The 57671-nt window shown below is 57.5% G+C and carries 53 protein-coding genes and 1 rRNA gene (1 of these 54 running past the window's edge); 26 read left to right on the forward strand and 28 right to left on the reverse strand.

What is annotated here, in order from left to right:
• From KO536_RS11030 to KO536_RS11040, 3 genes are all read right to left on the reverse strand, one after another.
• Nucleotides 1-244 (reverse strand): 16S ribosomal RNA (locus KO536_RS11030); the annotation flags it as partial.
• A gap of 440 nt (nt 245-684) precedes the next feature.
• Complete coding sequence (locus KO536_RS11035) at nt 685-1905, reverse strand: CaiB/BaiF CoA-transferase family protein (protein ID WP_133074887.1); 1221 nt, start codon at nt 1903-1905, stop codon at nt 685-687.
• Nucleotides 1906-1919: 14 nt separating this feature from the next.
• The gene (locus KO536_RS11040) at nt 1920-3101 is read right to left on the reverse strand and encodes an acyl-CoA dehydrogenase (protein ID WP_046809476.1); all 1182 of its coding nucleotides are present in this window, start codon (nt 3099-3101) and stop codon (nt 1920-1922) included.
• 158 nt (nt 3102-3259) lie between these two features.
• On the opposite strand from KO536_RS11040, the gene KO536_RS11045 reads away from it, so the two are divergent.
• From KO536_RS11045 to KO536_RS11090, 10 genes are all read left to right on the forward strand, one after another.
• Nucleotides 3260-4156 carry a LysR family transcriptional regulator gene (locus KO536_RS11045; RefSeq protein ID WP_219261954.1) on the forward strand — a complete coding sequence of 299 codons (897 nt, stop codon included), beginning with the start codon at nt 3260-3262 and terminating at the stop codon, nt 4154-4156.
• 435 nt (nt 4157-4591) lie between these two features.
• Nucleotides 4592-5713: a Re/Si-specific NAD(P)(+) transhydrogenase subunit alpha gene (locus KO536_RS11050; protein WP_133074889.1), complete on the forward strand. Its 1122-nt coding sequence runs from the start codon at nt 4592-4594 to the stop codon at nt 5711-5713.
• Between the two features lie 11 nt (nt 5714-5724).
• Nucleotides 5725-6048 carry an NAD(P) transhydrogenase subunit alpha gene (locus tag KO536_RS11055; protein ID WP_019826992.1) on the forward strand — a complete coding sequence of 108 codons (324 nt, stop codon included), beginning with the start codon at nt 5725-5727 and terminating at the stop codon, nt 6046-6048.
• Entirely contained in the window at nt 6045-7481 is a 1437-nt protein-coding gene (locus tag KO536_RS11060) for an NAD(P)(+) transhydrogenase (Re/Si-specific) subunit beta (RefSeq protein WP_133074890.1), read from the forward strand. Before KO536_RS11055 ends, KO536_RS11060 begins: the two co-directional genes overlap by 4 nt.
• Before the next feature lie 181 nt (nt 7482-7662).
• The gene (locus tag KO536_RS11065) at nt 7663-9153 is read left to right on the forward strand and encodes an acetyl-CoA hydrolase/transferase family protein (RefSeq protein ID WP_133074891.1); all 1491 of its coding nucleotides are present in this window, start codon (nt 7663-7665) and stop codon (nt 9151-9153) included.
• 316 nt (nt 9154-9469) lie between these two features.
• Nucleotides 9470-9685, forward strand: coding sequence for a DUF1127 domain-containing protein (locus KO536_RS11070; RefSeq protein ID WP_019826986.1), 216 nt, complete (start codon nt 9470-9472; stop codon nt 9683-9685).
• 301 nt (nt 9686-9986) lie between these two features.
• The gene (locus KO536_RS11075; protein WP_133074892.1) at nt 9987-10304 is read left to right on the forward strand and encodes a DUF2388 domain-containing protein; all 318 of its coding nucleotides are present in this window, start codon (nt 9987-9989) and stop codon (nt 10302-10304) included.
• Between the two features lie 192 nt (nt 10305-10496).
• Complete coding sequence (locus KO536_RS11080; RefSeq protein WP_133074893.1) at nt 10497-10790, forward strand: DUF2388 domain-containing protein; 294 nt, start codon at nt 10497-10499, stop codon at nt 10788-10790.
• A gap of 26 nt (nt 10791-10816) precedes the next feature.
• Entirely contained in the window at nt 10817-11137 is a 321-nt protein-coding gene (locus KO536_RS11085; RefSeq protein WP_133074894.1) for a DUF2388 domain-containing protein, read from the forward strand.
• A complete protein-coding gene (locus KO536_RS11090; protein ID WP_219261955.1) occupies nt 11134-13095 on the forward strand; it encodes a DUF4105 domain-containing protein in 1962 nt (653 codons plus the stop codon). Before KO536_RS11085 ends, KO536_RS11090 begins: the two co-directional genes overlap by 4 nt.
• Before the next feature lie 14 nt (nt 13096-13109).
• Here KO536_RS11090 and KO536_RS11095 read toward each other — a convergent pair whose 3' ends face one another.
• From KO536_RS11095 to KO536_RS11125, 7 genes are all read right to left on the reverse strand, one after another.
• Nucleotides 13110-13985: a response regulator gene (locus tag KO536_RS11095; protein ID WP_133074896.1), complete on the reverse strand. Its 876-nt coding sequence runs from the start codon at nt 13983-13985 to the stop codon at nt 13110-13112.
• 77 nt (nt 13986-14062) lie between these two features.
• On the reverse strand, nt 14063-14824 hold the full coding sequence (phoU, locus tag KO536_RS11100; protein WP_133074897.1) for a phosphate signaling complex protein PhoU: 762 nt from the start codon (nt 14822-14824) through the stop codon (nt 14063-14065).
• A gap of 85 nt (nt 14825-14909) precedes the next feature.
• A complete protein-coding gene (pstB, locus tag KO536_RS11105; RefSeq protein ID WP_133074898.1) occupies nt 14910-15743 on the reverse strand; it encodes a phosphate ABC transporter ATP-binding protein PstB in 834 nt (277 codons plus the stop codon).
• A 154-nt stretch (nt 15744-15897) separates the two neighbouring features.
• Complete coding sequence (gene pstA, locus KO536_RS11110) at nt 15898-17568, reverse strand: phosphate ABC transporter permease PstA (RefSeq protein ID WP_133074899.1); 1671 nt, start codon at nt 17566-17568, stop codon at nt 15898-15900.
• Between the two features lie 15 nt (nt 17569-17583).
• On the reverse strand, nt 17584-19869 hold the full coding sequence (locus KO536_RS11115; protein WP_219261956.1) for an ABC transporter permease subunit: 2286 nt from the start codon (nt 19867-19869) through the stop codon (nt 17584-17586).
• A gap of 219 nt (nt 19870-20088) precedes the next feature.
• A complete protein-coding gene (locus KO536_RS11120) occupies nt 20089-21093 on the reverse strand; it encodes a phosphate ABC transporter substrate-binding protein PstS (RefSeq protein WP_133074901.1) in 1005 nt (334 codons plus the stop codon).
• Nucleotides 21094-21259: 166 nt separating this feature from the next.
• On the reverse strand, nt 21260-22549 hold the full coding sequence (locus KO536_RS11125; protein WP_133074902.1) for an MFS transporter: 1290 nt from the start codon (nt 22547-22549) through the stop codon (nt 21260-21262).
• Nucleotides 22550-22922: 373 nt separating this feature from the next.
• Here KO536_RS11125 and KO536_RS11130 point away from each other — a divergent pair, with 373 nt between their 5' ends.
• Together KO536_RS11130 and KO536_RS11135 are read left to right on the forward strand one after the other, a co-directional pair.
• Nucleotides 22923-23324 (forward strand): acyl-CoA thioesterase, encoded by a 402-nt coding sequence (locus KO536_RS11130; protein WP_003438129.1) that lies wholly within the window; start codon nt 22923-22925, stop codon nt 23322-23324.
• A 57-nt stretch (nt 23325-23381) separates the two neighbouring features.
• A complete protein-coding gene (locus KO536_RS11135; protein WP_219261957.1) occupies nt 23382-24281 on the forward strand; it encodes a D-hexose-6-phosphate mutarotase in 900 nt (299 codons plus the stop codon).
• Nucleotides 24282-24335: 54 nt separating this feature from the next.
• Here the strand turns inward: KO536_RS11135 and KO536_RS11140 are convergent, their stop codons facing one another.
• From KO536_RS11140 to KO536_RS11160, 5 genes are all read right to left on the reverse strand, one after another.
• Complete coding sequence (locus KO536_RS11140) at nt 24336-24872, reverse strand: DUF3299 domain-containing protein (RefSeq protein WP_019826960.1); 537 nt, start codon at nt 24870-24872, stop codon at nt 24336-24338.
• Nucleotides 24873-24953: 81 nt separating this feature from the next.
• Nucleotides 24954-25202 carry a GlsB/YeaQ/YmgE family stress response membrane protein gene (locus tag KO536_RS11145; RefSeq protein ID WP_088378553.1) on the reverse strand — a complete coding sequence of 83 codons (249 nt, stop codon included), beginning with the start codon at nt 25200-25202 and terminating at the stop codon, nt 24954-24956.
• A 106-nt stretch (nt 25203-25308) separates the two neighbouring features.
• The gene (locus KO536_RS11150) at nt 25309-26394 is read right to left on the reverse strand and encodes a 5-(carboxyamino)imidazole ribonucleotide synthase (protein WP_219261958.1); all 1086 of its coding nucleotides are present in this window, start codon (nt 26392-26394) and stop codon (nt 25309-25311) included.
• Nucleotides 26395-26405: 11 nt separating this feature from the next.
• Entirely contained in the window at nt 26406-26897 is a 492-nt protein-coding gene (gene purE, locus KO536_RS11155; protein WP_016782937.1) for a 5-(carboxyamino)imidazole ribonucleotide mutase, read from the reverse strand.
• A gap of 231 nt (nt 26898-27128) precedes the next feature.
• The gene (locus tag KO536_RS11160) at nt 27129-28046 is read right to left on the reverse strand and encodes a LysR substrate-binding domain-containing protein (RefSeq protein ID WP_219261959.1); all 918 of its coding nucleotides are present in this window, start codon (nt 28044-28046) and stop codon (nt 27129-27131) included.
• Between the two features lie 180 nt (nt 28047-28226).
• Between KO536_RS11160 and aspA the strand changes: the two genes are divergently transcribed.
• From aspA to KO536_RS11185, 5 genes are all read left to right on the forward strand, one after another.
• On the forward strand, nt 28227-29651 hold the full coding sequence (gene aspA / locus KO536_RS11165) for an aspartate ammonia-lyase (protein WP_019826952.1): 1425 nt from the start codon (nt 28227-28229) through the stop codon (nt 29649-29651).
• Between the two features lie 380 nt (nt 29652-30031).
• On the forward strand, nt 30032-31453 hold the full coding sequence (locus KO536_RS11170; RefSeq protein WP_133074906.1) for a sodium:alanine symporter family protein: 1422 nt from the start codon (nt 30032-30034) through the stop codon (nt 31451-31453).
• Nucleotides 31454-31509: 56 nt separating this feature from the next.
• Complete coding sequence (locus tag KO536_RS11175; RefSeq protein WP_219261960.1) at nt 31510-32514, forward strand: asparaginase; 1005 nt, start codon at nt 31510-31512, stop codon at nt 32512-32514.
• A 69-nt stretch (nt 32515-32583) separates the two neighbouring features.
• Nucleotides 32584-33576, forward strand: coding sequence for an AraC family transcriptional regulator (locus tag KO536_RS11180; protein WP_133074908.1), 993 nt, complete (start codon nt 32584-32586; stop codon nt 33574-33576).
• Nucleotides 33577-33703: 127 nt separating this feature from the next.
• Nucleotides 33704-34735, forward strand: a complete 1032-nt coding sequence (locus KO536_RS11185) for a histone deacetylase family protein (protein ID WP_219261961.1) — start codon at nt 33704-33706, stop codon at nt 34733-34735.
• 102 nt (nt 34736-34837) lie between these two features.
• On the opposite strand, the gene KO536_RS11190 is transcribed toward KO536_RS11185, so the two are convergent.
• Nucleotides 34838-36394: a PLP-dependent aminotransferase family protein gene (locus tag KO536_RS11190; protein ID WP_219261962.1), complete on the reverse strand. Its 1557-nt coding sequence runs from the start codon at nt 36392-36394 to the stop codon at nt 34838-34840.
• 89 nt (nt 36395-36483) lie between these two features.
• Here KO536_RS11190 and KO536_RS11195 point away from each other — a divergent pair, with 89 nt between their 5' ends.
• From KO536_RS11195 to KO536_RS11205, 3 genes are read left to right on the forward strand one after another with little or no spacing between them, the layout of a single operon-like run.
• Entirely contained in the window at nt 36484-37113 is a 630-nt protein-coding gene (locus KO536_RS11195; RefSeq protein WP_219261963.1) for an FMN-binding negative transcriptional regulator, read from the forward strand.
• A gap of 5 nt (nt 37114-37118) precedes the next feature.
• Nucleotides 37119-37565, forward strand: a complete 447-nt coding sequence (locus KO536_RS11200) for a GNAT family N-acetyltransferase (RefSeq protein ID WP_219261964.1) — start codon at nt 37119-37121, stop codon at nt 37563-37565.
• A gap of 17 nt (nt 37566-37582) precedes the next feature.
• Nucleotides 37583-38263 (forward strand): GNAT family N-acetyltransferase, encoded by a 681-nt coding sequence (locus KO536_RS11205; protein WP_133074913.1) that lies wholly within the window; start codon nt 37583-37585, stop codon nt 38261-38263.
• Nucleotides 38264-38318: 55 nt separating this feature from the next.
• Here KO536_RS11205 and KO536_RS11210 read toward each other — a convergent pair whose 3' ends face one another.
• The 4 genes from KO536_RS11210 to KO536_RS11225 all read right to left on the reverse strand — a co-directional run bounded on the left by KO536_RS11210 (nt 38319) and on the right by KO536_RS11225 (nt 43376).
• Nucleotides 38319-38594, reverse strand: coding sequence for a helix-turn-helix domain-containing protein (locus tag KO536_RS11210; RefSeq protein ID WP_048362256.1), 276 nt, complete (start codon nt 38592-38594; stop codon nt 38319-38321).
• Nucleotides 38591-39916: a HipA domain-containing protein gene (locus tag KO536_RS11215; protein ID WP_219261965.1), complete on the reverse strand. Its 1326-nt coding sequence runs from the start codon at nt 39914-39916 to the stop codon at nt 38591-38593. Before KO536_RS11215 ends, KO536_RS11210 begins: the two co-directional genes overlap by 4 nt.
• A gap of 224 nt (nt 39917-40140) precedes the next feature.
• Nucleotides 40141-41949, reverse strand: a complete 1809-nt coding sequence (gene oadA, locus KO536_RS11220) for a sodium-extruding oxaloacetate decarboxylase subunit alpha (protein WP_133074915.1) — start codon at nt 41947-41949, stop codon at nt 40141-40143.
• Between the two features lie 11 nt (nt 41950-41960).
• Nucleotides 41961-43376 (reverse strand): acetyl-CoA carboxylase biotin carboxylase subunit, encoded by a 1416-nt coding sequence (locus tag KO536_RS11225; protein ID WP_019826929.1) that lies wholly within the window; start codon nt 43374-43376, stop codon nt 41961-41963.
• A gap of 190 nt (nt 43377-43566) precedes the next feature.
• On the opposite strand from KO536_RS11225, the gene KO536_RS11230 reads away from it, so the two are divergent.
• Nucleotides 43567-44529, forward strand: coding sequence for a LysR family transcriptional regulator (locus tag KO536_RS11230; protein WP_219261966.1), 963 nt, complete (start codon nt 43567-43569; stop codon nt 44527-44529).
• On the opposite strand, the gene KO536_RS11235 is transcribed toward KO536_RS11230, so the two are convergent.
• The 3 genes from KO536_RS11235 to KO536_RS11245 all read right to left on the reverse strand — a co-directional run bounded on the left by KO536_RS11235 (nt 44471) and on the right by KO536_RS11245 (nt 47435).
• The gene (locus tag KO536_RS11235; RefSeq protein WP_133074917.1) at nt 44471-44683 is read right to left on the reverse strand and encodes a PA3496 family putative envelope integrity protein; all 213 of its coding nucleotides are present in this window, start codon (nt 44681-44683) and stop codon (nt 44471-44473) included. The two genes, KO536_RS11230 and KO536_RS11235, sit on opposite strands and share 59 nt — an antisense overlap.
• A gap of 192 nt (nt 44684-44875) precedes the next feature.
• Entirely contained in the window at nt 44876-45742 is an 867-nt protein-coding gene (hexR, locus tag KO536_RS11240) for a transcriptional regulator HexR (RefSeq protein ID WP_133074918.1), read from the reverse strand.
• A 157-nt stretch (nt 45743-45899) separates the two neighbouring features.
• Nucleotides 45900-47435, reverse strand: a complete 1536-nt coding sequence (locus KO536_RS11245) for an EAL domain-containing protein (protein ID WP_133074919.1) — start codon at nt 47433-47435, stop codon at nt 45900-45902.
• Nucleotides 47436-47626: 191 nt separating this feature from the next.
• Between KO536_RS11245 and uvrD the strand changes: the two genes are divergently transcribed.
• From uvrD to KO536_RS11260, 3 genes are all read left to right on the forward strand, one after another.
• Entirely contained in the window at nt 47627-49810 is a 2184-nt protein-coding gene (gene uvrD, locus KO536_RS11250; protein WP_133074920.1) for a DNA helicase II, read from the forward strand.
• Nucleotides 49811-50076: 266 nt separating this feature from the next.
• Complete coding sequence (locus KO536_RS11255; protein WP_133074921.1) at nt 50077-50931, forward strand: Tim44 domain-containing protein; 855 nt, start codon at nt 50077-50079, stop codon at nt 50929-50931.
• 133 nt (nt 50932-51064) lie between these two features.
• On the forward strand, nt 51065-51472 hold the full coding sequence (locus KO536_RS11260) for an SMI1/KNR4 family protein (protein ID WP_016782918.1): 408 nt from the start codon (nt 51065-51067) through the stop codon (nt 51470-51472).
• A 43-nt stretch (nt 51473-51515) separates the two neighbouring features.
• Here KO536_RS11260 and KO536_RS11265 read toward each other — a convergent pair whose 3' ends face one another.
• The gene (locus tag KO536_RS11265) at nt 51516-53276 is read right to left on the reverse strand and encodes a cation:proton antiporter (RefSeq protein WP_219261967.1); all 1761 of its coding nucleotides are present in this window, start codon (nt 53274-53276) and stop codon (nt 51516-51518) included.
• 287 nt (nt 53277-53563) lie between these two features.
• On the opposite strand from KO536_RS11265, the gene KO536_RS11270 reads away from it, so the two are divergent.
• A complete protein-coding gene (locus KO536_RS11270; RefSeq protein WP_019826917.1) occupies nt 53564-54049 on the forward strand; it encodes an acyl-CoA thioesterase in 486 nt (161 codons plus the stop codon).
• Between the two features lie 46 nt (nt 54050-54095).
• Here the strand turns inward: KO536_RS11270 and pdxY are convergent, their stop codons facing one another.
• Entirely contained in the window at nt 54096-54968 is an 873-nt protein-coding gene (gene pdxY, locus KO536_RS11275) for a pyridoxal kinase PdxY (protein WP_133074923.1), read from the reverse strand.
• A gap of 113 nt (nt 54969-55081) precedes the next feature.
• Between pdxY and KO536_RS11280 the strand changes: the two genes are divergently transcribed.
• Nucleotides 55082-55483, forward strand: coding sequence for a DUF3301 domain-containing protein (locus KO536_RS11280; protein WP_019826913.1), 402 nt, complete (start codon nt 55082-55084; stop codon nt 55481-55483).
• A gap of 195 nt (nt 55484-55678) precedes the next feature.
• On the opposite strand, the gene KO536_RS11285 is transcribed toward KO536_RS11280, so the two are convergent.
• The 3 genes in view from KO536_RS11285 to zigA are tightly spaced (at most 39 nt apart) and all read right to left on the reverse strand, a layout consistent with a single transcriptional unit that may run on beyond the window.
• Entirely contained in the window at nt 55679-56653 is a 975-nt protein-coding gene (locus tag KO536_RS11285; protein WP_219261968.1) for a GTP-binding protein, read from the reverse strand.
• 39 nt (nt 56654-56692) lie between these two features.
• Entirely contained in the window at nt 56693-57346 is a 654-nt protein-coding gene (locus tag KO536_RS11290) for a DUF1826 domain-containing protein (protein ID WP_219261969.1), read from the reverse strand.
• Nucleotides 57343-57671, reverse strand: partial view of a zinc metallochaperone GTPase ZigA gene (gene zigA, locus KO536_RS11295; RefSeq protein WP_133074926.1) — the 3' portion only. It continues 880 nt past the right edge of the window; the window shows 329 of its 1209 coding nt (coding positions 881-1209); its start codon lies beyond the right edge, outside the window; the stop codon is at nt 57343-57345. Before zigA ends, KO536_RS11290 begins: the two co-directional genes overlap by 4 nt.

Below are 57671 nucleotides of genomic sequence, written 5' to 3' on the forward strand. Positions count from 1 at the left end.
TAGCTAATCCGACCTAGGCTCATCTGATAGCGCAAGGCCCGAAGGTCCCCTGCTTTCTCCCGTAGGACGTATGCGGTATTAGCGTCCGTTTCCGAACGTTATCCCCCACTATCAGGCAGATTCCTAGGTATTACTCACCCGTCCGCCGCTCTCAAGAGAAGCAAGCTTCTCTCTACCGCTCGACTTGCATGTGTTAGGCCTGCCGCCAGCGTTCAATCTGAGCCATGATCAAACTCTTCAGTTCAAACATCTTTGGGTTTTTAAGAAACCCTAAACTTGGCTCAGCAATCGTTGGTTACATCTTTGATTTCTCGCGGAGTAACTTGTGATGCTGATAATCTTGTTGACTACCAGTCTGACTCCACAAGCACCCACACGAATTGCTTGATTCAGTTGTTAAAGAGCGGTTGGTTTAGCCTTCGCTGAACCGAGGTGCGCATTCTACAGCGTTACAAGCTGCTGTCAACACCTAATTTCCTGCTTCGATGACTTGAAGCTGACACTGCAAAACAATCCAACTCATTGATATTCAAGGAGTTTTCCGTTTCAACTGCGCCGGAAGTGGGACGAATTATAGGCCGCTAAAAATCCTAGTCAAGGGCTAATTGAGTAAAACTATCAATTAACTCCAAATACCCCTAATTACACCTATATAGAGGGGTGCTGACGCACCCCTCTATATAGCTACAGCACGCCAGACCGACGCAAACCCTCTACCACTCCCGCGTCCAACCCCAGCACCCGCTCCAGAACTTGCTGAGTATGCTCACCCAACAAAGGAGGCGCATTGCGATACTCCACTGGCGTTTCAGACAGCCGAATAGGGCTCGCTACCTGCGGCACAAGCCCCGCCAACGCATGCGGTAGATGCATCGCCAATCCGCGGGCACGCACCTGAGGGTCAGCAAATACCTGAGCCAGGTCATTGATCGGCCCACAGGGAACACCAACCGCCTCCAACTGCGCCACCCACTCAGCCGTGGTCTTGAAAACAGTTAACTGCCTGATAAGCGGCACCAACTCCGCCCGATTAGCAACACGCAGCTTGTTGGTAGCAAAGCGCGGATCCCCACCCAGCTCAGGCCGACCAGCCACTTCAGTAAATTTACGGAACTGACTGTCATTCCCTACCGTAAGAATGAAGTCGCCATCTGCCGTCGGAAAATCCTGGTAAGGCACGATATTCGGATGCGCATTGCCCAGGCGCTGCGGCGCTACGCCCGTAGTCAAATAGTTCATCGCCTGATTCGCCAGGCAAGCCACCTGCACATCCAACAGCGCCATATCTATATGCTGCCCGCCACCATCATGCTGACGATGAGCAAGGGCAGCCAGAATCGCCACTGCCGAGTAAAGCCCGGTCAAAATATCTGTCAGCGCAACCCCAACCTTTACCGGCCCCGCCCCATCATCACCTTCAGGCCGCCCCGTCAGGCTCATCAGACCGCCAAGGCCCTGAACCATAAAGTCATAACCTGCCCGCTTGGCATAGGGACCGGTCTGACCGAATCCCGTAATTGAGCAATAGATCAAGTCAGGATTCAAAGCCTTTAGTGACGCATAGTCCAGACCATACGCCTCCAGCCCCCCAACTTTGAAATTCTCGATCAGAATGTCCGACTTGGCCGCCAGATCACGAACCAGCCGCTGCCCTTCAGGCTTGGTGAAATCAATAGTGACCGACTGCTTGTTGCGGTTTGCAGACAAGTAATAGGCAGCCTCCCCCGTACTTTCTCCATAAGCATCCTTGAGAAAGGGCGGCCCCCAGGCGCGAGTGTCGTCACCATTGCCCGGGCGCTCCACCTTAATAACTTCGGCCCCAAGGTCGGCCAGTATTTGCCCGGCCCACGGCCCCGCCAGCACCCGAGACAAATCCAACACCCGCAAATGCGATAAAGCACCCATGAGCCGAGCTCCTGTTAATAGAACGCCTGAAGGCCGGTCTGTGCACGCCCAAGAATCAAGGCATGCACGTCATGAGTGCCTTCATAGGTATTCACAACTTCCAGGTTGACCAGATGACGCGCAACCCCGAACTCATCCGAGATACCGTTACCACCCAGCATGTCGCGAGCCATACGCGCAATATCCAACGACTTGCCGCATGAGTTGCGCTTCATGATCGAAGTGATCTCAACGGCCGCAGTACCTTCATCCTTCATCCGCCCCAGACGCAGGCAACCCTGCAGGGCCAGCGTAATCTCGGTCTGCATATCGGCCAGCTTTTTCTGGATCAACTGGGTCGCCGCCAAAGGCCGGCCAAATTGATGACGATCCAGCGTGTACTGACGCGCCGTATGCCAGCAGAACTCAGCAGCCCCCAGCGCCCCCCAGGAAATCCCGTAACGAGCCGAATTCAGACAGGTAAAAGGACCTTTCAGGCCGCGCACATCCGGGAAGATGTTCTCTTGGGGTACAAACACGTTATCCATCACGATTTCGCCAGTAATGGACGCACGCAAGCCAACCTTGCCGTGAATCGCGGGCGTAGTCAGGCCCTTCCAGCCTTTTTCCAGAACAAAGCCACGAATGTCGCCTTCATCATCTTTCGCCCACACCACAAACACATCGGCGATAGGACTGTTGGTGATCCACATCTTGCTGCCCGTCAGGCTATAGCCACCATCAACCGAGCGAGCACGGGTAATCATCGCGCCCGGGTCAGAGCCGTGGTTAGGCTCCGTCAGACCGAAGCAGCCAATCCATTCGCCAGATGCCAGCTTGGGCAGGTATTTTTGCTTCTGCGCCTCGGTACCGAACTCATTGATTGGCACCATCACCAAAGATGACTGCACGCTCATCATCGAGCGGTAGCCCGAATCGACCCGCTCCACTTCACGAGCTATCAGGCCATAGCTGACGTAATTAAGACCGCTACCGCCGTACTGCTCCGGAATCATCGCACCCAGCAAACCGGTTTCGCCCATTTCACGGAAGATCGCAGGGTCAGTCTTCTCATTACGGAAAGCATCAAGAATACGTGGCGCCAACTTGTCCTGAGCAAACTGCTCAGCACTGTCACGCACCATGCGCTCTTCTTCAGTGAGCTGCTGATCCAGCAACAGTGGATCAATCCAGTTGAAGCTTGCTTTACCCGCCATGAGAGAACCCTCGCGTAATAGATAAAATGTCGTGAGCCGATCCTAGGCCCCTTCTATATAGAAGGACAAACGAGGATTCAGCACCATCCTGTGATAATTTCTCACTCCGTAACTCTATAAATAGCCTTTTCTGACTTCGTTTAGTGAGGAAGCCGTACATGCGCCGCAAGATCCCTAGCACAACAGCCCTGATCAGCTTCGAAGCGGCAGCACGCCATGAAAGCTTTACCAAAGCGGCACACGAGCTTTCCCTCACTCAAGGGGCTATTTGCCGCCAGATTGCCAGCCTGGAAGAGTTCCTGAGCGTAGAGCTCTTCCGACGCTCTAAACGTGGCGTAAAACTGACCGAAGCAGGCCTTTCTTACAGCAGACGCATAGCAACCCAGTTGGATGCCGTGGAACGGGACACGCTGTCCGTCATGGGCCAACAGGGTGCCAACGTCATCGAGCTGGCTGTGGTGCCCACTTTCGGGACGCAATGGCTACTCCCTCGGCTCAAGGACTTTCAGCACCAGCATCCGGACGTCACGGTAAACCTGACCAACCGCACTCGCCCCTTTCTGTTTGCCGATACCGACTTTGATGCTGCCATCTACTTCGGAGATGCCGACTGGTCCGGAACATCGTCCTACCGCCTGATGGGTGAAAACCCGGTCCCCGTGTGCAGCCCCACATTATTGGGGGAACAGCAAAGCCTCACCCCGCAAGCGCTCTGCGAACTCCCCCTGCTGCAACAAACCACACGCCCCTATGCCTGGCGCCAATGGTTCAACGCGCAGGACATGAACGTACCTCGCGACATGACCGGGCCACGCTATGAACTGTTCTCGATGCTGGCCCAAGCCGCCATGCATGAAATGGGCGTCGCCCTTATCCCCCCCTTTCTGATTCAGCGAGAACTGGCCGAAAAACGCCTGGTGATTGCCAACGAGAGCACCCTGCTCAGCACCAAGGCTTACTACCTGATGATCCCAGAACGCAAAATCGAATCAGCTTCATTGCAGGCCTTTCGAGACTGGCTAGTCAATCAGGCCGCCACTTACAGCCAGATTTGAAAAACCGCATGGTCCAAACAAACTATGTAGTGATACATAAAAACACACTACATATGTACGTAAATGTCGCGTTTAAACACTCTGTACTTTGGTCTAACTGGACAAACCTGCAAGCCAGTAACCACGCGGCCTGCAGGGTATTTCTCAAAGTTATGCAGCGATAACCAAAAGAAATGTGAAAAAAACTCAGAAAACACTCAAATCCTCTGAAAGCCTCGTATTTAAAGGCATGCAGCCGATCATTGCGACATTCGGTCACTGCATGACTTGTAGTTAAAATCCCGTCGCCCTCCATAAGTCCTTGAAGGGTAAAAAAATTGCCAGCAGAATGCCCCGCCCCACCCATACTTTGGTGGGATCGTGCTGATCGGCCGCCCCAGTCGCACCATCCGTAGTGCGCTGGCTTTCTTATAAAGATCACGCAGGAGATATGACGTGCACATTGGTGTTCCTCTCGAGACCCATACGGGTGAAACCCGGGTTGCTGCAACCCCGGAAACCATCAAGAAGCTGATCGGCCAAGGCCATAAAGTGACTGTTCAAAGCGGCGCAGGTATCAATGCCAGCGTTATCGACAGTGCTTATGAAGCCGCCGGCGCAACTATTGGCAACGCTACAGATGCTTTCGGCGCAGAGCTGATTCTCAAGGTTGTCGCCCCAAGTGACAGCGAACTGGCCTTGATCAAGACTGGCACCGTGCTCATTGGCATGCTCAACCCGTTCAGCAATGAAACCATTGCCAAACTGGCCGAGCGCGGGATCACCGCTTTCTCTCTCGAAGCCGCTCCCCGAACCTCTCGTGCGCAAAGTCTTGATGTGCTGTCATCCCAGGCCAACATCGCCGGCTATAAAGCCGTCTTGGTCGCCGCCCACCACTATCCGCGCTTTATGCCGATGCTCATGACCGCCGCCGGGACCGTTAAGGCCGCTCGCGTACTGATTCTGGGCGCAGGCGTGGCTGGCTTGCAGGCGATCGCCACGGCCAAACGCCTGGGCGCAGTGATCGAGGCATCCGATGTCCGACCAGCCGTTAAAGAGCAGATCGAATCGCTGGGCGCCAAGTTCGTCGACGTGCCTTACGAAACCGACGAAGAGCGTGAGTGCGCCATTGGCGTAGGCGGCTATGCACGCCCAATGCCTGCCAGCTGGATGCAACGCCAGGCACAGGCTGTTCACGAACGCGCCAAGCAGGCTGACATCGTGATCACCACCGCCTTGATCCCGGGCCGTAAAGCTCCGGTACTGCTCAGCGCTGAAACCGTAGCCCAGATGAAACCCGGCTCGGTGGTCATCGATCTGGCTGCAGCCCAAGGGGGCAATTGCCCGCTGACCGTCGCCGACCAAGTAGTGGTTGAGCACGGTGTCACCATCGTCGGCCACACCAACCTTGCCGCAATGGTTGCTGCAGACGCCTCGGCGCTCTACGCCCGCAATCTGCTGGACTTCCTCAAGCTGGTCTTCACCCCCGAAGGACAGTTCCAGATCAACCTTGAAGACGACATCGTCGCCGCGTGCCTGATGTGCCGTGACGGTCAAGTCGTGCGCAAAAACGGCTGAGGATAAAAATAATGGAAGAGTTCATCTCCCCCGGTATCTACAACCTGATCATCTTCGTGCTGGCCATCTATGTGGGCTATCACGTGGTATGGAACGTGACACCTGCACTGCACACACCCTTGATGGCCGTCACCAATGCCATTTCAGCCATTGTGATTGTGGGCGCCATGCTCGCTGCCGCACTGACTGTTACCCCGCTGGGCAAAACCATGGGCACCCTGGCGGTCGCGCTGGCTGCCGTAAACGTATTCGGTGGATTTTTGGTCACCCGGCGCATGCTGGAAATGTTCAAGAAGAAAGCACCTAAAGCCAAAGAAGAGGTGCGCAAGCCATGAGCATGAACCTGGTCACTGTTCTGTATCTGGTTGCATCAATCTGCTTTATTCAGGCGCTCAAGGGCCTGTCGCACCCCACCACCTCACGTCGCGGCAACCTGTTCGGCATGCTCGGCATGGGCCTGGCGATCATTACCACGGTTGGCCTGATCTACAAGCTGGGCGCAGAGATCGCGACGGCTGGCATCGGCTACGTGATTGTCGGCCTGCTGGTCGGTGGTACTGCTGGCTCAATCATGGCTAAACGCGTCGAAATGACCAAAATGCCTGAGCTGGTCGCTTTCATGCACAGCATGATCGGCCTCGCGGCGGTATTCATTGCAATCGCAGCCGTGGTCGAACCGCAGTCCCTGGGTATCGTCAAACACCTGGGCGACGCTATTCCTGCAGGCAACCGTCTGGAACTGTTCCTGGGTGCAGCCATTGGTGCAATCACCTTCTCCGGTTCGGTGATCGCCTTCGGCAAACTCTCTGGCAAGTACAAGTTCCGCCTGTTTCAGGGCGCACCGGTACAGTTCAGCGGCCAACACAAGCTGAACCTGGTACTGGGCCTGGCCACGCTGGCACTGGGCATCACCTTTATGCTGACCGGCAACCTCAACGCTTTCGCGCTGATGCTGGCCCTGGCGTTTGTGCTGGGCGTGCTGATCATCATCCCGATTGGCGGCGCCGATATGCCTGTCGTGGTATCGATGCTTAATAGCTACTCAGGTTGGGCAGCAGCCGGTATCGGCTTCTCACTGAACAACTCGATGCTGATCATTGCCGGCTCGCTGGTAGGTTCTTCGGGTGCGATCCTGTCGTACATCATGTGCAAGGCGATGAACCGTTCGTTCTTCAACGTGATCCTCGGTGGTTTTGGTGGCGCAACAGACGCTGGCGGCCCAGCTGGCACGCAAGAGGCCCGTCCGGTCAAATCCGGCTCGGCTGACGATGCCACCTTCCTGCTGATGAACGCCGACACCGTGATCATCGTTCCAGGCTACGGCCTGGCTGTTGCCCGGGCACAACACGCGCTCAAGGAACTGACCGAAAAACTGACCCATCGCGGCGTCACCGTAAAGTACGCCATTCACCCGGTTGCAGGCCGTATGCCAGGTCACATGAACGTGCTGCTGGCCGAGGCCGAAGTGCCTTACGACCAGGTGTTCGAGATGGAAGACATCAACTCCGAGTTTGGCCAGGCTGACGTAGTGCTCGTCCTGGGCGCCAACGACGTGGTCAACCCGGCGGCCAAGAACGATCCAAAATCGCCGATCGCTGGCATGCCGATCCTCGAAGCCTATAAAGCCAAAACCGTCATCGTTAACAAACGCTCAATGGCCAGTGGCTATGCGGGCCTGGATAACGAACTGTTTTATCTGGATAAAACCATGATGGTCTTCGGCGACGCCAAGAAGGTTATTGAAGATATGGTTAAAGCTGTCGAGTAACATCTGGTATCAACGCAATATCGAAAACCCCGGCGCTGTCATGGCCGGGGTTTTTCTTTTTCCAAGGAACCCGACCAAAGGCTCTAAATCGGCCGCTGGCATTCGACCATGGTAGCGGGACGAAAGGCTCTGAAAATGAATAGACTGCGCCTCTTGCTTCCGTTGCCCGAGATAACAATCCATGTACCGTGAACGTATTCGCCTGAACTCCCTGCACGATAAGGTCATGAGCGCCGAAGAAGCCGCCGCCCTTATCCAAGACGGCATGACCGTCGGCATGAGCGGTTTTACCCGTGCCGGTGAAGCCAAAGCCGTCCCTCAGGCCCTGGCTGAGCGTGCCAAAAAGTCGCCGCTGAAAATCACCCTGATGACCGGCGCAAGCCTGGGCAACGACCTTGACAAGCAATTGACCGAAGCCGGTGTACTGGCACGTCGCATGCCATTCCAGGTGGACAGCACTTTGCGCAAGGCGATCAACGCCGGCGAAGTGATGTTTATCGATCAGCATTTGTCCGAGACCGTAGAGCAACTGCGCAACAATCAGCTCAAGCTGCCGGACATCGCAGTGATCGAAGCTGTAGCCATTACCGAGCAAGGCCATATCGTTCCGACGACTTCCGTGGGCAACTCCGCCAGCTTCGCGATTTTCGCCAAACAGGTGATCGTCGAGATCAACATGGCGCACAACCCGAACCTGGAAGGCCTGCACGACATCTATATCCCGACTTACCGCCCGACGCGCACGCCGATCCCGCTGGTGAAGGTCGACGATCGCATCGGCAGCACCGCAATCCCGATCCCGGCAGAAAAAATCGTCGCCATCGTGATCACCAACAAACCTGATTCGCCGTCCACCGTGTCCGAGCCTGACAGCGAAACCGACGGTATCGCCTTCCACCTGATCAACTTCCTCAAGCAGGAAGTCGAAGCTGGCCGGATGACCAACAAGCTCGGTCCACTGCAAGCGGGTATTGGCAACATCGCAAACGCGGTGATGTGCGGCTTGATCGACTCGCCGTTCGAAGATCTGACCATGTACTCCGAAGTCCTGCAGGATTCGACCTTCGACCTGATCGACGCCGGCAAGATGAGCTTCGCTTCGGGCAGCTCGATCACATTGTCGGAGCGTCGCAACTCGGACGTGTTCGGCAATCTGGAGCGCTACAAGGACAAACTGGTGTTGCGCCCGCAAGAGATCTCCAACCACCCTGAAGTGGTTCGTCGTCTGGGCATCATCGGCATCAACACCGCGCTGGAGTTCGACATCTACGGCAACGTCAACTCCACTCACGTCTGCGGTACGCGGATGATGAACGGTATCGGCGGCTCGGGCGACTTCGCCCGTAACGCACACCTGGCGATTTTCGTGACCAAGTCGATTGCCAAGGCAGGCGCGATCTCCAGCGTTGTACCAATGGTCAGCCACGTCGACCACACCGAGCACGATGTCGATATCCTGGTGACCGAGCAGGGCCTGGCCGATCTGCGTGGCCTCGCGCCGCGTGAGCGCGCACGCGTCATCATCGACAACTGTGTTCACCCGGACTTCCGTGAAGCCCTTAATGACTACTTCACCAAGGCCTGCGCGATTGGCGGCCACACGCCACACATCCTGCGTGAAGCCCTGAGCTGGCATATCAACCTGGAAGAAACCGGAAAAATGCTGCCGTAACCCGCGAGCTAGAGAGCCGCTGACGTAAACACGTTTTGTCAGCGGCTTTTTATGCCCTTAATTTCAAAAACTGTACTGCTGTACTGGTCATTTCCCGCCTTCAACACACTCTTTCACGGCCACTTTTGCCAATTTCGCACCACTTAGGTGCGGACAGGTACAGTTACGCGTATTTGTGCCCGTACAGCGCGCATAAACAGTTAACTGGCCCATTGCAATACAGGTGAACTGTATCTAGAGACACTGGACAAAGAGGAGGATCATTGGCATCAGTTAAACCACTAGCCAATGCCGCCATAAGCGGAAGGATGACACCATGGAACGTACACTCAGTTCCGAACTGTTCAGCGAAAGCAACTCTGTAAACACCCAGGCTTCCATGCCTTTGCGCGTTCTTGCCAACCTGATGTTGTGGCAGCGCCGCATCTCCAGCCGCCATCAATTGGCTCGACTGGACTCGCGTCTTCTGGCTGATGCCGGTATTAGCGAAGCACAGCGTTACGAAGAGCTGAGCAAGCCGTTCTGGCGCTAACTTGCGCTCGCTGGCCCTGACCACCGGTCCACCGCCAGCAACCTGAATTGAAAAAACAGAACCCGTCGCGGATTACCGCTGACGGGTTTTGTCGTTTATGGACCACGGTTTCAAGCCTTGGCATAAAGACAGGTACAGTTTTAAATAATAAAAAAACAAACAGGTACAGTTATCAAAATGCCTGATCTAGAGCACTTCACCTACAGTACCCACCAAAACGTCCTATGCCTGACGCAACCCTGAGCCTACTATTCGGTCCATAAGCGTCTATTTTCATACGTTCATATTCAGGAGTCTCACCATGTCCACACTTCGCCTACTCAGCGCGGCGGCACTGCTGGCCGTTGCAGCCAGCGCCAACGCCACAAGCTTCATCGTCACGACCGATGGCATTGTGGGCACCCTAAAGGCAACGTCCGATCTGACATCGGATGCCACAGGTTCGTTTCGTGACAACAAAATCGTACGCGCAGCCCGTGATGACGCTGCCAGCTTTGTTGCCAGCGAAGGCACCATTCGCGGGGTAAAACTCGAAAGTGCGTTCGAAGCCATTCGCCAGCAAGCCCCGCAATTGCAGGCCACCGATGCACAGCTGGCCCAGGCCATTCTGACGATCTGAATGTAAGTGACACCATAACGGGTCAGCTCTTTTGGGAGCGGGCTTGCTCGTGATGCAGGCGGCGCGGTCATTCAGTTGAGCCGCGTCGACACCATCGCGAGCAAGCCCGCGCCCACAAAGACGCCCCCCCGCGCTGGCCCTGCCCAGACCATTACGCTAGCCTTGGCTCTCATTCAAACAGCCTCGAGACCCATGCGTTTTTCCTTATTAGCTCTTCTTGCACTCAGCTGGACTCAATCAGCCAACGCCTTCGACATGACCACCCAGAATGTGGTGCTCAGTGGTTACGTCACCAGTAAAGTGACGTCCGCGCCTTTTGATCACAAACTGATACGTGCCGCCCAGGATGATGCCGCCGTCTTTATTGCCAGTGATGGTCAGACAAGAGGAGCGCAGCTGGAGTCTGCCTTGCGCTATCTGCGCCAGAACACGCCAAAATTGAGTGCCAGCGACCTTGAACTGGCACAGACAATTCTCGTCCAATAAATACCCGCTTTTCCTGGAGATACTTCATGCGCAGCCCTTTAATTGTCGCCACCCTTGGCTTTTTGCTACTCGCCGATGTAGCGCAAGCACAAACCGTTGTGCAGACCAGCAACATCATCGTGCGCGCCTTTGGTCGCACCATCGATTTCACGTCCGACACCACGACCTCCATCCGCGACTCTAAAGTCGTGCGTGAAGCCCACGACGACGCGGCTACCTTTGTCGCCAGCCAGGGCGATATCCGCGGCGTGCAACTGGAAGCAGCCTTCAGCACCCTGCGTGACCGCGTGCCTGAAGCCCGCAACGCCAGTGACCAGGATCTCGCCGAAGCCATCCTCGCACTGTGAGGTCGCTAACGCGCTGGCTCGCAGCCTGTGGCCTGCTGCTGATCACCAGCAGCGCCCAGGCCGCGCTGCATCTGCAACTCAAGACCGAAGGCCTGAGCCCGGCCGAGCAACAGGCCAGTCAGGCCTTGCTGGATGAGGCCATGCAGAGCCTGCCACCGCGTTTTATCGAGCAATTGGATCGGCAGATTCTGGTGGGCTGGACGGATGACATGCCCAGCAACGCCTACGGCCAGGCATCGCTGACCTCCGAGCTGGACCTCAATCGCACGCTCCTGGCAGGGCTGACCGATGGTTCGGCTGCCACCCAGCAGACCAACCGCCCCCACGGCACCGTGCGCCGTGAAATGCTCGCCACCGTCTTGCATGAACTCACCCACCTCTACGATCGCGCCCGACTCTGGCCCGCAGCCGAGCGCACGCTGATCCGGCGCTGTACCCGACAAAACAGCAACGCGGGCCTGATTGGCCTGCCTGATCAATGTCGCGGGCAGACCGAGCGCCGCTTCACCCTCAGTGATGATCCGCGCCTGCTCGACCTGGCCGGCTGGCAGCAATACGTGGGCCGCCGTGGCGAGCGCGAACAAGAAAACCACCAGGTCGTGCGCAGCCCCGATCTCTACGAAATCAGCAGCCCCAAGGAGTTTGTCGCGGTCAACATGGAGTACTTCCTCCTCGACCCGGCCTATGCCTGTCGCCGACCGGCACTGTATCGCTACTACAAAGAACATTTCGGCTGGGCACCCGCCGCCAGGGACGAGTGCCCCAAAGGCTTTGCCTTCCTAAATGCCGGCAACGATTTCGCCAAGACCCCGCTGGGTACCGTAGACCCGGAGCGGGTGTACGCGGTCGACTACCTGCTGGCCGAAGCCAATCAGGAATGGGCCAGCCGCTGGGGTCACAGCATGCTCCGTCTGGTGATCTGCGCCCCAGGTCGACCACGCGGCCCGGACTGCCGACTCGACTTGCAAGAACACCTGGTGCTGTCCTACCGGGCGTTCGTCAATGACGTACAGCTCTCAAGTTGGGACGGCCTGACCGGTGCCTACCCTTCGCGCCTGTTCGTATTACCGCTGGCTCAAGTGATCGACGAATACACCAAGACTGAACTGCGCAGCCTGGCTTCCGTACCGCTCAAACTGAGCCGCCCGGAAATCGAGGAAGTGGTTGAGCACGCGGCCGAGATGCACTGGAGCTATGACGGCGACTACTACTTCATCTCCAACAACTGCGCGGTCGAGACCCTGAAACTGCTGCGCAGCGGCAGCAACAATGCCCAGCTCAAGGGCCTGGACAGCATTGTGCCCAACGGTTTGCTTGAAGTACTCAAAGCCCGGGGGCTGGCGGATACCAGCGTGCTGGACGATCCCAAGGAAGCGCTGCGCCTGGGTTATCGCTTTGACTCCTACCGTGATCGCTACCAGGCGATGTTCGATGTACTCAAGACCCGCTTGCCGATCAAGCAAACCACCGTCGAAGACTGGTTGGCCCTGAACGCGGACGAACGCCGCCCGTGGATCGCGCAAGCCGACTTGCGCGCCAGCGCAGCCTTGTTGCTACTGGAGCAAGCCGGCTTTCGCCGACAACTGCTGCTGGCTCAGGATGAGGTCAAACAAAAGTACCTGGGCGCACGCGGGCTCAAGGATGGCGGCATGGACAAGGCCAACAAGACCCTGCAGGAAATTCTCGCCAGCAGCGGCTTTCTCAGCCGCCCGGCCGAGTTGCTCGGCAGCAATGGCTACGGCCTGCCCCAAACCAGGGAGTGGGAAATGCTCGAGTCCGAAAGCAGTCAGCGCCAGCAGCAACTGCTGCGCCTGACCACTGACCTGGACAAGGAAGTGCGCAGCCTGCTGGAGCCTTCCCGAGCCGCTGAAATTGCAGCGACTGAAGCCAACGTCAAACAGATTGGCGAACACCTGCGGGCGATCCACAAGGCATCGGGCGGGTTGCAGCTGCCCTGATCCACAAGGGCACTTCACGCACCCGGCACAAAATGCTTCTGTGCCGTGCCGTGTGCAATCAGTCGTGACAGGTAGTTCATTTTGTCGGCATCCTGATCGACAAAGCGGAAGGTCAGTTGCAGCCAGGCACTGTCCGGTTTTGGCTCATACGCCACGATGGCATGCAGATAACCATTCAAGCGCGCCACCTCGGCGCTCTCGCCCTGCTCAAGGTCCAGTACGGCGCTGTCCAGCACCTGAGGCAGCACGTCGCCGCGACGCACCACCAGCAGCGCCTCCTTAAGGCTCAGTGCCTTGATCACACACGTCTGTATACCGCTGGGCAAACGCAGTTGTCCTTGGCCACGGCTTGTCAGTGTCGGCGCGGGCACTGGGACCGGTCGCGGTGCAGGGGCCGCCGGTGCAGGGGCTACGACCTGCGCCTTGCCGCCGGTCAACGCATTGAGCGAATCATTGCCAAACGCCGAGTTCATGCGTGCCGGTGCGCTGGACATCACCGAGTCGAGCAACCCGGCCTTGGTGAACGCTTTCTTCACTTTGGACAGCAACTGCTCGTTGGTAAAAGGCTTGCTGACGAAGTCCGAAACCCCTGCCTGAATGGCCTGGATCACGTTCTCTTTGTCACCTCGGCTGGTGACCATGATAAAGGGCAACGTTTTCAGCCGGTCCTGCTCGCGACACCAGCTCAACAGCTCAAGGCCGGACATCTCTGGCATTTCCCAGTCGCACAGCACCAGATCGAAGGCTTCGCGGGTCAGCAGGGTCTGGGCTTTGCGGCCGTTGACCGCGTCTTCGATCCTGATACCCGGAAAATAGTTACGCAGGCAATTTTTAATCAGGTCACGAATAAACGACGCGTCATCCACCACCAGCACACTCACCTTGCTCATCGACTGCTCCTTGGATATGAACGCCCAAAAACCAAAACGCCCGGCAATGAGCCGGGCGCTTTTTAGATCAGGCTGTCTTATTTATCGTCAGGCGGCGGCGCAACATTAGCGCTATCCGCGCCGGTGCCCTGAACTTCTTCGCGCATGCGCTTGAGGCCCATGTGCCGCACGTCAGTACCGCGCACCAGATAAATCACCAGTTCCGAGATATTGCGGGCGTGATCACCGATACGCTCCAGCGAACGCAGCACCCAGATGATGCTCAGCACGCGCGAGATCGAGCGCGGGTCTTCCATCATGTAAGTGGCCAGCTCACGCAGCGCGGTCTTGTATTCGCGGTCGATGATTTTGTCGTACTGGGCCACCGACAGGGCGAGGTCGGCATCGAAACGGGCAAAGGCGTCCAGTGCATCGCGCACCATGTTGCGCACCTGATCGCCGATGTGACGCACTTCAACATAACCCCGCGGCGCCTCACCCTCTTCGCACAACTGGATGGCCCGGCGCGCGATTTTGGTCGCTTCGTCACCGATGCGCTCAAGGTCGATCACCGACTTGGAGATGCTGATGATCAGACGCAAGTCAGAGGCCGCAGGCTGACGACGGGCCAGAATGCGCAGGCATTCCTCGTCGATGTTGCGCTCCATCTGGTTGATCTGTTCATCAATCTCGCGCACCTGTTGGGCCAGGCCCGAGTCGGCCTCGATCAACGCGGTCACCGCATCATTGACCTGCTTCTCGACCAGGCCGCCCATCGCCAGCAGGTGGCTGCGCACGTCTTCGAGTTCCGCGTTGAACTGCGCGGAAATGTGATGGGTGAGGCCATCCTTTGAAATCATGGTTCTGCTCCGCAAAAGCTGTGAGCTGCGCGCTGTAAGCGGCTAGCCGAATTGTCGATACGTCGAACGGTCACTGCCGCTCAAACTAGCCATAGCGCCCGGTGATGTAGTCTTCGGTCTGCTTCTTGGCCGGGTTGGTGAACAGCGTGTCGGTGTCGCCGTACTCAACCATTTTGCCCATGTACATGAACGCCGTGTAGTCCGAAACACGAGCCGCCTGTTGCATGTTGTGGGTCACGATCACGATGGTGAACTTGGACTTGAGCTCATAGATCAGCTCTTCGACCTTCAATGTCGAGATCGGATCGAGTGCCGAGCAAGGCTCATCGAGCAGCAACACTTCGGGTTCTACCGCGATGGTGCGGGCAATCACCAGACGCTGTTGCTGACCACCGGACAGGCCCAGTGCCGATTCGTGCAGGCGGTCCTTGACCTCATCCCACAACGCCGCGCCCTTGAGTGCCCATTCAACCGCTTCGTCCAGAACGCGCTTTTTGTTGATGCCCTGAATCCGCAGGCCGTAGACCACGTTCTCGTAAATGGTCTTGGGGAACGGGTTAGGCTTCTGGAACACCATACCGACGCGACGGCGCAGCTCAGCGACGTCCTCGCCCTTGCGGTAGATGTTGTTGCCGTACAGGTTGATCTCGCCTTCTACGCGGCAACCGTCTACCAGATCGTTCATGCGGTTGAAGGTACGCAGCAGCGTAGACTTGCCACAGCCCGATGGACCGATAAACGCCGTGACCCGTTGCTTCGGAATATTCAGGGACACGTCGTACAGCGCTTGTTTTTCGCCGTAGTAAAGATTCAGGCCCGGCACTTCAATGGCGACTTCTTCGTTGTCCAGGTTCAAGCTTTGTTTGGTGCGACCCAAGGCTGACATGTTGATGCCGTGGGCTGAGGATTCATGCTGCATGGGTTACTCCATACGCTAAAAATTCGTTCCGGTTTTCAGTCACCGGGTTTCTTCTGTGGGGGCGGGCTTGCTCGCGATTCAGGCACCTCGGTTTCACGTTGAAACCTTACCGATACCATCGCGGGCAAGCCCGCCCCCACAGGTCATGTGTCTATCAGCTATCCAGCGCCTTGTACTTCTCGCGCAGGTGGTTACGAATCCACACCGCCGACAGGTTCAGGGTCGCGATGACCAGCACCAGCAGCAGCGCCGTGGCATAGACCAGCGGGCGTGCAGCTTCGACGTTCGGGCTCTGGAAGCCGACGTCATAAATATGGAAGCCCAAGTGCATGATCTTCTGGTCAAGGTGCAAGTACGGGTAGTTGCCGTCCAGCGGCAGCGACGGCGCCAGCTTGACCACGCCCACCAGCATCAGCGGTGCCACTTCACCGGCCGCACGGGCCACGGCGAGGATCATGCCGGTCATCATGGCCGGACTGGCCATCGGCAGCACGATCTTCCAGAGCGTTTCGGATTTGGTCGCACCCAACGCCAGCGAGCCTTCGCGAACGGTACGCGGAATGCGCGCCAGCCCTTCCTCAGTGGCCACGATCACTACCGGCACCGCCAGCAGCGCCAGCGTCAGTGAAGCCCACATCAAGCCCGGCGTACCAAAGGTCGGCGCAGGCAATGCTTCAGCGAAGAACAAGCGGTCTACCGAACCACCCAGCACATACACAAAGAAGCCCAGACCAAACACGCCGTAAACAATGGCCGGTACACCCGCCAGGTTGTTCACCGCAATACGGATCACCCGGGTCAGGGTGTTTTGCTTGGCATATTCACGCAGGTAAACCGCTGCCAGCACACCAAACGGCGTCACGATCACAGCCATGATCAACGTCATCATCACCGTGCCGAAAATGGCCGGGAAGATCCCGCCCTCGGTGTTGGCTTCACGGGGATCCTGGCTCAGGAACTCCCAGATGTTGCTGAAATACATGGCCAGTTTCTGCCAGCTGTTCATGGCGTTCGGCTGGTAGGCCTTGACCACTTTGCCGATGCCAATTTCCAGCTCTTTGCCGTTGGCATCGCGAGCCGTGAGGCTGTCGCGGTTGAACTGTGCGTGCAACTCACCCAGGCGGTCTTCGATGGCCTTGTAACGCGCATTCAGCTCGGCGCGTTCGGCTTCCATGTCGGCTTGTGCCTGCGGGGTCAGCTTGCCTTCCAGTTCCAGCTTGCGACCATGCAGGCGGATACGCTCCAGCCCGTAGTTGATCGCGCCGATGTCTTTTTTCTCAAGCTGGCTGAGTTGCGATGCCAGGTCATTCACACGTTTGACCCGGGCTTGCAGCTCTGGCCAGGCGGCGGCACCTTCTGCCACCACCTTGCCGTTTTCTTTCACGTTAACCAGATAACCGTAAAAGTTGCCCCACTCGCGGCGCTCAATGGCCATCAGCTCTGGCGGCGTGCTCTGGTTCGTCAGCCACTCGCCGACCACCCAGGTAAAGTCGTTGCCGTTCAAGTCACGGTTGCCGACCTTGATCAGCTCGCGAGTCATGAACTCCGGGCCCTGCTCAGGGACTGGCAAGCCCGCGCTTTTCAGACGCTCGCGGGGTACTTCTTCCTTTTGCACCACTTCGCCGACCACCAGGTGATTGGCATCACCCGGCACGTTGTACTCGGCGTGGATCAGATCGGCAGGCCAGAAGTGACCCAGGCCACGCACGGCGATCACCGACAGCAAGCCGATGGTCATGATGACGGCGATGGACACCGCACCACCGCTGATCCAGACGCCAGGAGCGCCGCTCTTGAACCAGCCTTTGAGGGAGTTCTGTTTCACAGACTTCTACCTTCCTTAAAGCGACGAATATTTCTTGCGCAGACGCTGACGGATCAGCTCGGCAAGAGTGTTCATGACAAAGGTGAACAGCAGCAGCACCAGCGCCGAGAGGAACAGCACGCGGTAATGGCTACCGCCTACTTCCGACTCCGGCATTTCCACCGCCACGTTTGCCGCCAAGGTACGCAGGCCTTCGAACAGGTTCATTTCCATGACCGGGGTGTTACCGGTGGCCATCAACACAATCATCGTCTCGCCGACCGCACGGCCCATGCCGATCATCAGTGCCGAGAAGATCCCCGGGCTGGCCGTCAGGATCACCACGCGGGTCATGGTTTGCCACGGTGTGGCACCCAGCGCCAGCGAACCCAGAGTCAGGCCACGAGGCACGCTGAACACGGCATCTTCAGCAATCGAGTAGATGTTGGGGATAACCGCAAAACCCATTGCCAGGCCCACTACCAGTGCGTTGCGCTGGTCGTAGGTAATGCCCAGGTCGTGGGAGATCCACATGCGCATGTCACCGCCAAAGAACCAGGCTTCCATATACGGGCTCATGTACAGCGACAGCCAGCCCACAAACAGCAGCACCGGAATCAGGATCATGCTTTCCCAACCATCCGGTACTCGCAGGCGGATCGACTCGGGCAGACGGCTCCAGGTGAAACCGGCAACCAAAATACCAATCGGCATCAACATCAACAGACTGAAGATCCCCGGCAGATGCCCCTCGACATACGGTGCCAGGAACAGACCGGCAAAGAAGCCCAGAATCACCGTCGGCATCGCTTCCATCAGCTCGATCACCGGCTTGACCTTGCGGCGCAGGCTCGGCGCCATGAAGTAAGCGGTGTAAATCGCGGCAGCTACGGCCAGTGGCGCAGCCAGCAGCATGGCGTAGAACGCAGCCTTCAACGTACCGAAGGTCAATGGCGCAAGGCTCATCTTCGGTTCGAAGTCCGTGTTGGCGGCGGTCGACTGCCAGACGTATTTAGGCTCGTCGTAGTTCTCGTACCAGACCTTGCTCCACAGCGCGCTCCAGGACACTTCCGGGTGCGGGTTCTTCAAGGTCAGTGGCAGCAGCTTGCCGCCCTCTTCCACGATGATGCGGTTGGCACGCGGCGACAACGCCATGATGCCAGGGCCTTCGGCAACTTTTTCGACCAACAGGGTGCGGTGCGCAGTGCTGTGGAACACACCGATCTCACCGGCCGCATCCAGGGCCAGGAAGCCCTTGCGACGCTGCTCGGCAGTGATTTCAACAATCGGCGAAGTGCCCATCTGGAAGCTGCGAATATGCTTGAAACGTTGTTCGCCATCCGGGTCGCGGGCCATGAACCACTGGCTCAGACCGCCCTTCGAATCACCAAAGATCAGCGAGATGCCACCCACCAGCTGCGTACTGGCAGTGATCTCGGTCGTTGCGTCATCTACCAGCGTGTAACGACCGTTGAGGCTCTTGTCGCGCAGGCTGAACACATCCACCAGGGCCCGATCGTTCACCACATACAACCACTGCTGACGCGGGTCGATGTAGAGCGCTTTAACCTGCTTGGTCATTTGCGGCAGATCGATGCGGGTCTCGGTGTTCGTGACCTCTTCGGTCATCATGTTTTCTTCGCGGGCCAACGACACCACATGCAACTGCGCGCCGGTTGAACCCGCCAGCACCAGCGTCGAATCGTTCACGCTGAGGTTAACGTGATCCAGTGCCCTGCCTTGCGGGTCCAGGACGACGGGCGTTTCACCGTAGGGGTACTCAACTGCAGGGGTGATGGTCTTTTTGTTGTCCGGGTAGCTGACGCGATAGGTGTGACGGAACACCAGCGCCTGGCCGTTGGACAAGCCCAGTACAACCACCGGATTACCCGGCTGATCCTCGCCCAACGAAGTCACTTGCGTGCCCGCTGGCAACGGCAAGTTGACCCGCGACAGCTCTTCGCCATTCTTCACATTGAAGAACAGCACCATGCCCTTGTCGGATACCCGCATGCCGACCTGATTCTGCTCCTCGACGGAGATCATCAAAGGCTTGCCGGCGTCCTGCATCCAGACCGGCGTAATCGCCTGCTTGGCATTCAGGTCGGCGCCCTGGAACAGTGGGTAAACCACATAGCCCAGGAAGAAGAAAATCAGGGTAATGGCGCCGAGCACGGCAAGACCGCCGATAAATACATACCAGCGGGTCAAGTGGTCTTTAAGCGCGCGGATGCGGCGCTTGCGCTGCAGTTCAGGCGTATTGAAATCAATGCGCTTGGGAGCGGATGTCGTAGTCATTGGGGAATTGGCCAGATCATTCATGCGCACACCCTAGCGGTCCTGTATGACAGAAAGATGACAAAGCAGTGACGCAAAAAATCCGCCGCCCAACGGTGCCGGCAGCGGAGTGAAAAATGAGATGAAGCAGAAGTGAAATAACCCTGTAGTCGCTGCCGCAGGCTGCGAAGGGTTGCGCAGCAACCCGTTGATCTGAGGTCTGCGCGATCCTTTTCGCAGCCTTCGGCAGCGACTACATAGCCATTACTTCTTGGCGACGTCAGCGCCGCCTTCTTTCAGGCCCAGGTCAGCCAAGGCTTTGGCAGCGACTTTGGCTGGCAGAGGGATGTAGCCGTCTTTGACAACCACTTCCTGACCTTGCTTGGACAGAACCAGCTTGATGAACTCGGCTTCGAGCGGGTTCAGCGGCTTGTTCGGCGCCTTGTTCACATACACGTAGAGGAAACGCGACAGCGGGTATTTGCCGTTCAATGCGTTTTCTTCGGTGTCTTCGATGAACTCGGTGCTGCCTTTTTTAGCCAAAGGCACGGTCTTCACACTGGCGGTCTTGTAACCGATACCCGAGTAACCGATACCGTTCAGCGAGCTGCTGATCGACTGAACCACCGAGGCAGAGCCCGGCTGTTCGTTCACGTTAGGCTTGAAGTCGCCTTTACACAGGGCTTCTTCCTTGAAGTAACCGTAAGTGCCGGATACCGAGTTACGACCAAACAGTTGCACCGGCTTGTTGGCCAGGTCGCCCGTCACACCCAGATCACCCCAGGTCTTGATGTCGGATTTGCCGCCACACAGACGCGTGGAGGAGAAGACAGCGTCTACTTGCTCCATGGTCATGTGCTTGATCGGGTTGTCTTTGTGCACGAACACGGCCAGGGCATCCACTGCCACCGGGATAGCGGTCGGTTTGTAGCCGTACTTCTGCTCGAAAGCAGCCAGTTCGTTGTCTTTCATCTTGCGGCTCATCGGGCCCAGGTTAGCGGTGCCTTCAGTAATCGCAGGCGGCGCGGTCGAAGAGCCGGCAGCTTGAATCTGGATGTTCACGTTTGGATATTCTTTCTTGTAAGCCTCGGCCCACAAGGTCATCAAGTTCGCCAGGGTGTCAGAACCAACGCTGGACAGGTTGCCCGATACACCTGTTGTCTTCACATAGGGCTGAATAGCCGGGTCAACACCAGCGGCAACCGCATTGGCAGTTGCAACGCCTGCGGCAACAAAAGTCAGGGCCGCCATAACACGCTTCAGTTTCATGCCTTACTCCTAACAAACGGGGTTAGATGAATCGGGGGCCAGTATCTGCAGGCCATGTGACTACTCTATGAACCGATTGTGACAATTAGATGAAAGGCCATCATTCGTTACAAATGATGGCCTTCAGGGAGAGGCTAATGAGGTGTCGCGACAGACAAGCCGTCGATCAGCGCCCCTTCTTCCACAGGTAAGCACCCACCAGCAGGCCCATCGTGCAAATGATTGCCACGTAATACGCCGGGCCCATCGGGCTCTCCTTGAGCAACAAGGTCACGGCCATTGGGGTCAGGCCGCCAAAGATGGCGTAGGCCAGGTTGTAGGAAAACGACAGACCACTAAAGCGCACCACCGCCGGGAAAGCTTTGACCATCACGTAGGGCACGGCGCCGATGGTGCCTACAAACAGACCGCTCAGGGCATACAACGGGAACAACCAGTCGGGGTGTTGCAGCAGGCTGTGATAGAAGGTCCACGAGCTGATCAGCAACCCGGCGCAACCCACCACAAACACTTTGCCCGCACCAAAGCGGTCAGCCAGGGCGCCCGAGGCAATGCAGCCCAAGCTCAAGAAAACGATCGCAAGGCTGTTGGCCTGCAACGAGGTCGTCGCAGAAAAACCGTAGATGGTTTGCAGAACCGTCGGCGTCATCAGGATGACCACAATGATCCCGGCAGACAGCAACCAGGTCAGCAGCATCGAGATCACAATCGCCCCGCGGTGATCACGCAACACGGTCTTGAGCGGGACTTCAGCGGCCAGCGCCTTGCGCAGTTGCAACTCGGCGAACACCGGAGTCTCGTGCAACCAGCGACGCAGGTAGACCGAGAACAAACCGAATACACCGCCCATCAGGAACGGGATCCGCCACGCGAAATCAGAGACTTCAGCCGGTGTGTAGATCGTATTGATGGCCGTGGCCATCAGCGAGCCCAGCAGAATCCCTGCCGTCAGCCCGCAGGTCAGTGTGCCGCAGGCATAGCCCACATGGCGTGGCGGTACGTGCTCGGCCACAAATACCCAGGCTCCCGGCACTTCACCACCAATGGCGGCGCCCTGAATCACACGCATCAGCAGCAACAGGATCGGCGCCCACATGCCGATCTGCGCATAGGTCGGCAGCAAGCCCATGATCAGGGTCGGTACGGCCATCATGAAGATGCTCAAGGTGAACATCTTTTTGCGCCCCAGCAGGTCACCAAAGTGCGCCATGACAATGCCGCCCAGCGGACGCGCCAGATAACCGGCAGCAAAAATGCCGAAGGTTTGCATCAGGCGTAGCCACTCGGGCATGTCCGCCGGGAAGAACAATTTGCCGACCACGGTGGCAAAAAACACAAAAATAATGAAATCGTAAAACTCCAGCGCACCACCCAGGGCAGACAGCGACAAGGTTTTGTAGTCATTACGGGTCAACGGCCGCGAAGGCGGTGCAGCACTGGAAGGCTCTGTGATCATGGGGTAATGCTTCTCTTATTAGGCTCGGCAAAAGCTGCAACTTCGCCGGCAGGGGCTGGGCAGGTTTTGAAAGATAACAAATTGTTTGCAAAAGCACAGAGCTAGACGTGCAGCGCACGCAAAAAGCAGTATCAGGAGGTCGTCGGCCAGGCTGTCGCCCGATATACTCCCGCTGTAAGAAACACTTGGTAACTTCTGAGGTTGCTGTGCGAAAACGCCCGCAGGATGACTTCAGCCGGTTTCGCAGAGTTTCCCCTTGGCGCGGCTTATGAAGAACGTGACGAACGTAGTATGTTCGGGCTGAATCGTTTTTCTAAAGACGCTTTTTCACCCGCAGTACTCATGAAGAATCACGGGTCAGAGGCCCTTCGGCATGCTAGAGCTCGAACAAGAAGATCCAATCCCGCAAGGCGACCTCGCCTTGCAAATCACCGCCCTGCCACGTGAAACCAATGGTTTCGGTGACATTTTCGGTGGCTGGCTGGTTTCACAAATGGACCTCGCCGGTACCGCTATGGCCAGTAAGGTTGCAGGTGGCCGTGTAGCCACTGTCGCTATTGATCGCATGGCGTTTCTGGTGCCTGTGGCCGTTGGCGCGCAATTGTCGTTCTACACCCAGGCACTGGAGATCGGCCGCAGCTCGATCCAGATGATGGTTGAAGTGTGGAGTGACGACCCGTTGTCCAGCGAGTGGCGCAAAGTGACCGAAGCCGTCTTTGTGTTTGTTGCCATTGATGGCAGCGGTCGTACCCGCTCCGTTCCACCGCGTCGCTGAATCTTTCGCGGTTTGCCTGCCCACTGCTGCCTTTGCCACTGAAATAGAGAGCCTGCCATGCACCACATTGAGTCAGTCACCCTGGACGAACTGGAGTGCTGGCACTTCCAGCATGGTCAGGCACAACTGTTGATCGCAAAACAGGGCGCACAGGTACTCAGCTATCAGATAGGCGATGAGCCTCCCATTATCTGGCTCAACGAAAAAGCGCAGTACAAACAGGGCAAAGGCATTCGCACTGGCGTGCCAGTGTGCTGGCCATGGTTTGGCAATCTGGCGCTGAACCCGCAAAGCGTGCAGGCCATGCGCCTCAGTGATGAGCCTGCCACCGCTCACGGCCTGGTACGTACCCGCGAGTGGGAAGTGCTGGAGATCGATGATGCGGGCGAAGCGCTGCATATTGAACTGGGCCTGCCCCACATCGAAGGCGGCCTGCCCGGCTGGCCCCACGATGTGGCGCTCACGTTGAGCATTCGCCTCGACACCCAGTTGCACATCAGCCTCACCAGCCATAATCGCAGCGACATCCCGGTCAGCATCAGCCAGGCGCTGCACAGTTACTTCGCGGTCAGTGACGTGCGCAAGGTTCAGGTTCAAGGGGTAGAAGGCCTGACCTACATCGATACGCTCAACGACTGGGAACACGTCAAACAGTTGGGCGACTTGACCTTCAGCGGCGAAACCGACCGCATCTATCTCGACACACCGCAGCAACTGAGCATCGTCGACCCCGACTGGTCGCGCACCCTTGAGCTGACCAGCCGTGGCTCACGCTCAGCGGTGATCTGGAACCCGTGGATCGACAAGACTGCCCGCTTCAGCGATATGGCAGCAGATGGCTGGCAACGCATGCTGTGCATCGAAACCGCCAATGTGATGGACGACGTGATCACCCTGGAGCCAGGCGCCAGTCATACGATGGGTGTGAGCATTGCGAGCAAGCGGCTGAAAGCCTGATACACACAAAACCTGTGGGAGCGGGCTTGCTCGCTCCCACAAAGGTTCGGCACCCTACAAATCTTCCTCGACCACCACCCGCACCTTGCTGGCATCCAGCGCATAGGCCGCATCGGCCAGGTCATTGCTGACCTTCTCGACCTTCAGCGTGCCCATGACCCAGAGCGGCGTGTAGATGTCATCCAGCTTCAGACCCTTGGGGTAGCGCACCAGCACCAACTGATTGGGCGGCGGAGGCGGCACATGAATGCAGGCGCCCGGGTACGGCACCAGGAAGAACAGCGTGCTGCGCCCCTTGGCATCGGTTTCCAGAGGCACGGGATAACCGCCCAGACGGATATTTTTACCGTTCATGCCCGCAACGGTTTTGCTGGAATACATCACGGCCGGCAAACCCTTGCTCTGCTTCAAACCACCCTTGTCGGTAAACGTACCATTGGCCTCGGGCGAGTCATGGTCAATTTCGGGCATTTGTTCGAGGGCTTTTTGATCCGACATCGGCATCAATTCAAGCCAGTCGGTTTCGGGCAGTTCTGCCGCGTGTACCAGGCCTGAGCCCAGCAAAAGAAAAGTCAGTAGAAGACGGCGCATGCAAGGCTCGATAGAAGAAGGATTGAACGCGCGCAGTTTAGCCCTCTCTGCGGCTGGCGCAGAGAGAACCAAAGCGTTAAATCAGGACTTTTTCGACACCATGCCGTAGATGATCAGCAAGATCACAGCACCTACCACGGCACCGATAAAACCGGCACCCTCGCCCGCCTTGTAGATACCCAGCGCCTGGCCACCATAGGTAGCCGCCAGCGAACCGCCGATACCCAGCAGGATGGTCATGATCCAGCCCATGCTGTCGTCACCCGGTTTCAGGAAACGGGCCAGCAGGCCAACGATCAAGCCTATGAAAATGGTTCCGATGATGCCCATGGGCGCTTCCTCTTGATTAGATGGCGTTTTACCAAAGCCTAGTCAGCACTTTGGCATCACGCCATCAGAGAGCAGCGACAACCCAATGGTTCCCGGCGAAAGCGATTTACGCTTCGTCGATCAGGGCTTCAACCTTGAGGATTTGCGCTTGCAGCGTGGCCATGTCTGCGCAGCGCAGGTTGGCGTGACCGACCTTACGGCCGACCTTGAACGCCTTGCCGTAGTGATGCAGATGGCAATCAGCAATCGCGATCACCTTTTCAACGGGCGGCACACTGCCGATGAAGTTGAGCATGGCGCTCTCACCGACCTTGGCCGTCGAACCCAGCGGCAAGCCAGCAATGGCCCGCAAGTGGTTTTCAAACTGGCTGCACTCGGCGCCCTCAGTGGTCCAGTGCCCGGAGTTGTGCACACGCGGGGCAATTTCGTTGGCCTTGAGGCCACCGTCGACTTCGAAAAACTCGAATGCCATCACGCCGACGTAATCCAGCTGCTTGAGCACACGGCTGGAGTAGTCTTCAGCCAAAGCTTGCAGCGGGTGATCCGTGCTGGCGACCGACAGCTTGAGAATGCCGCTGTCGTGGGTGTTGTGGACCAACGGATAGAAGCGGGTCTCGCCATCACGACCGCGTACGGCGATCAGCGACACTTCACCGGTAAACGGTACAAAACCTTCCAGCAGGCACGACACGCTGCCCAGTTCGGCAAACGTGCCCACTACATCGGCCGGTGTGCGCAGCACTTTCTGGCCCTTGCCGTCATAACCCAGGGTGCGGGTCTTGAGCACGGCAGGCAGGCCGATAGTGGCTACTGCCGCATCCAGGTCCGCCTGGGACTGAATGTCGGCAAACGCCGGCGTCGGAATGCCCAGGTCCTTGAACATGCTCTTTTCGAACCAGCGGTCGCGAGCAATGCGCAACGCTTCGGCACTTGGATACACCGGGACGAATTGCGACAGGAAAGCCACGGTTTCAGCTGGAACGCTTTCGAACTCAAACGTCACCAGGTCGACTTCATCGGCCAGTTGGCGCAAGTGATCCGGGTCGCTGTAATCCGCACGCAGATGTTCGCCCAGTGCGGCTGCGCAGGCATCGGGAGCCGGGTCAAGGAAAGCGAAGTTCATGCCCAGCGGAGTGCCCGCCAAGGCCAGCATACGGCCCAGTTGGCCGCCACCGATTACACCGATTTTCATCGTCAGAAACCTCAGGCTACGCGCGGGTCTGGATTGTCCAGCACGCTGTCTGTCTGTTCAGCACGGAATGCTTTCAAAACGGTATGGAACTGCGGGTGTTTGGCACCCAGGATGCTCGCCGACAACAGGGCCGCGTTGATCGCGCCCGCTTTGCCGATGGCCAGGGTTGCAACCGGAATGCCCGCTGGCATTTGTACGATCGACAGCAGCGAGTCGACGCCCGACAGCATGGCCGACTGCACCGGAACACCCAGTACAGGCAAATGGGTTTTAGCCGCACACATGCCTGGCAGGTGGGCTGCGCCACCGGCACCAGCGATGATGACCTCGATCCCGCGGCCTTCGGCCTCTTCGGCATACTGGAACAGCAGATCCGGAGTGCGGTGGGCAGAGACCACTTTCACTTCGTAAGGAATGCCGAGTTTTTCCAGCATATCGGCGGTGTGGCTGAGGGTGGACCAATCGGACTTGGAGCCCATGATCACGCCTACCAGTGCACTCATCGTCGCGCCTCTTCTCTTGGGCGCCCGCAGGCGCGTCAAAAAACAACAAGCCACGTGGAGGATCCGACGTGGCTTGTTATAGGAATTAAGGCCGGTCAAGCCAGCCGAAGGCCGCGCAGTATACCGCAAAGAGGTGTTTTGACAGCACCTTTGGCGACCATCTGTCTTGCACGGTAAAAACGGCCCGGACGCCCGGTTTTATTGACTCTAAGGTCAAATGAAAAAATCACCTCAGGCCGGCGTTGGCGCCTGGCCGGTCGGGTTCTCCAACTTGCGCCACAACAACCGCACGTTGGCCTTGCGCACCAGGGCGCAGCGGTACAGGCGAATCTCCAGCGGCACATGCCATTGCGGGCCACCACACACCACCAGCTCCCCTCGCGCCAGCTCGGCGCGCACGCTCAGGTGCGGCACCCAGGCAATGCCCAACCCTTCCAGGGCCATGCTCTTGAGGCTGTCGGCCATGGCCGTTTCATAAATAGTGGTGAAGCGCAGGCTGCGCTGGCGCAGCAGCAGATTCACCGAGCGGCCCAAAAACGCGCCAGCGCTATAGGCCAGCAACGGCACACTGCCTTCACCTTCAAGGTCAAACAACGGCTTGCCGTCTGCATCGGCCGCACACACCGGGAGCATTTCGGTGTTGCCCAGGTGCAATGACGGAAAAATCTCCGGATCCATCTGCAAAGCAGCGTCCGGATCGTAGAAAGCCAGCATCAAATCGCAGCCGCCTTCGCGTAAAGCATGCACCGCGTCTCCGACGTTAGTCGCAACCAGCCGGGTGGCGATATTAAGACCTTCATTGCGCAATTGGGCGATCCACCGCGGGAAAAACCCCAGCGCCAGGGAGTGTGCGGCAGCCACTTGCATGACCTCGCCCTGCCCGCCTTCGAGGTGATGAAGATGACGCAACACCTCACCCAACTGCTCGACCACCGTACGTGCCGTAACCAAAAACAGCTGACCGGCCGCAGTCAACTCCACCGGGGTGCGGGAACGATTCACCAAGGTCAGCCCAAGCGCCGCTTCAAGGCTTCGAATACGCCGACTGAAGGCCGGCTGAGTGACGAAACGACGCTCTGCCGCCTGGGAAAAACTGCGAGTAGCAGCCAGGGCACTGAAGTCCTCTAACCATTTACTTTCGAGATTCATCGAGTCCTCCCGGACGCGCACCAAAATGGGTCACACGCTCGACGCGCCTGCCGCGTCACGTCGCCATTATGCCGTTTATGCATAGGATAGTGTTTAAAGGCATTGGCCCAAAATAGACTGCAGGCCTAGGATTCGCAGCGTTCCGGCCCAGACCGGGTTCATATCGAGATGATTTCTATCATGTCCTCCGCTGCATCTTTCCGTACCGAAAAAGACCTGCTTGGCGTACTCGAAGTACCGGCTCAAGCGTATTACGGCATCCAGACCCTGCGAGCGGTGCATAACTTCCGCTTGTCCGGCGTCCCGATCTCGCACTACCCGAAGCTGGTTGTGGGCCTGGCCATGGTTAAACAAGCCGCCGCTGACGCCAACCGCGAGCTGGGTCATCTGAGCGACGCCAAGCACGCTGCCATCAGCGAAGCCTGTGCCCGCCTGATCCGCGGCGATTTCCACGAAGAGTTCGTGGTGGACATGATTCAAGGCGGCGCTGGCACTTCAACCAACATGAATGCCAACGAAGTCATCGCCAACATCGCGCTGGAGGCTATGGGCCACCAGAAGGGCGAGTACCAGTACCTGCACCCTAACAACGACGTCAACATGGCGCAGTCGACCAACGACGCCTACCCGACTGCGATCCGTCTGGGTCTGCTGCTGGGTCACGATGCCATGCTTGCCAGCCTCGACAGCCTGATCCAGGCGTTCGCCGCCAAAGGCGTTGAGTTCAGCCACGTGCTGAAAATGGGCCGCACCCAACTGCAAGACGCCGTGCCGATGACCCTGGGTCAAGAGTTCCGCGCGTTTGCCACCACTTTGGGTGAAGACCTGGCACGCCTGAAAACACTGGCACCAGAGCTGCTGACCGAAGTGAACCTGGGCGGTACGGCCATCGGTACCGGCATCAACGCCGACCCGCGCTACCAATTGCTGGCCGTCAACCGCCTGGCAACCATCAGCGGTCACCCGCTGGTACCGGCTGCCGACCTGATCGAAGCCACGTCCGACATGGGCGCCTTCGTACTGTTCTCCGGCATGCTCAAGCGTACCGCGGTCAAACTGTCGAAGATCTGCAACGACCTGCGCCTGCTCTCCAGCGGCCCGCGCACCGGCATCAACGAAATCAACCTGCCAGCGCGTCAGCCAGGCAGCTCGATCATGCCAGGCAAGGTCAACCCGGTTATTCCGGAGGCCGTTAACCAGGTTGCGTTCCAGATCATCGGTAACGACCTGGCACTGACCATCGCTGCCGAAGGCGGTCAACTGCAACTGAACGTGATGGAGCCGCTGATCGCCTTCAAGATCTTCGACTCGATCCGCCTGCTGCAACGCGCCATGGACATGCTGCGCGAGCACTGCATCGTCGGCATCACCGCCAACGAAGCACGCTGCCGCGAACTGGTCGAGCACTCGATCGGTCTGGTGACTGCACTGAACCCGTACATCGGCTATGAAAACGCCACCCGTATCGCCCGTATCGCCCTTGAAAGCGGCCGTGGCGTACTGGAACTGGTGCGCGAAGAAGGCTTGCTCGACGACGCCATGCTCGACGACATCCTGCGCCCGGAAAACATGATTGCTCCGCGTCTGGTGCCTCTCAAGGCCTGATGCTGTAACACGCTCACCAGGTCGAGGGACTAGACACCTCTCACCTTTTGAGGGCCTGCAGATACGTCTGCAGGCCCTTTTTTTTGCCTGAAAAAAGGGCAAATCGGACACAAACTGATGCCTTTTAAGACGACTCACACATGAAAAATCAATCACTTATGCAGACGCTTCCTGCGCTCCTAGGTATAGTGCCGCCCCTCTTCCTGTGCCCGGGCCCAGCACCAGCGGCCATCGCCAGCACGGAAACAGCATCGTAAACCAAGCAGCAACATGGCCAGGGTCTCATTGATCGCCTACGTTTATGCCTTGCTCAAGCAGGTGTAACGCGATATTTCGATCCGCCCGTGTTGCCATCAGATAAAAACAGCGAGGAATAATCCATGCTTGAAGTCATCAATGACTTCCTCTCAGGGAAAGTGCTAATCGTGCTTATGGTCGGGCTCGGTGGCTACTTCACGATCCGCTCGCGTTTCGTTCAGTTTCGTTACTTCCTGCACATGTTTTCGGTATTCAAAGACAGCCTGCGCAGCAGCGCCGGTGAACTGAGCTCGTTTCAGGCATTGATGCTGAGCCTGGCCGGCCGTGTAGGTGCGGGCAACATTGCCGGTGTCGGCATCGCCGTTACCCTGGGCGGACCGGGTGCCGTGTTCTGGATGTGGGTCACCGCACTGGTCGGTATGTCCAGCAGCCTGATCGAATGTTCCCTGGGCCAGCTGTACAAGCGTCGTGACGCTGAAGGCCAACTGCGTGGCGGTCCGTCCTTCTATATGAAGCATGGCCTGGGCAAATTGTGGATGGGCCAGTTGATGGCCGTGCTGCTGCTGATCACCTTCGGCTTCGCCTTCATGGGCCTGCAAGCCCACGCCGTAACCCACTCGCTGCAAGATGCCTTCGGTTTCGATGTCAGTTACTCAGGGCTGGCCATCGCCATTCTGCTGGGCCTGGTGTTTATCGGTGGTATCAAACGTATCGCTTCGGTGGCTGACCTGCTGGTACCGGTCAAGACCCTGGCCTACATCGCCGTGACCCTCTACGTGATCGTGCTGCAATTCGACCACGTGCCAGCCATGCTGGGCCATATCGTCAAGAGCGCCTTCGGCCTCGACCCGGTGTTTGGCGGCCTGATCGGCAGTGCGATCGTGATGGGCGTCAAACGTGGTGTATTCGCCAACGAAGCCGGTCTGGGCAGCGCCCCGAACGTGGCCGCCGTGGCCGATGTTGAACACCCGATCGCCCAAGGCGTGGTTCAGGCGTTCAGCGTATTCCTCGATACATTCGTGATCTGCACCTGTACCGCCTTGCTGATCCTGCTCTCAGGCTTCTACACCCCGGGCTTTGAAGGCGACGGCATTGCCCTGACCCAGAACTCCCTGGCGGCCGTAGTCGGCGAGTGGGGCCGTGTGTTCATCAGCGTGGCCCTGGCGTTGTTCGTGTTCACCTCGATGCTCTACAACTACTACCTGGGCGAGAACAACCTGCGCTTCCTGGTCGGCGAAAGCCGCAAGGCGCTGATTGGCTACCGCGCACTGGTGCTGGTATTGATTTTCTGGGGCTCGATCGAAAACCTGCAGACCGTTTTCGCGTTCGCCGACATCGCCATGACCATGCTGGCCTTCGTTAACCTGATTGCCCTGGCGATGCTGTTCAAGATCTGCATGCGCGTGCTCAAGGACTACGATGACCAGCGCCGTGCGGGGATCAAGACACCGGTGTTCGATTCCAGTAAATTCCCGGATCTGGATCTGGACCTGAAGGCCTGGCCGCCAAAACCGGCCGACAAGGTCGAAGAAACAAAACGCTGATACTTGACGCGGCGGTTCTCCAGAACCGCCGCGTTTTTGCTTATGGGGACTCAACAATGACTGCAGCCACTCACCACCCTTCCCAACGCGTCATGGTGCTCTACACCGGGGGCACCATCGGCATGCAAGCCAGCGCCGGTGGCCTGGCGCCAGCGTCGGGTTTTGAAGCGCGCATGAGCGAGCACCTCGCCAGCCAACCGGCGCTGACAGTGCCGCAGTGGTCCTTTCGCGAGATGAGCCCGCTGATCGACAGCGCCAACATGACGCCTGCCTACTGGCTGCGCCTGCGTGGCGCGATCATCGAAGCCATCGAGCAAGATGGCTGCGATAGCGTCCTGGTCCTGCACGGCACTGACACGTTGGCCTACAGTGCGGCGGCGATGTGCTTTCAATTGCTGGGCTTGCCAGCACCGGTGCTGTTCACGGGCTCCATGCTGCCAGCAGGCGTACCGGACAGCGATGCCTGGGAAAACGTCAGCGGTGCACTGCAGGCTCTGGGCCAAGGCCAGCCTCACGGGGTTCAGCTGTACTTCCACGGCAAATTGATGGCCCCGACACGTTGCGCAAAAGTCCGCAGCTTTGGGCGCAACCCGTTTGTCGCGTTGACGCGCAACGGCGGCGTGGCAAAAGCCACATCACTGCCGGACGAGCTGGCCTACAACCATCCAGGGCACGAAGCCAGTGTGGGTGTATTGCCGCTGGTACCGGGAATTGGCGCAGCCCAGCTCGACGCACTGCTCAGCAGCGGGATCGAAGCGCTGGTGCTCGAATGCTTCGGCAGCGGCACTGGCCCCGGCGATAACCCGGACTTCCTGGCCAGCCTGCAACGGGCGCAGGAGAACGGCATTTTGGTGGTAGCCATCACTCAATGCCATGAAGGCGGTGTGGAACTGGACGTATACGAAGCTGGCAGCCGTTTGCGTGGGGTTGGGGTGCTGTCGGGGGGTGGCATGACCCGTGAAGCCGTGTTCGGCAAACTGCATGCCCTGCTCGGTGCCGATTTGCCGCTGGCTGAAGTCCGGCGCCTGATCGAGCTGGACGTGTGCGGGGAACTGGCCTGATCGACGCGTAGCTGCGCCCGCCCGGCACACAACTTGCTCGCTTCCTGCACCTCCATGCAGGAAACGAGCATGCTCCACTCTCATCTCACAACGCTCAACGCCGTTTCGCTGGTGCTCAGCACCTTCAATGCCGAAGGCTTGTCCAGCGAAGCACTGTTGGCGGGTAGCGGCATCCGGGCGGCGGACTTGAGCCGCGCAGACACACGCATCACGACCAATCAGGAGATGCGCGTGTGCGCCAACGCCGTGGCCTTGCGCCGCGAAATCGGCCTGGAGCTGGGCCGGCGAATGCATGTGTCGTCCTACGGAATGCTGGGTTACGCCCTACTCACCAGTGCCACCTTAGGTGACGCACTGCGTCTGGCTTTACGCTACCCGGCGCTGCTGGGAACACTTTTTGAGCTCAGCCTTGAGGTCGAAGGAGATCAGGTGTGGTTCTGCGCCAGCGGGTATGGCGAAGGCCCACAGCTCGCGGTATTCAATACCGAGTTATGCCTGGTTTCGCTCAAGGTCATTTGCGAAGACCTGCTCGGCCAACCGTTGCCACTATTGGGTGCACGTTTTGCCCACAGCGCGCCCGATTACCACGCCAGCTACGGGCAAAGCTTCGACTGCCCGCGCGTGTTCGAGGCCGACAGCAATGCGTTCGCTTTCGCCAAACGCTGGCTTGACCATCCCTTGCCGCTGGCCGATGCCGTTACCCATCAGGCGATGGCCGAGCGCTGCCGTAAACAGAACCTGGAATTCACCGGGCGGCAAACCTGGCTGGAACGCATCCGCCAACTCCTTGGCGCACAGATGCACGCCGCCCCGGGGCTTGAGGGGCTGGCCGAACAAATGAACTGCTCGCCGCGTACTCTGCGTCGCCATTTGCACGACGTGGGATGCAGCTATCAAACCCTGCTCGACGACTTGCGCTTCGAACGGGCCAAGCTGCTGCTCAACGACACCGATTGGCCCATCTACCGGATTGCCGAAACCCTGGGTTTCAGTGAGACCGCGAGCTTTCGCCACGCCTTTGTACGCTGGAGCGGGGTTGCCCCCAGCCAGTTCCGTGTTTGATTCAGGGGCGAATTTCGGTCAGTGATGTTGGCCACATCCATCCCCTTTTGGCCGCTCCTGCCGTTCTCTCAAACACCCCGGGCCGCAAAACTGTAGGCCACCGCCAAAGCCTTGGGAGAACAAGAACATGCTGACGATCTACTCGGACGATCATCACCTGCATCATGGCCGCTGTGAGTTGATGGACGGGCAATTGATGCCTTGCTTCGAAATGCCCTCTCGCGCCGACCATATTCTGCAGCGGGTACAAACCCGCGAACTGGGACCGGTGCGCGCGCCGCAAGACTTTGGTCGGGGCCCCATCGAACGTATCCACAGCGCCGCGTACCTGGATTTTTTCCAGAGCGCCTGGGATCGCTGGACAGAACACGGTCGTGACGGCGACTTGCTGCCATACACCTGGCCAGCCCGAACCTTGCGCGCAGTTTTGCCCACCAGCCTCCACGGCCAGCTCGGTTATTACAGCTTTGATGGCGGCGCCCCCATTACTGCGGGTACCTGGCAAGCGGCCTACAGCGCAGCGCAAGTCGCCCTGACCGCCCAGGCCGAGATTCAAAACGGCGCCCACAGCGCTTTCGCACTTTGCCGCCCACCCGGGCATCACGCCGCCAGCGACTTGATGGGCGGTTATTGCTACCTGAACAACGCAGCAATCGCAGCCCAGGCGTTCCTCGACCAGGGCCGTCGCAAAGTGGCGATCCTCGACGTGGACTATCACCACGGCAATGGCACGCAGTCGATTTTTTATGAGCGCAGCGACGTGCTGTTTACCTCGATCCACGGCCACCCTGAAGCCGAGTTTCCGTTCTTCCTGGGCTACGAAGATGAACTGGGCGAAGGACCGGGCGAAGGTTTCAACTTCAACTATCCCCTGGCCGCAGGCTCGGCCTGGGATCGCTGGAGCGCAGCACTTGAATTGGCCTGCACCGAAATCGAAAGCTACGACGCTGACGTCATCGTGGTTTCACTGGGTGTGGATACGTTCAAGAACGACCCGATTTCCCAGTTCAAGCTCGACAGCCCGGACTACCTGCGCATGGGCGAACGCATTGCTCGCCTGGGTAAACCGACGCTGTTTGTGATGGAAGGCGGCTACGCCGTTGAGGAAATCGGCGTGAATGCGGTGAACGTGCTTGAAGGGTTTGAAAGCGCGCAATGATCAAGCCCTGCCTGTGGGAGCGGGCTTGCTCGCGATTCAGCCGGTGCGGTCTGTCTGAATTAATGCGGTGCCCCTCTCGCGAGCAAGCCCGCTCCCACAGGTTCAACGGCTGCCATTCCACACCTTGCCCAGCCGCTCCAGCGCCGCCTTGATCTCCACTTCGGGCACCGCTGCAAACCCCAGCACCAGCCCCGCTCTTTTATCCACAGGCTCAATCGAGTCTTGCTGCCAATAACTGCTTAACCCGTTGATTTCCACGCCGGCCGTTTTGGCCTGCGCCAACAGTGCCTGCTCCCGCGCAAAGCTCGTCACCGGCACGGCAACATGCAACCCCGCAGCGATGGTCGGCATCGGCCCCACCCCGTCCAGCGCATGGGGCCAATTGGCCAGCAACACATCCCGTCGACTCAAGGCCGCACGACGCATCCGCCGGATGTGCCGCTGAAAATGCCCCGCCGCCATAAACTCAGCCATGACCGCCTGGGTGCTGACTTCCGAATGGCGCATATCGAGGGATCGGCGCCGGGCAAATGGCTCGGTCAAGCCTTTGGGAAGCACCAGGTACCCCAGGCGCAATGCCGGAAAGGCCACCTTGCCGAACGTGCCGACATAAATCACCCGACCACTACGGTCCAAAGCCGCCAACGGGGCCAGCGGCGCACCGCTGTAACGGTATTCGCCATCGTAGTCGTCCTCGACAATCCAGCCCTGGGTGCGCTCAGCCCAGGCCAACAGTTCCAAACGCCGGGCCAGGCTCAGGGTCACACCGCTCGGGTACTGGTGAGAGGGCGTCACGTAGGCCAGCCGACAGTTACTCAAGTATGCCAGTGCCGAACAATCCATACCGTCCTCATCCACCGCTACACCCTGCACATGAGCCCCGGCAATCGCGAACGCATAGGCTGCTGCGCGATAGCCCGGATTCTCCACAGCCACCCCCTCGCCCGGCTCCACCAGCAGCTGTGCACAAAGGCTAATCCCCTGCTGCGCACCACTAGTGATCAAAATTTGATCACTGGTGCACGATAAACCCCGCGAAGTGCGCAAATACGCCGCAATAAGTCCACGCAAGCGTTCATCACCAGCCGGATCGCCGTAACACAGTTGCTGCAAGTCTGGCTTACGCCAAAAAGCCGCCTGCAGCTTGCTCCATACCTCGAAAGGGAATAAGTCAAACGCCGGTACCCCCACTCGAAATGCACGAGGAACTCCACTGGGAGGCAGGTCAAGGGCATGCTTTGCGACCCGGCTCAAAGCAGTGCTGTGGATAACTTTACTGGATGTAATTACAGGTAATTCAGCCTGTTTTGTGGATAACTCTGGGGATAAGTCTGTTGAAAACCCTGTGGATAAGTTGGTGGACAACTTTTTTATCGGCAGCGCTTTTTCAGGCAGTTTTGCGACATAAGTGCCATCACCCACTCGCCCCTCAATAAACCCCTCGGCATACAACTGGTCATAGGCCCGCACCACGCTATTACGGGAAATACCAAGAGCAGTGGCCAGGTCACGGCTGGCCGGCAACCGCGCACCGCCACTCAACCGACCATCGAGCACGCGCTGGCGCAATGCCTGATACAGCTGACGGCTCAGGCCTTTTTTCGGATCAAGCTCGATTCCGGCTGGGTTGAAGGCGATGGAAAGCGCTGAATCCGACATGAATTGGACCTATGAAAATGACCATTAATGGCTCTTACAACAAACCAATAGCCTGCCTAGGATGAGGCCATTCGCCAAGGATAATTTCTATGTACGTTCCCCGCGCCTTCGCAGTAGATGACATCCCAATGTTGCATCAACAGATGCTGGCCACGCCCTTGCCCGTGCTGGTCACTCACGCCAGCCAAGGCATGATCGCCAGTCATGTGCCTTTGCTGCTGAACCCGGATGAAGGCGCCTGCGGCACCCTGTATGGCCATCTTGCCCGCGCCAATCCCCACGGCAAGGCCCTGGCTGAAGGGACCGAAACCCTGGTGATTTTCTCCGGAGAACAGGCCTACATCAGCCCGTCTTTTTATCCCGGCAAGGCCGAACACGGTAAAGCCGTGCCCACCTGGAACTACCTCGCCGTTCACGCTTATGGCACAGCAGAAGTCTTCGAGGATGCCGAGCGTTTACTGGCGCTGGTCAGCCGCTTGAGCAGCAAACACGAAGCCGGTCGATCCCAACCCTGGTCGGTCAGCGATGCGCCAGCGGACTACATCGACAGCATGCTCAAGGCCATTGTGGGTTTTCGCCTGCCCATCACCCGCCTGGACGGCAAACGCAAACTCAGCCAGAACCGCGACGCCGCTGACCAGGCGGGCGTACGCAAGGGACTCCTGGCCAGCAGCAACCCGCAAGACCACGCACTCGCTCACTTAATGGCCAAGGAATAGCTCACATGACTCAAATCCAGATCAAACCCGCAACCACCGCCGATCACGAACAGTGGCTCCCCCTCTGGCAGGCCTACTTGCGCTTCTACAACACCGAGCTGTCAGACGAAATCACCCAATCCACCTGGACACGTTTTTTCGATCCGGCTGAGCCGACCTCTCTGGCCCTTGCCTGGCAAGGCGACAAGGCCGTGGGCATGGTGCAGTGCGTGTATCACCGCACCAACTGGAGCATTAAAAACGCCTGCTACCTTCAAGACCTGTTTGTCAGCCCCCAGGTTCGCGGTAAAGGGGTAGGTCGCCAACTGATCGAGCACGTCTATGCCGTCGCTCGCGATAAAGACTGTGCCAAAGTCTATTGGATGACTCAGGAAACCAACGCCACGGCGATCCAGTTGTATGAGCGTATTGCCGAGCGCCCTGGCTTTATCCAGTTTCGCAAAACCTTGTAATAACTAAGGAACGCGCAATGCCCGACTCTCTAGAACACTGGCTGGCGGCCAAAACACCCGATACCCGAACCCTTGAAGGGCAATTCATTCGTCTGGAAAAGCTCGACCCGGCACGGCATGGCGATGAACTATGGCTAGCCTTACAGGGGCCGCAGGCTGATCCCAAGCTTTGGGACTATTTACCCTACGGGCCCTTCAATGAGCGTCCGACGTTTGATACCTGGTTGCAAAGCCATGCCGCCAGTCGTGACCCGCATTTTTATACCGTCGTTGATAAGTTGAGTGGCGAGGCACAAGGCTTGATCAGCCTGATGTGCATCGTCCCTGAGCACGGGCGCATCGAGATCGGCCACGTGACCTTCGGCGCCCCCATGCAGCGCTCGCCAAAGAGTACCGAGGCGGTCTACCTGCTGGCCAAGGAAGCCTTCGCACTGGGCAACCGACGCCTGGAGTGGAAGTGCAACAACGACAACGCGCGATCAAAGCGTACAGCAGTACGATTAGGGTACACATACGAAGGCGTCTTTCGCCAGCATATGGTAGTTAAAGGCAAGAATCGTGATACCACGTGGTACAGCATTATCGGTACGGAATGGCCCTCTATAGCGGCAGGCTTCGAAAAATGGCTGGCACTGGATAACCAACCAGAAAGCGGCCAGATAAAGACCCTGGAAGAATGCAGAGCATCAACTGTATAAAATTTGATCAATGCGCCCAACAAGGACTGTTGGGCGTTTTTGTTACAGAAAGGGATTAGAATTTTCGCGGTAAGCGGACCACACCCATTTGCAGACCAAAGGGCTTGAAGACTGCATTCAGGGATTTAAGCGTCGGATTGCCTTCGCCGTGCTCGATTTGAATCAAGGTACGGACCGAAATTTTGCACATGCGGGCAAACTGGGTTTGCTGCAATCCGGTCACATCAACCCGAAAGCGCTTTACCGCCTCACCCAGTGCGATTTTGCCCTGAGCAAGATCAGCCTCAATACTTTCGATCATCAACTGGCGCGCATCAATAGTCAGGGTCATTTCAAGCCCCACTCGCGCAAGCGCTGGTCGAGGTTTTTAAGCGCGATTTGTGGATGGTTCATCGTCAGCTCCGGTAGCCCTTCAGCACTTAACAAATCAGGCAGGGCCCGTAGCGGCTCGACATCAGCGCGTAAGCGCTGATACGCCATATCCGGATCAATAATCGAGCTCAGCGACTCACAGGCACCTCGCCAATCAATTTGCCCCGCACGCTCTACCTCCCGCGACCACTTGGTTGTACGCGTAATACCTTCACCATCCATCACCATGGGCGCCAGGTCATAGACAGGCGCCAGGCGAAATGAATCAACACCTCGAATAATCGCGGTGTTGCGGCCATGGTTATCACTGTTGCCAAGGATTTTGTTCAGCAGATCGCGGCGCAAGTATTCAGCCACCAGATCAGGGATCTGATCCTGCTGGCCAGCATGCTTCCAAAGCGCTGCCAACCGCTCAAGCACTTCGACGTGAGCCATGTCGCTGCCGGGCTCAGTGACCTGGGCAAGAGAATAGACAGACTCCACAGCAAGCCTCTCGACGCCTTGCCCAGTGACCTTGCGGTCAAAGCGCTGCATCCACAGGCTCGGCTTTCGCCCTTCTTCCAGCGCCAGCCCTTGAGCTGGAACAGTTTCAATACCCAATGCCTGCAAGGCTTTGTAGTACATGAATTCGCTGCGCAAAATGTCGCAGTCCAGCTCCAACCCCTTGTTGCGAGCAAACTTGATGAACCAATGCTGCCTGACGTCAGGGTCCGCCAGGGTAGCGTCGGGATACAACAAGCCATCCGCGCCTTCAGACATCAACAGTTTGGGCGCTTCGCCACCCGCCCCTGTTGCGCCGCCAATCGCAGCCCCCTGCTCGTGGGCGTACTCAAGAAAGCTGTTGTCACGATCGATCACGTCCTGGCGAGAGAAGCCCAGCACCGCATGGGAATCAAGCCGCTCAAACGACTCTTTAATCCGCAGATGGCCTATCGGCGCAGGCGTGCTGCGGCCAAGCAAAAACAAATCAATGCTCAAGTCCTCAGGTTTTTCCCGCCCTATTTGCTTGATCAGGATCTTCTTCGCAGCCCCGGCCGGGGCAATGTCGTGCAGGAAGGCGGGAGCCTTTTTCAGAATGTGCGTATCCCACTCAACGGGCACACAAGCACTCACCGAGCAAAGAAAGGGGCTTTCAATGGCCTCCAGGTTTTGCATTAGGTACTTCTGCTTGTAGCCAAAGCGGCAAGGACCATCGAGCCCTTTATTCGGCTCAGAAAAAGCCAGCGTCATCGCGTCCTGCCACTGACCGGCACGGTAGAGCTGAAGGGTTAGCTGAAACATGCTCGCACCCGCAATTCAATGCATATCAAACAGTCGAATAAACCATTACCTGCAATATAGTGCAGTTGTGGTTATTTTTCTCGCCCAGAAAATGCATTTTAATGCAGATAAAGGCGATTTCCGAATCACCCGTCTGCATTAAAATACAGATACAAAAAGCCAGTCGAAAAAAAAGGGGAGCACATGCTCCCCCGAGGTTTAAAGCGTTTGTATCAAAGGCGGTATCAGGCTTCGATTTCGATCAGAATTTCGCCCGGGTTAACGCGGTCGCCCTTGATGACATGGATGGTGACGATTTTACCCGCGATGGCGGCCTGAACTTCGGTCTCCATTTTCATCGCTTCGGTGATCAGTACTGACTGGCCAGCCTTGACGACGTCGCCTACGGCAACCAGTACATCAACGATGTTGCCCGGCATTGCAGTGCTGACGTGGCCCGGCTCGCTCGCTTGCTTGCGCTTGCTCGAAGTGCCACCCACAAATTCGTTAAGCGGCTCGAACACCACCTCTTCCGGCATACCGTCGATGGACAGGTAGAAGTGACGCTTGCCTTCTGCCTTGACGCCTACACCGGTGATGTCTACGCGATAGCTTTCGCCGTGTACGTCGATCACGAATTCGGTCGGTACACCCTCACCGCTCGCCTTGGTAACACCGCCAGCTTCAGGAATCGGCAGCAATACTTCCGGGGCCAGGGTGCCTGCAGCACGCTCTTCGAGGAATTTGCGGCCGATGTCCGGGAACATGGCGAAGGTCAGTACGTCTTCTTCCGACTTGGCCAAAGCACCAATCTCAGCACGCAACTTGACCATTTCTGGCTTGAGCAGGTCAGCAGGACGTACGTCGATCAGCTCTTCGTTACCAATGGCCTGACGACGCAGTTGCTCGTTGATCTCGCCTGGCGCCTTGCCGTAGCCGCCTTGCAGGTAGAGCTTCACTTCGTTGGTGATGGTTTTGTAACGCTCGCCAGCCAGTACGTTGAAAAACGCCTGGGTGCCGACGATTTGCGACGTCGGTGTCACCAGCGGCGGGAAGCCCAGGTCTTCACGTACACGCGGGATCTCGGCCAGCACTTCGCTCATGCGGTTCAGGGCGCCCTGTTCCTTGAGCTGGTTGGCAAGGTTGGAAATCATCCCGCCCGGTACCTGGTTCACTTGAACACGGGTGTCGACTGCGGTGAATTCGCTTTCAAACTGGTGGTACTTCTTACGCACGGCATAGAAGTACAGACCAATTTCCTGCAACAGCGACAGGTCAAGACCGGTGTCGTATTCGCTGCCTTTGAGGGCCGCTACCATCGACTCGGTGCCCGGATGGCTGGTGCCCCACGCGAAGCTGGAGATCGCAGTGTCGATATGGTCGGCACCGTTTTCTATCGCCTTGAGCTGGCACATGGAAGCCAGACCGGCGGTGTCATGGGAATGAATAAAGATCGGCAGGCTGATTTCAGCCTTCAACGCCTTGACCAGTTCGCCAGTGGCAAACGGGGTCAACAGGCCAGCCATGTCCTTGATTGCCACCGAGTCGCAACCCATGGCCTCCATCTGCTTGGCTTGGGCCACAAACGCTTCAGTGGTATGCACCGGGCTGGTGGTGTAGGCGATGGTGCCCTGAGCGTGCTTGCCAGCAGCCTTGACCGCCTCGATGGCGACGCGCAGGTTACGGACGTCGTTCATGGCATCGAAAATACGGAACACGTCGATACCGTTGACAGCCGCCTTGGCGACGAAGGCTTTGACCACGTCATCGCTGTAGTGGCGATAGCCCAACAGGTTTTGACCACGCAACAGCATTTGCAGGCGAGTGTTAGGCAAGGCGGCACGCAGCTGGCGCAGACGCTCCCACGGATCTTCCTTGAGGAAGCGTACGCAAGCGTCAAAGGTGGCGCCGCCCCAGACTTCCAGCGACCAGTAGCCGACTTTGTCGAGCTTGTCGCAGATTGGCAGCATGTCTTCAGTGCGCATGCGGGTTGCCAGCAGCGACTGGTGGGCGTCACGCAGGATGGTGTCAGTTACAAAGATCTTCTTGGACATGAAAATTTTCCTCACAGGCCTGCGTGGGCGGCAATGGCGGCAGCGATGGCCAGGGCCAGCTCTTCGGGTTTGCGCTTGATCGAGTAGTTGGTCAGTTCTGGATGGCTTTCTACGAAGCTGGTATTGAACTGGCCACTACGGAATTCCGGGTTACGCAGGATTTCCTGGTAATACGCGGCGGTGGTTTTGACCCCTTGCAGACGCATGTCGTCGAGGGCGCGCAAACCACGGTCCATCGCTTCTTCCCAGGTCAGGGCCCACACCACCAGCTTCAGACACATGGAGTCGTAATACGGCGGGATGGTGTAGCCGGTGTAGATCGCCGTGTCGGTACGCACGCCAGGACCGCCGGGCGCGTAGTAACGGGTGATCTTGCCGAAACTTGGCAGGAAGTTGTTTTTCGGGTCTTCGGCATTGATCCGGAACTGCAAGGCAAAACCGCGGTGCTGGATGTCTTCTTGCTTGATCGACAACGGCAGACCGGAAGCAATGCGAATTTGTTCACGAACAATATCGATGCCGGTGATTTCTTCGGTGATGGTGTGTTCCACCTGCACCCGGGTGTTCATCTCCATGAAGTACACCTCGCCCTCGGCGAGCAGGAACTCCACGGTACCGGCGTTCTCGTAACCCACGGCCTTGGCCGCACGCACAGACAGGTCGCCGATGTAGGCGCGCTGTTCCGGGGTCAATTGAGGGCTTGGGGCAATTTCGATGAGCTTTTGGTTGCGACGCTGGATTGAACAGTCGCGCTCAAACAAATGCACCACGTTGCCAAAGCTGTCACCGAGGATCTGGGCTTCGATGTGCTTGGGGTTGACGATGCACTTTTCGAGGAACACTTCTGCCGAGCCAAAGGCTTTGGTGGCTTCAGAGATCACTCGAGGAAAGGCTTGTTCCAGTTCTTCACGGCTGTTGCAGCGACGAATCCCGCGTCCGCCACCACCCGAGGTGGCTTTGAGCATGACCGGATAGCCAATGCGCTCGCCTTCAAGCAGTGCTTCGTGGATATCGGCAACGTTGCCTTCAGTGCCTGGCGTGACCGGTACACCGGCCTTGATCATGCTGCGGCGCGCTTCAGTCTTGTCGCCCATGCGGCGGATGACTTCAGCGGACGGGCCGATGAACTTGATTCCGCGCTCGGCGCAAATATCAGCCAGCTCTGCATTTTCTGACAGAAAACCATAACCGGGATGCAGAGCATCACAACCGGTTTCAACCGCCAGGTTCACCAGCTTGCGCGGGTTCAAATAACCGGCCAGCGGGTCTTCGCCAATGCTGTGGGCTTCATCGGCACGCTTGACGTGCAAGGCATGTCGATCCGCTTCGGAATAGACCGCCACAGAACGAATACCCATCTCGGCGCAGGCACGCACGATGCGGACGGCAATTTCTCCGCGGTTGGCGATCAGGATCTTTTTTATCACTTGGATTTTCCCTAAAGCCCATGGAACAAACGACCTGCTAGACCAGGTCGGCACGTGTCCAAATGTGTCTGAACCGTTGTGTCGTCACACTAGACCCACGCAACAATAAACAAAAATCAATAATTCTTGGGTCGTGCATAAGTAACGACTTATAGTCAGATCACTTGCCGCTTCGGATAATTTTATAAAAATGCGTAAGTCATTGATGCGTATCACTTTTCGTCAATTACAGGTATTCAACGAAGTCTGTGATTTGCGCTCTTACAGCCGCGCTGCAGAAGAAATGTCGCTGACACAACCCGCCGTAAGTCTACAAATTCGTCAGCTTGAAGAGCTGATTGGCCAGCCTTTGTTCGATTACGTAGGCAAAAAGCTATACATGACCGAGGCCGCTGAAGCGCTTCAGTTGGCCAGCCGGGATATTTTCGGGCGCCTTGAAAACCTCGACATGCAGCTCTCGGACATGCTCGGGTCGCTGCAGGGCCAACTGAAACTGGCGGTTGAATCGAGTGCAAAATATCTCGTCCCCCACCTGTTTGCCGCTTTCAAGCGCCAGCACCCGGAGGTCAATCTGCAGCTAACGGTGGTCAATCGGGCGCAAGCCGTTCGCCGCCTGTCGGATAACCGCGACGACCTGGTGATCATGTCGATGGTGCCGCAGGACATGGGCCTGGAGTTTCTGCCGTTTTTGAATAACCCGATTGTGGCCGTCGCACCGCCAGACCACCCGCTGTGCAGCCGTGGTCCGCTCCGTTTGCAGGACCTGGAGCCGTATACCTTGCTGATGCGCGAACAGGGGTCGGGCACACGCATGGCGTGCGAGGAATACTTCAAGGAGAAGCGTGTTCACTTCAGTCAAACACTGGAAGTGTCGTCCAACGAGTCCCAGCGCGAGTGCGCAGTGGCCGGGTTGGGCGTGGCGCTATTAACACGCCACGCCGTCAGCCTGGAACTTGCGACCGGCCTGCTGCGCGAGTTGCCGGTCGAAGAGTTGCCGCTGTATCGCAGCTGGTGCGTGGTGCAGGCCAAAGCCAAGCGCCTGTCACCGGTGGCCCATGCATTTCTGGGGTTTATTCGCAGTGAGCGCCTGCAAATCAGCGAGCTGGTTGAGCGCTTCGACGGTCACTTGCCGACGCAGCCTGCCAATAGTTGATTGCATTGAGGTCGGGATAATCCGAGGTTTCAAGCCTTAGCTGGCGCTGATTGTCATGGTCTTCGATTGCGCGGCGAAAGGCCATGCGGCGCTGGTCTTCTTGCTGACGGCGGGTTTTGACGGCGCTATTGCGTTCTTCGTAAGGCTGGGCCATTTCGAGTCTCCCAAGGCGTGTACGGGAGTTTCAAGATGGACTTTGTTTATGACGACTTGGCGAAGATGGGATGACAGGGGGATGAAGGCTGAATATGAGTACTGTGCGGGAGGGAGCTTGATCGCGATTCAGGCAACGCGGCCTGTCAGGAAAGCTTCAGCGATGCCATCGCGAGCAAGCCCGCTCCCACAATTAATCTTCGTGGCTTTTCAGCGACTTGGGCGACAGACGCAAGCTGCGCAGGCTGCGCTTGACGCTTTTAAGGTGGTTGACCAGGCTTGGGCCGCGAGCCATGGCAACCCCCATCGCCAACACGTCAATCACCACCAGATGGGCAATACGCGAGGTCAGCGGGGTGTAGATTTCGGTGTCTTCGTGGACATCGATGGCCAGATTGACGGTCGCCAGCTCCGCCAGTGGCGTTTGGCTCGGGCACAAGGTAATCAAGGTCGCGCCACTTTCACGCACCAGATTGGCGGTGATCAGCAAGTCTTTGGAACGGCCCGACTGGGAGATGCAAATCGCTACATCCGTAGGCTTCAAGGTTGCAGCCGACATCGCTTGCATATGGGGATCGGAGTACGCCGCAGCCGTCAGTAAAAGGCGAAAAAACTTGTGCTGGGCATCGGCCGCAACGGCACCCGAGGCACCGAAACCATAAAACTCGACCCGCTGCGCTTGCGACATGGCCGTCACCGCACGCTGCAGCGCCACGGGATCAAGCTTCTCGCGCACTTCCATCAGGGTGTGCAGCGTGGTGTCAAAAATTTTCAGACTGTAGTCCGCAACCGAATCGTCTTCGTGGATTGCGAACTGACCGAAACTGGCACCTGCTGCCAGGCTTTGCGCCAGCTTGAGTTTCAAGTCCTGGAACCCGGAACAGCCAATTGCCCGGCAAAAGCGCACGATGGTGGGCTCACTGATGCCGACACTGTGGGCAAGGTCGGCCATGGAACTGTGCATTACAGCCGCAGGATCAAGCAGCACGTGATCGGCGACCTTGAGTTCCGATTTACGTAACAGGTGGCGTGACTGGGCAATATGTTGCAGCAGGTTCAAAGGGCAGGACTCGGTCTGTAAGCGGCAGGCGCCGGGGATGTAGCATTCTTGTAGTTATACTACAAGAATTCGCTTTCTGCCCACCCAATACACCCTGTCTTACCCTTATCTTTCCCATGATTCATGCAGCTTCAGGGCGATGTAGCCCTTTTTGGCACTACAAATCCACTACACCGGCACGTAACAAATCGCCAAACTGCGCAGCGTTTACCGGACGGCTGATCAAGTAACCCTGCACTTCGTCGCACTGGCGAGCCTTGAGAAATGCCAGCTGCGCCTCGTTTTCGACACCTTCGGCCACGACTTTGAGGTCGAGGCTATGGGCCATGGAGATAATCGCAAGGGTGATGGCCTCGTCTTCACTGCAGCGCCCCAGGCCGTGGATAAAGGTTTTATCAATCTTCACGTAATCCACTGCAAATCGCTTGAGGTAACTGAGCGAGGAGTAACCGGTCCCGAAGTCATCAATCGCCAGCCTCACGCCCAGCTCGTGCAATTGCTGGAAGGTTGCGATGACGTATTCAACATTGTCGAGCAACTGGCTTTCTGTCAGCTCAAGTTCCAGGCAGTGAGGCGCCAGACCGGTTTCTTCAAGCACCTGGCGCACCAGGCTGACCAGTTTGCCCTGGCGCAATTGATGCCCCGACAGGTTCACCGACACCCGTATCGGCGCCAGCCCTGTGCGCTGCCATTCACAGGCTTGCCGGCAGGCTTCGCGCAGCACGAACTCTCCGATGGCGCTGATCAGGCCAGTCTCCTCGGCCAAGGCAATGAAGTCGCTCGGAGGGACGCTACCCAACTGCGGATGATCCCAGCGAACCAGCGCTTCAGCTGCGTGCAGGCGCCCCGTTGCAAGGCATAGTTTAGGTTGATAGAAAACGTCGAGCTGGCATTGGGCAATGGCTTTGCGCAACTGACTTTCCAGTTGCAAACGCTCCAGGGTGCTGTGTTGCAGGCTGTGACTGTAGAACTGAAAAGTGCCGCCGCCCAGATGCTTGGCCTGGCGCATGGCTTTATTGGCCTGGTGGACCAGGGTGGCAATGTCCCGTGCGCTGCCCGGCAGCAGGCTGATGCCCATGGACACGCTGATGATCAGCTCATGGCCATCCACCACCAAGGGCCGGCCGAGTCTTTCCATCAGTCGGGTCGCTACCCGCGCCAGACTGGTCAGGCTGCTGTAAGCATCAAACAGCACGGCAAACTCATCGCCCGACAGTCGCGCAATGGTGTTGGCCTCAGGCAAGGCCTTGGTGATGCGTTCTGCCATTTTTTGCAGCACATGATCGGCCAGCTCGTGCCCAAGATTGTCATTGAGCAATTTGAAACGATCGAGGTTGATGTGCAGCAACGTCAGGTGGCATGAACCCTGGCGAACACGCTGGCTGGCCTCCTCCAGTCGCTCCTTGAACAAGAGACGGTTGGCCAGGCCGGTCAGTTCATCAAAATGGGCGAGGTGGCGAACGCGCGCCTCAACGAGACGGCGCAGTTCCACTTCGCGCAAAAGCTCAGCGTTCAGTTGCTCACTGCGGACATTGGCTTGCTGCAAGTCGTCGAACAGACCTTGATGGCGTAAACGCTGCACCTTGTGACGCAGATTGACCCGCTTTACTTGCCAACCCAGACCACTCACCAGCAGAAAAAGGCCGAACCCGAGGCCGAAAAAAATTCCCGGCGAATTTAAACTCTGAACCATCGGCGAAATTCTTATCAGTAGGGGAGCCAGGAAGTTGCCCGAGCATACACAAGCTGTGCCCGCGACCAAACGCACAGGCATCATTTAATAGATGAAACCAGCACAGCCCATACCGGCAGGCTTTTTGACCGCTCGGCCCAAGAGCGCTACGTGGCTAGCAATAAAACGTCAACAGCCCCTAAAATGCCCCGATGCGCGATGATCTCTCTCTCTTGTTAAATTCTCTCAACGATGCCCAACGTCAGGCCGTCACGGCCAGTGTGGGGCGTCAGTTGGTTCTGGCCGGCGCAGGTTCCGGCAAAACCCGTGTGCTGGTGCACCGTATCGCCTGGTTGATCCAGGTCGAGAACGCGTCGCCGCACTCAGTCCTGTCGGTGACATTCACCAACAAGGCCGCCGCCGAGATGCGCCACCGCATCGAGCAACTGATGGGTATCAACCCGGCGGGCATGTGGGTCGGCACCTTCCACGGGCTGGCACACCGTTTATTGCGGGCTCACTGGCAAGAAGCCGGGCTGAGCCAGACCTTTCAGATCCTCGACAGCGATGACCAGCAACGTCTGGTCAAGCGCGTGATCCGTGAACTGGGGCTGGATGAACAGCGCTGGCCGGTGCGTCAGGCGCAGTGGTTTATCAACGGTCAAAAAGACGAAGGCCTGCGTCCTAAACATATCCAGGCCAGCGGCGACTTGTTCCTGGCCACCATGCGCAATATTTACGAGGCCTATGAGGTCGCGTGCCAGCGTGCCGGTGTCATCGACTTTTCCGAGCTACTGCTGCGCGCCCTGGATCTGTGGCGCGACAACCCGGGCTTGCTGGCGCACTACCAGAAACGCTTCCGCCACATTCTTGTCGACGAATTCCAGGACACCAACGCCGTTCAATATGCCTGGCTGCGATTGCTGGCCCAGGGCGGCGACAGCCTGATGGTCGTGGGCGATGACGACCAGTCGATCTACGGCTGGCGCGGCGCGAAAATCGAAAATATCTACCAGTACTCAACCGATTTCCCGGACGCCGAGACCATTCGCCTGGAGCAGAACTATCGCTCCACGGCAGGCATCCTCAAAGCGGCCAACGCCCTGATTGCCAACAACACCGGACGCATGGGCAAAGAGCTGTGGACTGACGGCGGTGAAGGCGAAGCAATTAATTTGTACGCAGCCTTCAATGAACACGATGAAGCGCGCTACGTGGTCGAGACCATCGAAAGCGCCTTGAAAACCGGCCTGGCCCATAGCGATATCGCCATTTTGTACCGCTCCAACGCCCAATCGCGGGTGCTTGAAGAAGCGTTGCTACGCGAACGTATTCCTTACCGCATTTATGGTGGCCAGCGCTTCTTCGAGCGCGCAGAAATCAAAAACGCCATGGCTTACATGCGCCTGCTCGAAGGCCGTGGCAATGATGCCGCGCTGGAGCGGGTGATTAACGTGCCTGCCCGCGGTATCGGCGAAAAAACCGTCGAGGCCATTCGCGATCACGCACGTCACAGCGATGTGTCGATGTGGGAGGCGATGCGCCAGCTAATTGCCAATAAAGCCCTCCCCGGTCGTGCTTCAGGCGCCATTTCCGGCTTTATTGAACTGATCGAGAACCTCGCGGCAAAAGTCATGGAGATGCCTCTGCATCTGATGACCCAAACCGTGATCGAACAGAGTGGGCTGATTGCCTACCATCAGGCGGAAAAAGGCGAAAAAGGCCAGGCCCGGGTAGAAAACCTTGAAGAACTGGTCAGCGCAGCGCGCAACTTCGAGAACAATGACGAAGATGAAGAGCTGTCGCCATTGGCCGCCTTCCTTGGTCATGCCTCACTGGAGGCTGGCGATACCCAGGCCGAAGAGCATGAAGACGGTATCCAGCTGATGACGCTGCACAGCGCCAAGGGTCTGGAGTTTCCGTATGTGTTCCTGGTGGGCATGGAAGAAGGCTTGTTCCCGCACAAGATGAGCCTGGAAGAACCCGGCCGCCTTGAAGAGGAGCGGCGTCTGGCTTACGTGGGCATTACCCGCGCCATGCAAAATCTGGTCATGACGTACGCTGAAACCCGACGCCTGTACGGTAGCGAGACCTACAACAAGGTTTCGCGCTTCGTGCGAGAAGTGCCAAAAGGCCTGATCCAGGAAGTTCGTCTGTCCAACAGCGTCAGTCGCCCTTTCGGTGGTGGTCAAAAGCAGAGCGCCAGCAGCCTGTTTGGCGGTTCGGAAATACCAGAAACCGAATTCAAGCTTGGCCAGATGGTCAAGCACGCGGTCTTTGGCGAAGGCGTCATTCTCAACTTCGAAGGCGCAGGCGCGCAGGCGCGGGTACAGGTGAACTTCTCCGAAGGCAGCAAATGGCTGATGATGGGCTACGCCAAACTTGAAGCGGTCTGACAGCAACCCGACAGCTTTGCGGGAATAGTCTGGATTGATAGATAACGGTGGGAGCGGGCTTGCTCGCGATGGCAGCACCTCGGTGTATCAGATGCACCGAGTGCCGGGAATCGCGAGCAGGCCCGCTCCCACATCAATGCGTCCTACAGTAAAAAAATCTGTCTCTTACAGATAAATAGGCAAAAGCCCGAAACACTTCACCGCTAGCCAGTCACAACTCACCTGTGCAACATGGCGCGCGTGATATCCACAAATGGGAACCCCTTATGAAACGTTTTCTTAGCATCGCCATGGCGTTGTGCATCGGTTTGACGATGAGCCTCGACGCGAACGCCAAGCGCTTCGGCGGCGGCAAAAGCGCTGGTGCAGCGCCTAGCCACCAAACGCGCCAGGCCGCTCCAGCTGCAGCCCCTGCAGCTGCCGGTGCTGCAGGCGCCGCCGCAAAAGCCGGTGGTGCTTCGCGCTGGCTCGGCCCTCTGGCTGGCCTCGCAGCCGGTGGCCTGTTGGCGTCCATGTTCATGGGCGGTGGCTTCCAGGGCATGCAGTTCTTCGACATCCTGATCATGGCGGTCATCGCCTTCCTGATCTTCCGTTTTATCGCGGCCCGTCGTCGCAAGCAACAATCCGAGATGATGGCCCCTGCCGGTCACGCTCCACTGCAACGCGAAGCCTTTGACGCCAAGCCAGCACCTTCGTCCTTCTTCGGCGGCGGTTCGGCAGCCCCTGCGGCACGCCCGGTGATCAATGCACCGGCCTGGTTCAATGAGCAGAACTTTCTTGAAGCTGCGCGCAACCATTTCCAGTCCCTGCAACAGCACTGGGATGCCAACGAAATGGACAAGATCGCCGAGTTCGTAACACCGCAGATGCTCGACTTCCTCAAGCGTGAACGCGCTGAGCTGGGTGATGGCTTCCAGTCCACCTACATCGACAACCTGACCGTGCAACTGGACGGCCTGGACGACCGTGCAGACAAAACCATTGCAACCCTGACCTTCAGCGGCGTGTCGAAAAACTCGCGCTTTGACCAGGGCGAAGCCTTCAGCGAAAGCTGGAACATGGAGCGTCAGCAAGGTGATAACCAGCCTTGGCTGGTAGCCGGTATCCGCCAGAACGGCTGATCCCGCAAGCTACACATGCGTTAATCAAAGCCCCGGACTTGTCCGGGGCTTTGCATTTCACGATTGCACTTATAACGAGCTACTGTATAAAGCGCGTCATATAAACCGCGCCATAGAGCATGAGGATGAGGTCGTGGAAGAGATCATTGAAGAGCTACGCGAAAAAAACGAGCCTGTACCAGTTCCTCTGGAACTGCCTGAAGAAGACCAGTTGGTGGAAATCGAAGAACAGCTGTTCATTGATATTCCGTTTGTCTTCAGAGAGTTTCTGCTGACCGTCAGTGACGTGGTGTATGGCAGCCTGGAGCCGGTCACCGTGACCGACCCACAATCACACACCTACCTGCCGGAAGTGGCAGCCAACGCTTGGGATGCCGGCGTTGACCGCAGCTTGATCCCTATTTGCCAGGACGGCGACGACTACTACTGCGTAGAAGAAGACGGCACCGTGGTGCTGTGGTCCGGCGAAGAAGAGCTCGTTACCGAAGAAACATGGGAATCGGTCTGGCACTGGGCGCGAGACGTCTGGCTGGAAAGCTGATACCTGCTTGATGCCCGCTTTCCAGCCATTGGTCAGCGGGCTGTCAGTGCTCCCCTTCCTTGTGGTTATCCAGCGTCTCCAGCAGTGCAACCTGCATGCGGGTATGGATCCGGATGAACCAGCGCCACAACAGCGCAGCCACTCCCGCTGCCACTACTGCAATCACGATCAGCAATTCATTGGTGGGCAAGATGCTCGCCGACAATGCCGACAACAGCAGAAAAATCACCAGTAACGACAGAATCGGGATCACTTCCGAGATCACCCGACGCACGCGCTGCGTGTGACGCCCGGCCATTTCCGGTTTGACGCCCATCTCGGCCAGGAGCATCGACAACGCCTTGAGCTTGCGATACGCCGCGATCAAAAACGGCAGCGACAGCAACAAGGCCACGCCCCAGATAATCCCTTTTTGCCAGCTCGGCTCCAGAATCCAGCCCTGCAAGTAACGGCCAATCCGGGGGGCGAAGTAACCACCCGCGAAGAAAATAGCGATGACCAGGGCCAGGTTGACCCCAACCTGCATCAGGATTTTCCGGATCATCGCAGCCAACAGTGCCCCTTCTCCCTGCGGCTGAATACTGCGCAGCCACTCGCCATAGAGCCCGAACACCCGTGACACACGACCAGGCACCACCTGTGCCAGCTTGAGCGAGAGCGGGTCTGCGGCGCGAATCAGATAAGGCGTCATCAAGGTCGTCAGTACGGATACAGCAACCGCTACGGGGTACAGGAAGCTACTGGTGACCTGTAATGTCATACCTAGCGCCGCGATGATGAAAGAAAACTCCCCAATCTGAGAAAGTCCCATCCCAACCCGCAGCGATGTGCGTCCGTCATTACCTGCGATAAATGCCCCTAGCCCGCAGGACAGCATTTTGCCCAGCACCACCGCAATGGTGATCACCACGATGGGCACCGCGTATTCCAGCAGGATCGCCGGGTCGAGCATCAGTCCGATGGCGACAAAGAAAATCGCGCTGAACAAATCACGTACCGGTTCGATCAGGCGCTCGATTTTCAGTAACTGACGGGATTCGGCCATGATCGCCCCGATCAAAAAGGCCCCGAGCACCATGCTGTATTCCAGTTTGACCACCAGCAGGCAGAAGCCAAAACACAGCCCCAACACGGTGATCAGCAGCATTTCATTGCTTTCGAATCTGGCCACATACGCCAGCACACGCGGCACCAGCAAGATGCCGATGACCAGCGCCACAATCATGAACAACGACAATTTACCGACTGTCGAAAAAACTTCCTCGGGGCTGACACTGCCGCTGACAGCGATGCTCGACAGCAGCGCAATAATCCCGATGCCTAAAATATCTTCAACGATCAGCACGCCAAAAATCAGCTGTGCGAAGCGCTCGTTCTTCATTTTCAGGTCATTAAGGGCTTTGACGATGATGGTGGTCGATGAAATGGCCAGAATCGCGCCTAAAAACAGCGAATCCATCGTGTTCCAATCAAACCAGCGGCCAATTTCGTAGCCGATCCAGATCATCAGCGTAATTTCCATAAACGCTGCGATAAAGGCTGTGGCCCCGACCTTGAACAACTTGCGCAGGCTGAACTCCAGTCCCAGGCAGAACATCAAAAAAATAACCCCCAGCTCGGCCAGGGTTTTGATCGTTTCTTCATCGTGGATCAGGCCAAACGGCGGGGTGTGCGGGCCAATGATAAAACCCGCAACGATATAGCCCAGCACCACGGGTTGCTTGAACCTGTGGAAAAGAATCGTCACCACACCTGCGACCAGCATGATGACTGCCAGATCCTGGATAAAACTGATGGCATGCATGGCGTGGCGCTCCTTGTTTAATTTTCAACAGGCAACAAGACGACAGACGCCGCCTGACTGGCTGTGCGTATCGACCGTTCTAAATGTAGGAATTACCCGACTAACGGGCTTTTGCAGGTTAACACCGCGACTTCCAGCATAAAGGCGGTGCAATATATGGAAACAGATGGATATAAGCGTGACGGCAGTCAAAACGGCAACGTCCCGTTAATTACTGTTTCAAAAATCGACAAGTATCCACAGAGATACCCATTTCACTGCTGCAACACAACCACGAGCCTGCTGCTATGGAACCCGGAAACGCCCAACTGTCGATGACGGTCCTGATGACCCCGGACATGGCCAATTTTTCTGGCAATGTTCACGGCGGAACCCTGCTCAAGTACCTGGATGAAGTCGCTTACGCCTGCGCCAGCCGCTATGCGGGGCGTTATGTAGTCACCTTGTCGGTGGATCAGGTTATTTTTCGCGAACCGATTCATGTCGGTGAGCTGGTGACTTTCCTGGCATCGGTCAACTACACCGGCAACACCTCAATGGAAGTCGGCATCAAGGTCGTCACCGAAAATATCCGTGAACGCTCGGTGCGCCACACCAATAGCTGTTTCTTCACGATGGTCGCCGTGGACGACGACCGTAAACCGGCCGCTGTTCCGCCGCTGCAGCCGTTGAACAGTGAAGACAAGCGTCGTTTTATTCAGGGCAAGCAACGTCGCCAGATCCGTCAGGAACTGGAGCAGCGTTATCGCGAGCTGAAAGACGAGACGGTGTAAATGACCTGTGGGAGCAAGCTTGCTCCCACAAGGTTTTCAAGTTTGCTTACAAACTGATCGGCACGGCTTCAAACCGCACACGCGGATGAGCAATGCGGTCCTGGGCCCGGATCAACTGCAATTCGTAGCTGGTGCAGGCCTGGGTTTCCAGCAGCACCTCGTGCACCGCCGCAGCGGTGAACTCAAAAGCGGCCACCAGGCTGTCGCCCAGCAATACCCGCGCTAAAAACAGGCCTGAAGTCAGATCGCCCACACCCACAGGCTGACGCGGGAAAGCCAACAGTGGACGGCGCAAGTGCCAGTTCCCTTCTGCTGTTACCAGCAGCATCTCGAAACTTTCTGCCGGCTTGCCTGGATAAGACAAATGCTTGACCAGCACCGCTTTCGGGCCGCGGGCCAGCAAGCTGCGGGCCATCGCCAGGCAGTCGAACAACGATTGCGGATGGCGACCGCAAAAACTGTCCAGCTCCAGCTGATTGGGACACAAAAAGTCGGCCATCGCGGCCGCTTCTTCGAGCAGGAAATCACTCACTTCCTGGGGGACGATGCAGCCTTTCTCCGGGTGACCCATTACCGGGTCGCACAGATACAACGCATGGGGGTTTACGGCCTTGATACGCGCCACGCCACTCAAGATTGCCCGCCCCTGAGCCGCACTGCCCAGATAACCGGACAAGACCGCATCACAGTTGCCCAGCTCACCGATGGCGGCAATTCCGTCAACAAGCGAAGGAATTTGCTCGGGAGCCAACACTTCGCCTGTCCACTGACCATACTGAGTGTGGTTGGAGAACTGCACCGTGTTCAGAGGCCAGACATTCACCCCCACGCGCTGCATAGGAAAAACGGCTGCGCTGTTGCCGGCATGGCCGAAAACCACGTGGGATTGGATGGCGAGTAAATGAGGTGTACGTTTCATGCCGGATTCCAGACTACGGGTGGATTCAAGCCACGCAGTATGCGACGAAACGCGGCCTGTACGACAGGTTGAAGACGCAGTTAAGCTGAGCACAATCTGTTGGAGCACATGTAATGCTGACCCTAGGAAATATGTTTGTGCTGATGCTGCTGGCCACTGGCGCAGCCTGGCTGTGGCACAACCACGGTTTGCGCGAGCGGGCGCTGGAACGCGTCAAACAGCACTGCAAAAATCTCGATATCGAGTTGCTGGATGAAAACGTGGCACTCAAAAAAATCGGCCTGATCCCCGATGCCAATGGCAACAAACGCCTGGCCCGTGTGTATAACTTCGAGTTCACGGTTACGGGAGATCAACGCCATACCGGGACCATCACCCAGTTCGGTGCCCATAGCGCAAAAATCGAACTGCCGCCCTATCCCTTCCAGACCGAGCCTGAGCCCAGCGAAATTCCCAGCGCTCAAGTGATTGAACTCAGCCAATGGCGCCAGGAACACAGCAAGACCCGCCACTGAGCCCTTCTCGCACCTTTCTGCAACGTACCTGTGGATAACTTCCCCGCATAACAGGCTAAAACCATTGAGATAGACACTTCTCTTGGTTTTTGGCCGGTGTAAATCAATGGGCACACTTAATATTGTAGGACAATTTTACCAGCACAGAATCAAGTAAAACGCCCTGTTTTCTTGCTCGCGCCCCATGCCCGCCCCCTAAAAAACGTCCTCGTGCAGGCAGTTTTCCAGCCCCGAGCGAAGCACATCCAGGTCTTGCGGCTGATCAAAGATTAATTCGAGGCGTGAATCCGTACGCCACTCACTCGGCACCCACGCTGCGACTGAGTTATCCACAGAATTACTTGAAAACCAGCCTTCCGGGCCATGAATAACCACCTTCGCACGGCGCCAATTGAGGCTTTCCAGCCACTGGCGCAGCAACCCCAAGTCAAATTGCCTTGAGGCATGCCAACGCCAACCCACACTCCAGGCCTGAGACTGAAGCTGAGTCATCACAATCGGTGTACATGGGTCTGAAAACACGCTGCCTATTTGATTAAATTCCTTATAAATCAACAAGTTATCCACAGCATGAGAGATATTCATGTCGGCTGCAGGCAGCGTATTTAAAGGGATCCGGCCATATTCGACCCATACAATCGGGCACTTTGGCAGGCTGTATGCAATCTGCTCACGTTGCTCATTCGGGACACTATTAGATTTATTCATGACCACTAAACCGGCACTTTTCAAGGCTTCTTGCTGGGCTTCAGGCAAGGGTTTGCCTTGGGCCAAGGCTTGCGCATCAAGCACCACGACGCACGGCTGCAGGGCCAGAACACCACGCCAGGGTGCCTCACTCAGCTGCTTTAAAATCTGTGCGGGATGGCCCAAGCCTGAGGGCTCAATCAATAATCGGTCGGGGCGGGCCTTGCGTAAAAGACGGCTCAAACCAATCTGGAAAGGAGCGCCATTGACGCAGCACACACAACCGCCAGCCACTTCGGCAATCGCAATTGCATCGTTCCCCAGACTCATCAGAGCCGCATCCAGACCTATTTGACCGAATTCATTCACCAATACTGCCCAGCGCTCATGGGCGGGCTTGTGCGTCATCAGGTGCTGAATCAGACTGGTTTTGCCGGCGCCAAGTGGCCCGGCAATCACGTGGGTGGGTATGTTTTGCAGCATGATCGCCAGCTTCTATGTTGATCAAAGCAGCAATATGCCTCAGGCCAGCCAATCGAGGGTCAAAATCAATCGACGCTCGCCCGGCTCCAGAGCCGGAGAACGATGGATCAAGCCCGCCCCCTCATTGCCTTGCCACTTTTCTCCCTTGAGCAAGGCCACCTCACCGGCATTCACCTGCTGAATCAACGAGCCACGGGTTGGCTCGGCCTGCGGCTGGCCCAACTGAGAACGCTCCATCACCCCTTCTTCCAGCCATTGGCTACCCACTCCCGCATAAGTGGTAATGAGTCGCACAGGTACGTGGTCCACATGAAACCGTGGGCACATGGCCTTATCCAGCGCCCTGAGACGCAGCCCAACGCGTTTTGCGCCCAACAGGCACGCATAGGCGCTCACCAGCCAGGAAACGTCGGCAATGAAGCCTGCATAGCCCTCCAGATCATTAAACCTGGCGGCCAAGCCAGCCAAATTGGGCTGAGCCTTTTCGTTGGGCATATCTATCACGATGGCGTCAGCCAATGGCTCGTCTAACGCGAGTAATAAAGCCCCGAAATCGACGATATGCACAGGTAACTGACGCTGCCAGATAGCCAAGTTGACGTCTTCATCCAGAATCTGCGTCATGATTTCAGGCGTTTGCCCACGAACCTGATCGATCAACGGCTGAGCGATAAAGGTAAATGCATTCTTCATGCGGCTACCTCTTCATACCAATCACCAAAGGGATCGTTCAGTCGTTTCCAGCTTGCTTCACCCAATTCCATTTCGGCATCGCTGAGCAAACAGGCATCAAGCTCATGGGCGAGAAGTGAAAAGTCGATGTGCTGACCTATAAACACCAATTCCTGACGGCAATCTGCGGTGTCTGGCTGCCATTTTTGAAGAATTTCCGCCCTGGTTTCCGGATCTTGTGGCCATTGGTCGCTCGGCACAAAACGCCACCAGCGCCCGGCAAACCCATAGCGCATCAAGCCGCCTGCCTGGGACCAACTGCCCGCCTCCTGATATTTACTGGCCA

Origin of the sequence: Pseudomonas sp. NKUCC02_KPG (genome assembly GCF_019345465.1) — a bacterium.
Classification (GTDB): domain Bacteria; phylum Pseudomonadota; class Gammaproteobacteria; order Pseudomonadales; family Pseudomonadaceae; genus Aquipseudomonas.

Bases quoted from the DNA above. Each gene is read 5' to 3' on its own strand.
- KO536_RS11265 (WP_219261967.1), bottom strand. From the start codon at position 53,276: ATGCATGCCATCAGTTTTATCCAGGATCTGGCAGTCATCATGCTGGTC.
- KO536_RS11130 (WP_003438129.1), top strand. From the start codon at position 22,923: ATGCTAGAGCTCGAACAAGAAGATCCAATCCCGCAAGGCGACCTCGCC.
- purE (WP_016782937.1), bottom strand. From the start codon at position 26,897: ATGAGTGCACTGGTAGGCGTGATCATGGGCTCCAAGTCCGATTGGTCC.
- KO536_RS11290 (WP_219261969.1), bottom strand. From the start codon at position 57,346: ATGAAGAATGCATTTACCTTTATCGCTCAGCCGTTGATCGATCAGGTT.
- KO536_RS11230 (WP_219261966.1), top strand. From the start codon at position 43,567: ATGCGTAAGTCATTGATGCGTATCACTTTTCGTCAATTACAGGTATTC.
- KO536_RS11210 (WP_048362256.1), bottom strand. From the start codon at position 38,594: ATGACCCTGACTATTGATGCGCGCCAGTTGATGATCGAAAGTATTGAG.
- KO536_RS11040 (WP_046809476.1), bottom strand. From the start codon at position 3,101: ATGGCGGGTAAAGCAAGCTTCAACTGGATTGATCCACTGTTGCTGGAT.
- KO536_RS11280 (WP_019826913.1), top strand. From the start codon at position 55,082: ATGCTGACCCTAGGAAATATGTTTGTGCTGATGCTGCTGGCCACTGGC.
- KO536_RS11055 (WP_019826992.1), top strand. From the start codon at position 5,725: ATGGAAGAGTTCATCTCCCCCGGTATCTACAACCTGATCATCTTCGTG.
- KO536_RS11285 (WP_219261968.1), bottom strand. From the start codon at position 56,653: ATGCTGCAAAACATACCCACCCACGTGATTGCCGGGCCACTTGGCGCC.
- KO536_RS11200 (WP_219261964.1), top strand. From the start codon at position 37,119: ATGACTCAAATCCAGATCAAACCCGCAACCACCGCCGATCACGAACAG.
- KO536_RS11125 (WP_133074902.1), bottom strand. From the start codon at position 22,549: ATGATCACAGAGCCTTCCAGTGCTGCACCGCCTTCGCGGCCGTTGACC.
- KO536_RS11065 (WP_133074891.1), top strand. From the start codon at position 7,663: ATGTACCGTGAACGTATTCGCCTGAACTCCCTGCACGATAAGGTCATG.
- KO536_RS11145 (WP_088378553.1), bottom strand. From the start codon at position 25,202: ATGGGCATCATCGGAACCATTTTCATAGGCTTGATCGTTGGCCTGCTG.
- KO536_RS11175 (WP_219261960.1), top strand. From the start codon at position 31,510: ATGACTGCAGCCACTCACCACCCTTCCCAACGCGTCATGGTGCTCTAC.
- KO536_RS11185 (WP_219261961.1), top strand. From the start codon at position 33,704: ATGCTGACGATCTACTCGGACGATCATCACCTGCATCATGGCCGCTGT.
- oadA (WP_133074915.1), bottom strand. From the start codon at position 41,949: ATGTCCAAGAAGATCTTTGTAACTGACACCATCCTGCGTGACGCCCAC.
- KO536_RS11085 (WP_133074894.1), top strand. From the start codon at position 10,817: ATGCGCAGCCCTTTAATTGTCGCCACCCTTGGCTTTTTGCTACTCGCC.
- KO536_RS11135 (WP_219261957.1), top strand. From the start codon at position 23,382: ATGCACCACATTGAGTCAGTCACCCTGGACGAACTGGAGTGCTGGCAC.
- KO536_RS11115 (WP_219261956.1), bottom strand. From the start codon at position 19,869: ATGAATGATCTGGCCAATTCCCCAATGACTACGACATCCGCTCCCAAG.
- KO536_RS11045 (WP_219261954.1), top strand. From the start codon at position 3,260: ATGCGCCGCAAGATCCCTAGCACAACAGCCCTGATCAGCTTCGAAGCG.
- KO536_RS11195 (WP_219261963.1), top strand. From the start codon at position 36,484: ATGTACGTTCCCCGCGCCTTCGCAGTAGATGACATCCCAATGTTGCAT.
- KO536_RS11150 (WP_219261958.1), bottom strand. From the start codon at position 26,394: ATGAAAATCGGTGTAATCGGTGGCGGCCAACTGGGCCGTATGCTGGCC.
- pstB (WP_133074898.1), bottom strand. From the start codon at position 15,743: ATGCAGCATGAATCCTCAGCCCACGGCATCAACATGTCAGCCTTGGGT.
- uvrD (WP_133074920.1), top strand. From the start codon at position 47,627: ATGCGCGATGATCTCTCTCTCTTGTTAAATTCTCTCAACGATGCCCAA.
- KO536_RS11270 (WP_019826917.1), top strand. From the start codon at position 53,564: ATGGAACCCGGAAACGCCCAACTGTCGATGACGGTCCTGATGACCCCG.
- KO536_RS11190 (WP_219261962.1), bottom strand. From the start codon at position 36,394: ATGTCGGATTCAGCGCTTTCCATCGCCTTCAACCCAGCCGGAATCGAG.
- KO536_RS11205 (WP_133074913.1), top strand. From the start codon at position 37,583: ATGCCCGACTCTCTAGAACACTGGCTGGCGGCCAAAACACCCGATACC.
- KO536_RS11095 (WP_133074896.1), bottom strand. From the start codon at position 13,985: ATGAGCAAGGTGAGTGTGCTGGTGGTGGATGACGCGTCGTTTATTCGT.
- KO536_RS11075 (WP_133074892.1), top strand. From the start codon at position 9,987: ATGTCCACACTTCGCCTACTCAGCGCGGCGGCACTGCTGGCCGTTGCA.
- KO536_RS11070 (WP_019826986.1), top strand. From the start codon at position 9,470: ATGGAACGTACACTCAGTTCCGAACTGTTCAGCGAAAGCAACTCTGTA.
- KO536_RS11215 (WP_219261965.1), bottom strand. From the start codon at position 39,916: ATGTTTCAGCTAACCCTTCAGCTCTACCGTGCCGGTCAGTGGCAGGAC.
- KO536_RS11140 (WP_019826960.1), bottom strand. From the start codon at position 24,872: ATGCGCCGTCTTCTACTGACTTTTCTTTTGCTGGGCTCAGGCCTGGTA.
- KO536_RS11180 (WP_133074908.1), top strand. From the start codon at position 32,584: ATGCTCCACTCTCATCTCACAACGCTCAACGCCGTTTCGCTGGTGCTC.
- KO536_RS11035 (WP_133074887.1), bottom strand. From the start codon at position 1,905: ATGGGTGCTTTATCGCATTTGCGGGTGTTGGATTTGTCTCGGGTGCTG.
- KO536_RS11170 (WP_133074906.1), top strand. From the start codon at position 30,032: ATGCTTGAAGTCATCAATGACTTCCTCTCAGGGAAAGTGCTAATCGTG.
- KO536_RS11080 (WP_133074893.1), top strand. From the start codon at position 10,497: ATGCGTTTTTCCTTATTAGCTCTTCTTGCACTCAGCTGGACTCAATCA.
- KO536_RS11235 (WP_133074917.1), bottom strand. From the start codon at position 44,683: ATGGCCCAGCCTTACGAAGAACGCAATAGCGCCGTCAAAACCCGCCGT.
- KO536_RS11255 (WP_133074921.1), top strand. From the start codon at position 50,077: ATGAAACGTTTTCTTAGCATCGCCATGGCGTTGTGCATCGGTTTGACG.
- phoU (WP_133074897.1), bottom strand. From the start codon at position 14,824: ATGATTTCAAAGGATGGCCTCACCCATCACATTTCCGCGCAGTTCAAC.
- KO536_RS11160 (WP_219261959.1), bottom strand. From the start codon at position 28,046: ATGAATCTCGAAAGTAAATGGTTAGAGGACTTCAGTGCCCTGGCTGCT.
- pdxY (WP_133074923.1), bottom strand. From the start codon at position 54,968: ATGAAACGTACACCTCATTTACTCGCCATCCAATCCCACGTGGTTTTC.
- KO536_RS11245 (WP_133074919.1), bottom strand. From the start codon at position 47,435: ATGGTTCAGAGTTTAAATTCGCCGGGAATTTTTTTCGGCCTCGGGTTC.
- aspA (WP_019826952.1), top strand. From the start codon at position 28,227: ATGTCCTCCGCTGCATCTTTCCGTACCGAAAAAGACCTGCTTGGCGTA.
- KO536_RS11120 (WP_133074901.1), bottom strand. From the start codon at position 21,093: ATGAAACTGAAGCGTGTTATGGCGGCCCTGACTTTTGTTGCCGCAGGC.
- KO536_RS11060 (WP_133074890.1), top strand. From the start codon at position 6,045: ATGAGCATGAACCTGGTCACTGTTCTGTATCTGGTTGCATCAATCTGC.